At 72.6% G+C, this 55822-nt stretch carries 54 protein-coding genes (1 of these 54 cut by a window edge); 22 read left to right on the top strand and 32 right to left on the bottom strand.

Annotated elements, in window-relative coordinates:
* Window positions 1-594 carry the 3' portion of a LysR substrate-binding domain-containing protein gene (locus ACFZCF_RS30315; RefSeq protein WP_391290224.1) on the top strand. It extends 288 nt beyond the left edge of the window, so only the last 594 of its 882 coding nucleotides appear in the window; its start codon lies off the left edge, out of view; its stop codon occupies window positions 592-594.
* Here ACFZCF_RS30315 and ACFZCF_RS30310 read toward each other — a convergent pair.
* Window positions 506-1438, bottom strand: coding sequence for an EamA family transporter (locus ACFZCF_RS30310; RefSeq protein ID WP_391290222.1), 933 nt, complete (start codon window positions 1436-1438; stop codon window positions 506-508). The genes ACFZCF_RS30315 and ACFZCF_RS30310 overlap by 89 nt on opposite strands.
* Window positions 1439-1616: 178 nt before the next feature.
* On the opposite strand from ACFZCF_RS30310, the gene ACFZCF_RS30305 reads away from it, so the two are divergent.
* The gene (locus tag ACFZCF_RS30305) at window positions 1617-2228 is read left to right on the top strand and encodes an NAD(P)H-dependent oxidoreductase (RefSeq protein ID WP_391290220.1); all 612 of its coding nucleotides are present in this window, start codon (window positions 1617-1619) and stop codon (window positions 2226-2228) included.
* On the opposite strand, the gene ACFZCF_RS30300 is transcribed toward ACFZCF_RS30305, so the two are convergent.
* Window positions 2229-2600, bottom strand: coding sequence for a winged helix-turn-helix transcriptional regulator (locus tag ACFZCF_RS30300; protein WP_388449671.1), 372 nt, complete (start codon window positions 2598-2600; stop codon window positions 2229-2231). It abuts the gene before it with no gap.
* A 79-nt stretch (window positions 2601-2679) separates the two neighbouring features.
* Here ACFZCF_RS30300 and ACFZCF_RS30295 point away from each other — a divergent pair, with 79 nt between their 5' ends.
* The 5 genes from ACFZCF_RS30295 to ACFZCF_RS30275 all read left to right on the top strand — a co-directional run bounded on the left by ACFZCF_RS30295 (window position 2680) and on the right by ACFZCF_RS30275 (window position 9962).
* Window positions 2680-3342 carry an NAD(P)-binding domain-containing protein gene (locus tag ACFZCF_RS30295; protein ID WP_391290218.1) on the top strand — a complete coding sequence of 221 codons (663 nt, stop codon included), beginning with the start codon at window positions 2680-2682 and terminating at the stop codon, window positions 3340-3342.
* Window positions 3343-3479: 137 nt separating this feature from the next.
* Entirely contained in the window at window positions 3480-5540 is a 2061-nt protein-coding gene (locus tag ACFZCF_RS30290) for a hypothetical protein (protein ID WP_388449673.1), read from the top strand.
* Window positions 5541-5544: 4 nt separating this feature from the next.
* Complete coding sequence (locus ACFZCF_RS30285) at window positions 5545-7077, top strand: ABC transporter substrate-binding protein (protein ID WP_388449674.1); 1533 nt, start codon at window positions 5545-5547, stop codon at window positions 7075-7077.
* 179 nt (window positions 7078-7256) lie between these two features.
* The gene (locus tag ACFZCF_RS30280; protein ID WP_388449675.1) at window positions 7257-8411 is read left to right on the top strand and encodes an aromatic acid exporter family protein; all 1155 of its coding nucleotides are present in this window, start codon (window positions 7257-7259) and stop codon (window positions 8409-8411) included.
* A gap of 75 nt (window positions 8412-8486) precedes the next feature.
* Window positions 8487-9962 carry an MFS transporter gene (locus ACFZCF_RS30275; RefSeq protein ID WP_388449676.1) on the top strand — a complete coding sequence of 492 codons (1476 nt, stop codon included), beginning with the start codon at window positions 8487-8489 and terminating at the stop codon, window positions 9960-9962.
* A gap of 9 nt (window positions 9963-9971) precedes the next feature.
* On the opposite strand, the gene ACFZCF_RS30270 is transcribed toward ACFZCF_RS30275, so the two are convergent.
* From ACFZCF_RS30270 to hemL, 8 genes are all read right to left on the bottom strand, one after another.
* Window positions 9972-10499, bottom strand: coding sequence for an SRPBCC domain-containing protein (locus tag ACFZCF_RS30270; protein WP_388449677.1), 528 nt, complete (start codon window positions 10497-10499; stop codon window positions 9972-9974).
* Window positions 10500-10536: 37 nt separating this feature from the next.
* Complete coding sequence (ccsB, locus tag ACFZCF_RS30265; RefSeq protein ID WP_388449678.1) at window positions 10537-11619, bottom strand: c-type cytochrome biogenesis protein CcsB; 1083 nt, start codon at window positions 11617-11619, stop codon at window positions 10537-10539.
* Entirely contained in the window at window positions 11616-13397 is a 1782-nt protein-coding gene (locus ACFZCF_RS30260) for a cytochrome c biogenesis protein ResB (RefSeq protein WP_388449679.1), read from the bottom strand. Before ACFZCF_RS30260 ends, ccsB begins: the two co-directional genes overlap by 4 nt.
* 3 nt (window positions 13398-13400) lie before the next feature.
* Window positions 13401-14138 (bottom strand): cytochrome c biogenesis CcdA family protein, encoded by a 738-nt coding sequence (locus ACFZCF_RS30255; protein WP_189952102.1) that lies wholly within the window; start codon window positions 14136-14138, stop codon window positions 13401-13403.
* 4 nt (window positions 14139-14142) lie between these two features.
* On the bottom strand, window positions 14143-14757 hold the full coding sequence (locus ACFZCF_RS30250) for a TlpA family protein disulfide reductase (RefSeq protein WP_382798934.1): 615 nt from the start codon (window positions 14755-14757) through the stop codon (window positions 14143-14145).
* 77 nt (window positions 14758-14834) lie between these two features.
* The gene (locus ACFZCF_RS30245; protein WP_391290213.1) at window positions 14835-16091 is read right to left on the bottom strand and encodes a hypothetical protein; all 1257 of its coding nucleotides are present in this window, start codon (window positions 16089-16091) and stop codon (window positions 14835-14837) included.
* 207 nt (window positions 16092-16298) lie between these two features.
* On the bottom strand, window positions 16299-17000 hold the full coding sequence (locus ACFZCF_RS30240) for a histidine phosphatase family protein (protein WP_388449681.1): 702 nt from the start codon (window positions 16998-17000) through the stop codon (window positions 16299-16301).
* Window positions 16997-18412: a glutamate-1-semialdehyde 2,1-aminomutase gene (hemL, locus tag ACFZCF_RS30235; RefSeq protein ID WP_388449716.1), complete on the bottom strand. Its 1416-nt coding sequence runs from the start codon at window positions 18410-18412 to the stop codon at window positions 16997-16999. Before hemL ends, ACFZCF_RS30240 begins: the two co-directional genes overlap by 4 nt.
* 159 nt (window positions 18413-18571) lie before the next feature.
* Between hemL and ACFZCF_RS30230 the strand changes: the two genes are divergently transcribed.
* Both ACFZCF_RS30230 and ACFZCF_RS30225 read left to right on the top strand, forming a co-directional pair.
* A complete protein-coding gene (locus tag ACFZCF_RS30230; protein WP_362185239.1) occupies window positions 18572-19171 on the top strand; it encodes a hypothetical protein in 600 nt (199 codons plus the stop codon).
* 215 nt (window positions 19172-19386) lie between these two features.
* Window positions 19387-19779, top strand: a complete 393-nt coding sequence (locus ACFZCF_RS30225) for a MerR family transcriptional regulator (protein ID WP_388449717.1) — start codon at window positions 19387-19389, stop codon at window positions 19777-19779.
* 186 nt (window positions 19780-19965) lie between these two features.
* On the opposite strand, the gene ACFZCF_RS30220 is transcribed toward ACFZCF_RS30225, so the two are convergent.
* The gene (locus tag ACFZCF_RS30220; protein ID WP_391290210.1) at window positions 19966-20835 is read right to left on the bottom strand and encodes an ABC transporter substrate-binding protein; all 870 of its coding nucleotides are present in this window, start codon (window positions 20833-20835) and stop codon (window positions 19966-19968) included.
* Between the two features lie 365 nt (window positions 20836-21200).
* On the opposite strand from ACFZCF_RS30220, the gene ACFZCF_RS30215 reads away from it, so the two are divergent.
* Window positions 21201-21773, top strand: a complete 573-nt coding sequence (locus tag ACFZCF_RS30215; protein WP_391290208.1) for a GNAT family N-acetyltransferase — start codon at window positions 21201-21203, stop codon at window positions 21771-21773.
* Here ACFZCF_RS30215 and ACFZCF_RS30210 read toward each other — a convergent pair.
* Window positions 21757-22197 carry a GNAT family N-acetyltransferase gene (locus ACFZCF_RS30210; protein WP_388449684.1) on the bottom strand — a complete coding sequence of 147 codons (441 nt, stop codon included), beginning with the start codon at window positions 22195-22197 and terminating at the stop codon, window positions 21757-21759. The two genes, ACFZCF_RS30215 and ACFZCF_RS30210, sit on opposite strands and share 17 nt — an antisense overlap.
* A gap of 143 nt (window positions 22198-22340) precedes the next feature.
* Here ACFZCF_RS30210 and ACFZCF_RS30205 point away from each other — a divergent pair, with 143 nt between their 5' ends.
* Window positions 22341-23075, top strand: coding sequence for a Mut7-C RNAse domain-containing protein (locus tag ACFZCF_RS30205; protein WP_391290206.1), 735 nt, complete (start codon window positions 22341-22343; stop codon window positions 23073-23075).
* A 26-nt stretch (window positions 23076-23101) separates the two neighbouring features.
* Here the strand turns inward: ACFZCF_RS30205 and ACFZCF_RS30200 are convergent, their stop codons facing one another.
* Window positions 23102-23662 carry a TetR family transcriptional regulator gene (locus ACFZCF_RS30200; protein WP_388449686.1) on the bottom strand — a complete coding sequence of 187 codons (561 nt, stop codon included), beginning with the start codon at window positions 23660-23662 and terminating at the stop codon, window positions 23102-23104.
* Between the two features lie 101 nt (window positions 23663-23763).
* On the opposite strand from ACFZCF_RS30200, the gene ACFZCF_RS30195 reads away from it, so the two are divergent.
* A complete protein-coding gene (locus tag ACFZCF_RS30195) occupies window positions 23764-25215 on the top strand; it encodes an FAD-dependent oxidoreductase (protein ID WP_391290204.1) in 1452 nt (483 codons plus the stop codon).
* 26 nt (window positions 25216-25241) lie between these two features.
* Here the strand turns inward: ACFZCF_RS30195 and ACFZCF_RS30190 are convergent, their stop codons facing one another.
* Window positions 25242-25796, bottom strand: coding sequence for a hypothetical protein (locus tag ACFZCF_RS30190; protein ID WP_388449688.1), 555 nt, complete (start codon window positions 25794-25796; stop codon window positions 25242-25244).
* Between the two features lie 84 nt (window positions 25797-25880).
* On the opposite strand from ACFZCF_RS30190, the gene ACFZCF_RS30185 reads away from it, so the two are divergent.
* Window positions 25881-26216, top strand: coding sequence for a YnfA family protein (locus ACFZCF_RS30185; RefSeq protein WP_388449689.1), 336 nt, complete (start codon window positions 25881-25883; stop codon window positions 26214-26216).
* Between the two features lie 56 nt (window positions 26217-26272).
* Entirely contained in the window at window positions 26273-27028 is a 756-nt protein-coding gene (locus ACFZCF_RS30180; RefSeq protein ID WP_388449690.1) for an SDR family NAD(P)-dependent oxidoreductase, read from the top strand.
* 67 nt (window positions 27029-27095) lie between these two features.
* On the opposite strand, the gene ACFZCF_RS30175 is transcribed toward ACFZCF_RS30180, so the two are convergent.
* Window positions 27096-28289: an RtcB family protein gene (locus ACFZCF_RS30175; RefSeq protein WP_388449691.1), complete on the bottom strand. Its 1194-nt coding sequence runs from the start codon at window positions 28287-28289 to the stop codon at window positions 27096-27098.
* 175 nt (window positions 28290-28464) lie between these two features.
* Here ACFZCF_RS30175 and ACFZCF_RS30170 point away from each other — a divergent pair, with 175 nt between their 5' ends.
* The 3 genes from ACFZCF_RS30170 to ACFZCF_RS30160 all read left to right on the top strand — a co-directional run bounded on the left by ACFZCF_RS30170 (window position 28465) and on the right by ACFZCF_RS30160 (window position 31866).
* Window positions 28465-29439: a DUF3558 domain-containing protein gene (locus tag ACFZCF_RS30170; RefSeq protein ID WP_391290203.1), complete on the top strand. Its 975-nt coding sequence runs from the start codon at window positions 28465-28467 to the stop codon at window positions 29437-29439.
* A 132-nt stretch (window positions 29440-29571) separates the two neighbouring features.
* On the top strand, window positions 29572-30309 hold the full coding sequence (locus ACFZCF_RS30165) for a DUF3558 domain-containing protein (RefSeq protein WP_388449693.1): 738 nt from the start codon (window positions 29572-29574) through the stop codon (window positions 30307-30309).
* 171 nt (window positions 30310-30480) lie between these two features.
* The gene (locus ACFZCF_RS30160; protein ID WP_391290200.1) at window positions 30481-31866 is read left to right on the top strand and encodes a DUF2637 domain-containing protein; all 1386 of its coding nucleotides are present in this window, start codon (window positions 30481-30483) and stop codon (window positions 31864-31866) included.
* Between the two features lie 69 nt (window positions 31867-31935).
* On the opposite strand, the gene lysS is transcribed toward ACFZCF_RS30160, so the two are convergent.
* Window positions 31936-33657 (bottom strand): lysine--tRNA ligase, encoded by a 1722-nt coding sequence (gene lysS / locus ACFZCF_RS30155; protein ID WP_391290198.1) that lies wholly within the window; start codon window positions 33655-33657, stop codon window positions 31936-31938.
* A gap of 241 nt (window positions 33658-33898) precedes the next feature.
* On the opposite strand from lysS, the gene argS reads away from it, so the two are divergent.
* Window positions 33899-35662: an arginine--tRNA ligase gene (gene argS / locus ACFZCF_RS30150; protein ID WP_391290197.1), complete on the top strand. Its 1764-nt coding sequence runs from the start codon at window positions 33899-33901 to the stop codon at window positions 35660-35662.
* A gap of 20 nt (window positions 35663-35682) precedes the next feature.
* Here argS and ACFZCF_RS30145 read toward each other — a convergent pair whose 3' ends face one another.
* Window positions 35683-36882, bottom strand: a complete 1200-nt coding sequence (locus ACFZCF_RS30145) for a helix-turn-helix domain-containing protein (protein WP_391290195.1) — start codon at window positions 36880-36882, stop codon at window positions 35683-35685.
* 292 nt (window positions 36883-37174) lie between these two features.
* Between ACFZCF_RS30145 and ACFZCF_RS30140 the strand changes: the two genes are divergently transcribed.
* Entirely contained in the window at window positions 37175-37918 is a 744-nt protein-coding gene (locus ACFZCF_RS30140) for a DUF4232 domain-containing protein (RefSeq protein ID WP_391290193.1), read from the top strand.
* Between the two features lie 21 nt (window positions 37919-37939).
* Here ACFZCF_RS30140 and ACFZCF_RS30135 read toward each other — a convergent pair whose 3' ends face one another.
* From ACFZCF_RS30135 to ACFZCF_RS30105, 7 genes are all read right to left on the bottom strand, one after another.
* The gene (locus tag ACFZCF_RS30135; RefSeq protein ID WP_388449718.1) at window positions 37940-38212 is read right to left on the bottom strand and encodes a DUF1876 domain-containing protein; all 273 of its coding nucleotides are present in this window, start codon (window positions 38210-38212) and stop codon (window positions 37940-37942) included.
* 189 nt (window positions 38213-38401) lie between these two features.
* Window positions 38402-39406 (bottom strand): porphobilinogen synthase, encoded by a 1005-nt coding sequence (hemB, locus tag ACFZCF_RS30130; RefSeq protein ID WP_388449699.1) that lies wholly within the window; start codon window positions 39404-39406, stop codon window positions 38402-38404.
* Window positions 39407-39548: 142 nt separating this feature from the next.
* Window positions 39549-41219: a uroporphyrinogen-III synthase gene (locus ACFZCF_RS30125; protein WP_391290191.1), complete on the bottom strand. Its 1671-nt coding sequence runs from the start codon at window positions 41217-41219 to the stop codon at window positions 39549-39551.
* Window positions 41216-42202: a hydroxymethylbilane synthase gene (hemC, locus tag ACFZCF_RS30120; protein ID WP_388449701.1), complete on the bottom strand. Its 987-nt coding sequence runs from the start codon at window positions 42200-42202 to the stop codon at window positions 41216-41218. Before hemC ends, ACFZCF_RS30125 begins: the two co-directional genes overlap by 4 nt.
* Window positions 42199-43554 (bottom strand): glutamyl-tRNA reductase, encoded by a 1356-nt coding sequence (locus ACFZCF_RS30115; RefSeq protein WP_388449702.1) that lies wholly within the window; start codon window positions 43552-43554, stop codon window positions 42199-42201. Before ACFZCF_RS30115 ends, hemC begins: the two co-directional genes overlap by 4 nt.
* Window positions 43551-44348, bottom strand: a complete 798-nt coding sequence (locus tag ACFZCF_RS30110; RefSeq protein ID WP_391290188.1) for a redox-sensing transcriptional repressor Rex — start codon at window positions 44346-44348, stop codon at window positions 43551-43553. Before ACFZCF_RS30110 ends, ACFZCF_RS30115 begins: the two co-directional genes overlap by 4 nt.
* Before the next feature lie 272 nt (window positions 44349-44620).
* Window positions 44621-44911, bottom strand: a complete 291-nt coding sequence (locus ACFZCF_RS30105; protein WP_391290186.1) for a glutaredoxin family protein — start codon at window positions 44909-44911, stop codon at window positions 44621-44623.
* A 93-nt stretch (window positions 44912-45004) separates the two neighbouring features.
* Here ACFZCF_RS30105 and ACFZCF_RS30100 point away from each other — a divergent pair, with 93 nt between their 5' ends.
* The 3 genes from ACFZCF_RS30100 (at window position 45005) to ACFZCF_RS30090 (ending at window position 48826) form a co-directional block, all read left to right on the top strand.
* A complete protein-coding gene (locus tag ACFZCF_RS30100; protein ID WP_391290184.1) occupies window positions 45005-45973 on the top strand; it encodes an HAD-IB family hydrolase in 969 nt (322 codons plus the stop codon).
* A gap of 456 nt (window positions 45974-46429) precedes the next feature.
* Window positions 46430-47221, top strand: coding sequence for an ECF subfamily RNA polymerase sigma factor, BldN family (locus tag ACFZCF_RS30095; RefSeq protein ID WP_388449706.1), 792 nt, complete (start codon window positions 46430-46432; stop codon window positions 47219-47221).
* A 348-nt stretch (window positions 47222-47569) separates the two neighbouring features.
* Window positions 47570-48826, top strand: coding sequence for a DUF5667 domain-containing protein (locus ACFZCF_RS30090; RefSeq protein ID WP_391290181.1), 1257 nt, complete (start codon window positions 47570-47572; stop codon window positions 48824-48826).
* Window positions 48827-48904: 78 nt separating this feature from the next.
* On the opposite strand, the gene ACFZCF_RS30085 is transcribed toward ACFZCF_RS30090, so the two are convergent.
* The 8 genes from ACFZCF_RS30085 to ACFZCF_RS30050 all read right to left on the bottom strand — a co-directional run bounded on the left by ACFZCF_RS30085 (window position 48905) and on the right by ACFZCF_RS30050 (window position 55702).
* On the bottom strand, window positions 48905-49951 hold the full coding sequence (locus ACFZCF_RS30085) for a 1-acyl-sn-glycerol-3-phosphate acyltransferase (RefSeq protein ID WP_391290179.1): 1047 nt from the start codon (window positions 49949-49951) through the stop codon (window positions 48905-48907).
* Between the two features lie 15 nt (window positions 49952-49966).
* Window positions 49967-51031 carry an NAD-dependent epimerase/dehydratase family protein gene (locus ACFZCF_RS30080; RefSeq protein WP_388449709.1) on the bottom strand — a complete coding sequence of 355 codons (1065 nt, stop codon included), beginning with the start codon at window positions 51029-51031 and terminating at the stop codon, window positions 49967-49969.
* Between the two features lie 152 nt (window positions 51032-51183).
* Window positions 51184-51282 carry a 30S ribosomal protein bS22 gene (locus ACFZCF_RS30075; RefSeq protein WP_003948845.1) on the bottom strand — a complete coding sequence of 33 codons (99 nt, stop codon included), beginning with the start codon at window positions 51280-51282 and terminating at the stop codon, window positions 51184-51186.
* Between the two features lie 152 nt (window positions 51283-51434).
* Window positions 51435-51644 carry a helix-turn-helix domain-containing protein gene (locus tag ACFZCF_RS30070; RefSeq protein WP_030495139.1) on the bottom strand — a complete coding sequence of 70 codons (210 nt, stop codon included), beginning with the start codon at window positions 51642-51644 and terminating at the stop codon, window positions 51435-51437.
* Between the two features lie 127 nt (window positions 51645-51771).
* Window positions 51772-52587: a phosphatase gene (locus ACFZCF_RS30065; RefSeq protein ID WP_391290176.1), complete on the bottom strand. Its 816-nt coding sequence runs from the start codon at window positions 52585-52587 to the stop codon at window positions 51772-51774.
* Window positions 52588-52670: 83 nt separating this feature from the next.
* On the bottom strand, window positions 52671-53846 hold the full coding sequence (locus ACFZCF_RS30060) for an acetoin utilization protein AcuC (RefSeq protein ID WP_388449711.1): 1176 nt from the start codon (window positions 53844-53846) through the stop codon (window positions 52671-52673).
* Window positions 53815-55011 (bottom strand): MFS transporter, encoded by a 1197-nt coding sequence (locus ACFZCF_RS30055; RefSeq protein ID WP_391290174.1) that lies wholly within the window; start codon window positions 55009-55011, stop codon window positions 53815-53817. Before ACFZCF_RS30055 ends, ACFZCF_RS30060 begins: the two co-directional genes overlap by 32 nt.
* Before the next feature lie 43 nt (window positions 55012-55054).
* Window positions 55055-55702: an HAD-IA family hydrolase gene (locus ACFZCF_RS30050; RefSeq protein ID WP_391290172.1), complete on the bottom strand. Its 648-nt coding sequence runs from the start codon at window positions 55700-55702 to the stop codon at window positions 55055-55057.
* Window positions 55703-55822 lie beyond the last annotated feature (120 nt).

The raw sequence follows: 55822 nt of genomic DNA, 5'->3' as shown, positions 1-55822 counted from the left end.
GAGTCGCTCACCACCTACCGGCTCCCGCCGCTCCTGGAGTACGTCCACCACCGGCACCCGGCCGTCCGGCTGTCCCTGCGGCCCACCCTCGGCGACGCGGCCCGGCAGGCGCTGCGCCGGGGCACGTACGACCTGGGTTTCCTCATGGAGGCGGAGACCGAGCACGAGGGCCTGGAGACGGAGGTCCTGGCGCCGGAGCCGCTGGTCCTGGTGGCCGCTCCGGGCCACGCCCTCGCGGGCCGTACGGGACTGGCCCCGGCCGATCTCGCGGGCACCGCGCTGGTGGGCACCGAGCCGGGCTGCGCGTACCGCGACCTCTTCGAGGCGGAGCTCGCGGGTGCGGGCGGGGCGCGGCCGGAGTTCCTGGAGTTCGGGACGATCGAGGCGAGCAAGCGGGCGGTGGCGTCCGGGCTCGGGATCGCCCTGCTGCCCCGGATCACCGTCCAGGAGGAGCTGGCGTCCGGGGTGCTGGTGGCGCTCGGCTGGGAGCCGCCGTTCACCCTCTTCACGCAGCTCGCGTGGCGGCGGGGGAAGCGGCTTCCGGCACACGTGCGGCTGTTCGTGGAGCAGGCGCGGCGGCTCGCGCGAGAGTGACCTTCAGGCTGGCGAGGACGATCAGCGGGACGCCGAGCGCCTGGACGAGCCCGATGTGGTGCCCGTACACCGCCCAGTCGACGACCATCGCGACCGCCGGGTAGGTGAAGGCGAGCACGGCGATCTTCGGAGTGGGCAGCTTGGCGTAGGCGGCGTACATGAGGACGTACATGAGTCCGGTGTGGACGAGGCCCAGCCCGGCCAGCCACCACCACCCGGCGCCGAGTCCGGCGACCGCCCCGAAGTCGGCGAACGGCAGCAGCAGCGGCACGCCGGCCACCACCTGCACGAGGGCGACGAGATGCGGTCGTACGCCGGTGATCCGCTTGGTCACGAAGGTGGCGAGGGCGTACAGCACGGCGGCGGCCAGCGCGTACCCGAGCCCCGTGAGGGAGGCGGTGTCCCCCGGGCGCACGCCGGAGACGAGGACCAGCCCGGCGAAGGCGACGGCGAGCCACCCCACCTTCCCGGCGGGGATCCGCTCCCGCAGGAAGAGGGCGCTGAGCAGCACGAGGAAGAACGGCTGCGTGTGGTAGACGACGGTGGCCAGCGAGATGGACGAGGCGGCGTAGGCCTCGAAGAGGAACACCCAGTTGAAGACGATGAACACGCCGCCGAGGACGGCGAGTCCGAAGGACCGCGCGGTGAAGCCGTGCCCGGTGAGGTGGCCCCGGGCCAGGCTGTACAGGCCGAGGGCGACCGCGCCGAAGAGGCACCGGAAGAACACCACCTCGAAGGGCGAGGCACCCGACTCCACGACGAAGACGCCGAGGGTGCCCGACAGCACCATGGCGAGGGTCAGTTCGAGGGTTCCCCTGGCTTCGTTCCCGGTCTCGTTTCTCATGCCGTCGACGCTACGAACGGCGGTGGGACCCGGTCCACGGTCCGCTGGGGCGTCCTTCCGATGGGCCCCATCGGAAAACTCGATGGGCGCAGGCGGAATGCCCGCGCGCGACGGCTAGTTGGCAGGGGTAGAGACCCCGGCCGCCCCGCCCGTGCGCGCCCACGAACCAGGAGCACCCATGTCCCCCGACGCGACCCCCGCCGCCGACCGCTCGTTCCTCTTCGTCCTCGGCAGCTCCCGCGCCGACGGCAACTCCGAGATCCTGGCCCGTGAGGCCGCCGCCCACCTGCCCGCCGGCACCCCGCAGCGCTGGGTCGACCTGAACGCCCTCGACCTCCCGGACTTCCAGGACGGCCGCCACGAGACCGCCGCCCACCGGATGGGCGAGGTCGAGGCGGACCTGTGGCAGGCCACCCGGGAGGCCACGGACGTCGTCATCGTCTCCCCCCTGTACTGGTACACCCTTTCCGCCCAGACCAAGCGCTACCTGGACTACTGGTCCGGCTGGCTGAACCTCCCGGACTCCGACTTCAAGCAGCGCATGGCGGGCGGCACCCTGTGGGGCGTCACGGCCCTGTCCCACGAACACCACGTCGTCGCGGACGGCCTCACCACCGCCCTCCACAACTCCGCCGCCTACCTCCGCATGCGCTTCGGCGGCGTCCTCCTCGGCACCGCCTCCCGCCCCGGCCGCGTCCGCGCCGACGAACAGGCCCTCATCCGCGCGAAGACCTTCTTCGCGACCGAGGCGCAGCCGGCCCTGTTCGCGTACGAGGAGGCCACGGCCTGATCACTCCGGGCCCGGCCCGTCGGAAGCGGTCGCCGCCTCCTGCGCGGCCATGACCTCGTCCCCGTGCTCGAAACCCCACGCGCCGACCGCGTCGATGGGCGCCAGCAGGGTCCGTCCCAGCGGGGTGAGCCGGTACTCGACGCGGGGCGGCGCGCCCGGGTACGCCTGCCGGTCGACCAGCCCGTTGAACTGGAGCCGGCGCAGGGTCTCGGTGAGGACCTTGGAGCTGATGCCCCCGATCCGCTCGCGGAGTTCGACGGGCCGTCCGGGGCCGTCGCGCAGGGCCCAGAGCACCACGGCGTTCCAGGTGTGGGAGAGCAGGTCGAAGGCCAGGCGGGCCCGGCAGTCCGCGAGAAAGGCGTCGGTGGTCACGTACCGAATGGTGCCCGAGCGGCCTTCTAGCTTCGGTGTGAACGGACGAAGCAGGTCGGGTACGGAGAGGAACCGCGTGATGAGGATCGGCGTACTGGGCACGGGCAGCATGGCCGACGCGCTCGCCACCCACTGGGTGCGGGCCGGGCACGAGGTGGTGATCGGGGGACGCGACGCGCAGAAGGCAGAGCGGCTGGCACGGCGCGTCGGAGGCGGCGCGCGGCCGGCGAGCCTTCGGGCGGCGGCCGCGTCCGGCGAGGTGGTACTGGCCGCGCTGCCCTTCGGGGCGGGAGCGGAGGTCGTGCGGGAGCTGCGCGCGGCGCTGGAGGGCAAGGCGCTGGTCGACTGCTCCAACCCGGTCGGGCCGGGCTTCCGGCTGCTGACCGAGGCAGGCCCCTCGGCCGCGGAGCGCCTGGCCGCGGCGGCGCCGGGGGCCCACGTCGTCAAGGCCTTCAACCTCTGCCACGAGGACGTGTGGCGCATGCGCCCGCCCGTCTTCGACGGGCGTCCCCTCTCCGTTCCGGTCTGCGGGGACGACGACGCGTCCCTCGCGCGCGTGCACGCGCTGGTCCGCGACGCGGGCTGCCTTCCCGTCTCCGGCGGCGGCCTCGAACGCGCCGGACTCCTGGAGGCGACCGCCGCGCTGTTCATCGCCCTGTGGGTCGGGGAGGGCGCGGACGCCCAGGCGATCGCTCCCCCGCTGGCGTACGCGACCGGAGACCCGGACCACCGGGCCTCCTGAGCCGGCACGGGGCGCGGCTCGACGCGATCGCCACGGACCGACGACACTTCGGCAACAGTCCCGAAAAGGCGTTCCCGTTCCCTCCTGTTCCCAACACGCCGTCGTTATCCTGGAGTTCACTGCGACGGGGGTGGCGGGTGGACAGAGAGCTGTACGGCCGCGAGGCGGTCCTGGATCCTCGCGGACTGGCGGCGCGGCTCGTCGGGCTCGGACCGTACGGCCAGGGGCGGGTGCCCTTCGAGCACGGCGACGACCCACCCGTCACCGTCTTCACCGGCGGGCGCGGCATGGGCAAGTCCGTGCTGCTCAAGGAGGTCCGCAACCGCTACCGCGACGTCACCCCGCTCGCCCTCCTCGACTGCGCCCGCGTCGAGGAACCGGCCGACCACGGGGCCGGCTGGTCGCCGGTGACGGGCGCGCTGGCGGAGCTCTCCGTACAGCTGGGGCGGAAGACCGACGCCGTCAGGGCCGTACCGTTCCCGCGGCTGGCGCTCGGGCTCGTCGCCGTCGCCTCGGTCGGCTGGACCCGGGAGGACGACGAGCGGGCCCGCCGCGACCTGTTACGCCTCGGGCCGCTGCTCGCCACCGTCGACGCCGGGCGCGCGGCCGCCGCCGCCTGGGTCGGCCGGGTGCTCGCCAAGCTCGCCGGCACCGCCGCCGAGGCCGGCGCGCCCTTCGCCGGGCTGGTCGCCGAGGCCACCGTCGAGACGGTCGTCGAGGAGTTCTTCAACCGCTTCAAGAAGGCCCCCGAGGAGTGGTTCGGCGGCTACCGCAACGCGGGCGGGCGGGGCCGCGCCGGACTCCAGCAGCTCGCCGTCGACTTCGCGCAGGGCGGGCCGCGCCGCGAGGAGGCCGAGGCCTTCCTCGTCCTCACCCTCACCGAGGACCTGCTCCGCGCCTACACCGGGCTGCGCCGCGGCAGCCGCGTCGGCCGGCCCCTGATCCTCCTCGACAACGCCCACGAGCGGGTGGGCCGCTCCCTGGTCGAACCGATTCTGCGGGCCCGTTCCGACGGCCGCCGCGACCACACCGTCGTCCTCGCCGCGTCCCGGCTGCGCGAGCACGAGGCACTGCGCCACGCCACCCGCCTGCGGCTGCCCGAGACCGCCCACCAGGCGCCCTGCCCGCGCACCGGACGGGTCGGCTCCGGCCTCCTCGCCGTCGAGCTGACCCCGCTCACCCCCACCCAGACCCGCGCCGCCTTCGACCGCCACGACCCGGTCGGCACCGCTCCCGCCACGCTCTCCCGGGCCGTCCACCGGCTCACCGGCGGCCGTCCGCTCGGCGTCGACCTGCTGGCCCGCGCCGCCGGCGAGACCCCGGCCGCCGACCGCGCCCGCCTCACCCCCGGCGCGCTCCTCGACCGGACGGTGGAGCTCCGGGAGGACGCGGCGCCCGTGCCCGTCGCCCCCGCCCTCCTCGACGCCCTGCTGCCGGTGCCCCGACCGGGGCCGTACGCGGTCCTCGCCGCCGCCCACGACGAGGACTCGGCCCGCCGCCTGGCCCAGGCCCGGCTCGCCGCCGAGTCCCTCGACGGCGACGTCGCCCTCCGCGTCCGCGACCGGCTCCGCGCCGAGCACTGGACCGAGCACCCCGGCCACTTCGTCGGCGACCCGCTGCTGCGCTCCCTGCTGCTGCACCGGCTCCGCTTCGAGGACGCCGACGCTCCGCAGTACTCCGCCTGGCGGGCCGTCCACGAGACCCTCCGCCGCCACTACGGGCCCCAGCCGGGGCCGCACCGGCTCCACCACGACCTGGCGCTCGGCGACACCGCCGAGGCCGTCGCCCACCTCCGGCTCACCTTCCCCGGCCCCGACGTCCTCGGCTGGCTCGGCCTGCTGCGGTTCGTGGCCGCCGCCCCCTACCCGCGCGAGCGGAGCCGCACCGGCCCCGACCCGCGCCGGGCCGTCGCCCTCGGCCAGGAGGCCGACCCGGCGCTGCCCGACGGGCTCGGCCCCGACGCCGCCGAACTGCACCTCTCCGTACGGCGGCTGCTGCACGCCGTATGGCTGCTCACCGATCCGCTCGCGCTGCCCGACGAGGAGGTCGCCGACCGGCTCGCGTACGAGCTGCGCCGGCTCTCCGGCCGTCACCTCACCGGCAGCGGTCCACTGTGGGACGCGGCCGGACACTGGCCGCGTGACATCCGCGCCTGGCGGGAGCTGTCGCTGCCGCCGGGGCGCGAGGACGGAGTCTGACGCGATGTTCGACCGGTTGCGCCGCCGCTTCTTCTGGACGCCCCGGCAGAAACTCCTCACCGTGCTCCTCGCGACCGCCCTCGTCGCCGGCCTCGGCGGCTGGGGCCTGGTGCGGATCCTCCAGCCGGAGGACCGTTCCTGCGCCGCAGGCGTGGAGCGGCCCTCCGGCAGCGGGGAGTGCGTCGGCGTGAACGGGGACGGCCACTCCTTCGGCGTCCCCGCCCTCGCCGCGATCACCGGAGCCATCGGGCGCGAGAACGCCACCCTCGCGGCCGGCGAGTACGCCACCGTCGCCGTCCTGCTCCCGATCACCGCCACCGACCCCGGCACCCGGGAGAAGATCCTCCGCGAACTCCAGGGCGCGTACGCCTACCAGTACCGCGCCAACCACGAGTCCAACAGCGAGACCCCCAAGATCCGGCTCGTCCTCGCCAACACCGGCAACAAGAACGCCCACTGGCGCACCGTCGTCGACCGGCTCGTCGCCATGACCGGCGCCCCGGACCGGCTCCGCGCCGTCTCCGGCGTCGCCACCTCCTCCGCCGAGGTGCGCGAGGCGGTCACCGCCCTCACCGGCGCGGGCATCGCCGTCGTCGGCACCACCATCACCGCCGACGACCTCGCCAACGGCCCCGGCCGCGACCGCTTCCCCGGCCTCGCCCGGGTCTCCCCCACCAACAGCGACGAGGCGCGGGCCCTCGCCGACTTCGGCAGGGTCGACGCGGCCCGCGCGATCCTCGTCCAGGACTCCCGCACCGGCGACCACTACATCGACACCCTCCGGACCGCCTTCGCCGAGTCCCTCAAGGGCGCCCCGTACGAGCCGCAGCTCTACACCTCGCCGAAGGACAACACCGAGGAGGGCACCACCGCCAACACCTTCCGCCAGATCACCCACCTGATCTGCGACACCCGCGCCGAGACCGTCTTCTTCGCCGGCCGCCACACCCAGCTGCGCCAGTTCATCAACGCGCTCGGCTCCCGCGGCTGCGCCGACCGCGCCTTCACCGTCCTGACCGGCGACGAGGGCTCGTACCTCGGCGCCGACGAGAAGCTGAACCGCGCCGCCCTCGGCAAGAAGCTGACCGTCCGGTACGCCGCGCTCGCCCACCCCGACGCCTGGAAGCCCGCCCCGGGCCGGCCGGTGCCGACGACCGGCGGCTCGGTCGTCGCCTTCGAGACCTTCCTGACCGACATCGCCCGCGCCGACCCCAAGCCGATACCGCTCAGGGACGGGCAGGCGATCATCGCCTACGACGCGATGGCGACGGCCGTCCACGCCATCCGCCAGGCCACCCCGGCGAACGCCCCCTACCCCGAGCTCGCCGACGTCGGCACCCAGTGGCCGCAGGTCAAGGGCTCGCTGCGGGTGCAGGGCGCGAGCGGCTGGATCTGCCTCGACAACCACGGCAACCCGTACAACAAGGCCGTCCCCATCGTGGAGCTCGCCCCCGACGGCACCCAGCGCTTCGTCCAGACCGCCTGGCCCGAGGGAGAACCCCCGACGACCTCGTGCCTCCCCCCGAAGCGGGGGTGATCCCGCGTCCGCCCGGCCGTATCCGCGCATGAGTCCGCGGCCGGCCGGGCAAGCGGTCGTCCAGAGAGCCCCTCCGGGGCGGGCGAGGCGACGGGACGAGGTGGGACGTGGCGCGCGGCGGAACGGGACGGGGCCGGGAGGACGGCGCGGCGGCACGGCTCCGCCGGGATCCCTTCGTCGTGCAGACCGTACGGTCCACGGCGGCGGCCACCCTCAGCTACGTCGTCGCGCTCCGGCTCAGCAGCGAGCCGGTGCCCCTCACCGCGCCCCTCACCGCCCTCCTGGTCGTCCAGGTCACGCTGTACTCCACCCTCACCACCAGCCTCCGGCGGGTGAACTCCGTCGTCGTCGGCGTCCTCATCGCCATCGCGTTCAGCGTCGTCGTCGGCCTGTCCTGGTGGAGCCTCGCCCTGGTGATCCTGGCCTCGCTGCTCGTCGGCCGGCTCGTGCGGGTCGAGGAGTTCATCCCCGAGGTCGCGATCAGCGCCATGCTCGTCCTCGGCGTCACCCAGGTCTCCGACACCGCCTGGGACCGGGTCCTGGAGACCCTCATCGGCGCCGTCGTCGGCATGCTCTTCAACCTGTTCCTCGCCCCGCCCGTCTGGGTCGACACCGCGGGCGAGTCCATCGAGGACCTCGCCCGGCGCATGCGCCTGCTGCTCCTGGACGTGGCGGAGGAGTTCACCGGCGCGCCGCCCGTCGAGCGGGCCGCCGCCCGGCTCCACGAGGCCCGCCGCCTCGACAACGACGTCGCCGACGTCGACGCGGCCCTGCGCACCGCCGAGGACAGCCTGCGGCTCAACCCCCGCGTCAAGGAGGGCCTGCTCCACCGGGTGGTGCTCCGCACCGGCCTCGACACCCTGGAGATCAGCGCCGTCGTCCTGCGGGTCCTCGCCCGCACCCTCACCGACCTGGCGAAACACCGCGACGGGGAGGCACTGCTGCCGGACCGGGTCGCCCTCGCCGTCCGGGAGACCGCCCAGTACACCGCCGACTCCCTGGTCAGCTTCGCGGTCCTCGTCACCGCCCGCGGCAGCGAGGCCGCCGAGGCGGCGGAGAGCCGCCTCGCGGGCGAGCTGCGGGCGGCCAGGGCCTGCCGGGACGACGCGGCCGACCGGCTCCTCGCCCTCGCCCTCGCCGACCCCGGCTCCTGGCAGCTGTACGGGGCGATGCTCGCCGAGATCGACCGGATCCTCGACGAGCTCGACCCCGAGCACCGGGGCCGGAGGCTGATGGAGGAGCTGGACCGGCAGGCCGCCGAGCGGCGCGCCCGCCTCACCCGCCTCACCCGCCGCGACCGCCTGCGCCTGCGCCGCACCCGCGCCGACGGCTGACCGGACGGGGAGGGACCGCGCCGACGACCACCGGACGCGCGGAGAGGCATTCGACGCAACGACGAGAGGAGAACCATGAGCGCGCCGTCTTCCGCGGGCGCCGGGACGGGAACGGTGACCACGGCCGTACCGGCCCGGCTGGACCGCCTTCCCTGGTCCCGCTGGCACTGGATGATCGTCATCGGCCTGGGGACCGTCTGGATCCTCGACGGCCTCGAGGTCACCATCGTCGGCAACGTCGCCGGCCGGCTGGCCGAGGAGGGCAGCGGCCTCGACATCACGGCCGCCCAGGTCACCGGGGTGGCCGCCGCGCTGTACGTGGCGGGCGCCTGCTCGGGCGCGTTGTTCTTCGGGTGGCTGACCGACCGCTACGGCCGCAAGAAACTCTTCATGATCACCCTGGTGGTGTACCTCGGCGCCACGGCGATGACGGCGCTGTCCTTCGAGTCCTGGTGGTTCTTCCTCTTCCGCTTCCTCACCGGCTTCGGCATCGGCGGCGAGTACGCGGCCATCAACTCCGCGATCGACGAGCTGATCCCGTCCCTCTACCGGGGACGCGTCGACCTGATCATCAACGGCAGCTACTGGCTGGGCGCCGTCGGCGGGGCCCTGCTGTCGGTGGTCATGCTCGACACCGACATCTTCCCGCAGGACCTCGGCTGGCGGCTCAGCTTCGCCCTCGGCGTCGTCCTCGGCCTCGTCATCCTGCTGGTGCGCCGGCACGTACCGGAGAGTCCACGCTGGCAGTTCATCCACGGGCACGGCGAGGAGGCCGAGAAGCTGGTCTCCTCCGTCGAGCGGGAGATCGAGGCGGAGAAGGGCGCGGCGCTGCCGCCGCCGGCCGGCGAGATCACCATCCACCAGCGCAAGAGCATCGGCTTCGGCACGATCGCGAAGACCGTCTTCGGCCGCTACCCCCGCCGCGCCGTCCTCGGCCTGTCGCTCTTCATCGGCCAGGCGTTCCTGTACAACGCGATCACCTTCGGCTTCGGCTCGATCCTCATCACCTTCTTCGACGTGCCGACCGGCAGCACCGGCTACTACTTCGCGGTGATCGCGGCGGGCAACTTCCTGGGGCCGCTGCTGCTCGGCCGGCTCTTCGACACCGTCGGCCGCCGGATCATGATCTCGGGCACGTACCTGCTCTCGGGCCTGCTGCTCTTCGGCACGGCGTGGCTCTTCGACCGGGGTTCGCTGTCGGCGACGACCCTGACGGCCTGCTGGTGCGTGGTGCTGTTCTTCGCCTCGGCCGGGGCGTCCAGCGCCTATCTGACCGTCTCCGAGATCTTCCCCATGGAGACCCGCGCCATGGCCATCGCCTTCTTCTACGCCCTCGGCACGGCGGCCGGCGGCATCAGCGGCCCGCTGATCTTCGCCAAGCTGACGGAGTCGGGGGTGGTCGGCGACACGGTGCTCGCCTTCCAGATCGGGGCGGGCCTGATGTGCGCGGCGGGCCTGGTGGCGGCCTTCCTCGCGGTGAACGCGGAGCGCCGCTCGCTGGAGGACATCGCCGAACCGCTCTCGGCGGTCCGGCCGGACGGGAGCTCCTGAGGAAAGAACCTAGGGCACCCACTTGGGCCAGCGTGCGGTGTCCTGGGCGTACAGCTCGCGCAGCTCGTTCCAGCGCTCGGTCGTCCACTGCCGCCAGTCCGTCGGGTGGCCGTCCAGCGCGTCCCCGAGCCGTTCGAAGTGGTCGTGCCAGCCGGCCAGGCAGTCGAGGAGCAGGTCCCGGTCGCCGCGGATCTCGTTGGTGAAACGCAGGACGGTCGACGCTCCGCCGGCGTCCGGTTCCAGATGGAACCGGATCCGTCCGTGCGGGGCGCCGACCGTGTACTCGGCGACGTGGTCCGGGTCCCAGGCGGTCACCCGCCCGGAGACCTCGGTCTCGCCGTTCAGCCAGCGGAGGGTGACCTCCCCGCCCAGCCTCGGCTCCAGCGGGTCGGCCGCGCAGAGCCAGGAGGGCAGCCCCTCCGGAGAGGCGACCTTCTCCCACACCACCGCCTGCGGGTGCGGGAGCTCGACCACGTACCGCAGCAGGTGCGTGTCGCCGTCATGGGTCTCGCTCCTGCCCCTGGGTATCTCGCTCATACCTCCAGCGTGGCCCCGCGCCGGGGCCGGTGCCAGCTCAGACGCCCGCGTACGAGTGCTTGCTGCTGACGAAGATGTTCACGCCGTAGTAGTTGAACAGGAAGCAGGCGAAGGCGATGAGCGCGATGTACGCGGCCTTGCGGCCCTTCCAGCCGGCCGTGGCCCTGGCGTGCAGGTAGGCGGCGTAGCCGACCCACGTGATGAAGGACCAGACCTCCTTGGCGTCCCAGCCCCAGTAGCGGCCCCACGCGTCACCGGCCCAGATGGCGCCCGCGATGATCGTGAAGGTCCAGAGCGGGAAGATCGCGGCGTTGACCCGGTACGAGAACTTGTCGAGGGAGGCGGCGGAGGGCAGCCGCTCCAGGACGGAGCGAGCGAAGCCGCTCGGCGTGCCGCCGCTCGCGAGCTTGTTCTCGTACGAGTCGCGGAAGAGGTACAGCAGGGTGGCGACGGCGCCGAGGTAGAAGACGGCGCCGCAGAAGATCGCGGTGGAGACGTGGATCCACAGCCAGTACGAGTCGAGCGCCGGGACCAGCTGGTCGCTCTCGGTGTACAGCCAGGTGGTCGCCACGCCCAGGTCGAGCAGGACCGTCGTGACCAGCGGGAGGCCGATCCAGCGGACGTTCTTCCCGGCGAGCAGGAACGCCAGGTACACGCCGACCGCCACCGTGGAGAAGGTGGTGGAGAACTCGTACATGTTGCCCCAGGGGGCACGCTGCACGGAGATCGCGCGGGTGACCACGCCGGCCGCCTCCAGGGCGAAGGCGAGGACGGTCAGCGAGATCGCGATCCGGCCGTACAGGTCGCCCTTGACGGTGCCGCCGGCCGCGCCGGGGCCGTCGGGGACGTCACGGGCGCCGGCGGCGGCCCGGGTGACCACCTTCGGCCGGTCCAGGACGGTGGTGCCACCGGCCCCCTTGACCTGCACGGACACGGCGGCGGCCGGAGCCTGCTTCTGCTCCGTCAGCGCGGCGGCGGTACGGCCGACCTTGCTGCGGCTGCCGAACACCCACTCGGCGATGTGGGCGAGGAAGGCCAGGGTGTAGACGGCCATCGAGGAGTAGACGAGCGTGTTGCTCATCTGCGCCAGGCTCTCGTTGGTCTCGGCGGCGAGGATCACTTCTCGACCCCTTCTGATGCTTCGGCTTCTGCTTCGGCGGCTTCGGGTGCGGCGGACTCCGGATCGGCGGACTCCGGTGCTGCGGGCTCCGGATCGGCGGGTACCGGATCGGCGGGTTCGGGCGCCGGGGGCGCCGTGGCGGTGAGCGCGACCGCGAGCTCGGCGAGCTCCTCGGGCAGCTTGGCGGACTCGCTGCGGCCGAGGCCCGCCATCTCGACGACGGTCGTGCCGTCCTCGCCGCGGACGGCGCGGACCCAGACCCGGCGCCGCTGGATGAAGAGCGAGCCGGTGAGTCCGGCGATCGCGGCGACCGCGCCGGCGAGGGCGAGGCCGTTGCCCGGCTGCTGGGAGACCTGGAAGCTCGCCCACTCCTTGATCTCCTTCTCGAAGGTGATCGAGCCGGCGCCGTCGGGCAGCGTCATGGTCTCGCCGGGCCGCATCCGCTGGGCGACGCCGGTGCCTCCCTCGACCGTGAACTGGGTCATCTTGGAGGTGTCGAGCTGGTACACGTTCTGCGGCAGGCCCGAGTTGACCCGCAGGTCGCCGTGGTAGCCGGTGAGGGCCATCACGGGAAAGTCCAGCGCGGGGAACTGGGAGAACATGGAGCCCTGCCCCGCGCCCGCGAAGGTCGGCACGAAGAAGGCCTTGAAGCCGAGCTGCTCCGGCTTGCCGTTCTTGTCGCGGTAGCCGTCCATCACCTTGATCGCGCCGGTGGAGGTGATGTTGTTGTCGATCGGCAGCAGCGGGACCGCGCCGCGGTAGACGACCTTGCCCTTGCCGTCCTTGACGGTGACGACCGGGGCGTAACCGTGGGCGATCAGATAGACCTTGGAGTCGCCGATCTTCAGCGGCTCGTTGACGCGGATGACCGCCTTGTCGTCCTTGCCGTCGCCCCGCGTGTAGGTGACGGCCGCCTCGAAGGTGCGGGGGGTGCCGCGCTGCGGGCCGCTCTTCTCGTACGTCCCGGTGAAGCTGTCCAGGGTGAAGCTGAACGGTTCGAGCTCGTCGACGCCGAACTGGGAGCCGGCCTTGAAGTCGTCGTACTGGGTGAGCGTGTTGGAGAAGCCGTCGCCCTCGACGACCAGCTTGCCGCCCTCGGACTTGAAGAGCTGGCCCCACGCGAAGGCCACCAGCATCACGATCAGCGCGAGGTGGAAGAGGAGGTTGCCGGCCTCCCGGAGGTAGCCCTTCTCGGCCGCGACCGCGTCACCGGCCGTGCGGGCCCGGAAGCGGCGGCCCTTGAGGACGCCGAGGGCGGCAGCGCGGACCTCCTCGGGGTCCGCCTCGGTGCGCCAGGTGGTGTACGCGGGAAGGCGGGTGAGGCGCTTGGGGGCGCCCGGCGGCAGTCCGCGGAGCTGGCCGACGAACTGCCAGGTGCGCGGGACGATGCAGCCGATGAGGGAGACGAAGAGCAGGATGTAGATCGCGGAGAACCACACCGAGCTGTAGACGTCGAAGAGCTGGAGCTTCTCGTACAGCGGCGTGAGGGTCTCGTGCGCCTGCTTGAAGTCGGCGACCTTCATCTCGTCCGCGCTGGTCTGCGGGATGAGGGAGCCGGGGACGGCGCCGAGGGAGAGCAGGAAGAGCAGGATCAGCGCCACCCGCATCGAGGTGAGCTGGCGCCAGAACCAGCGGATCCAGCCGACGACCCCGAGGGTGGGGCCGCCGATCGGCTCTTCGCGGGGGGCGGTGGAGAGGTCCGCGCCCGCCGCGTCGTCACCGGTCGCCCGGTCCGGGTCCGCGGTGTCGGTCGCGTCCGTCGTGTCTGTCTTGCTCATGGATCAGATTCCCACCGTGAAACCGCTGGACCAGCCCTGCATCGTGGAGACCATGCTGTCCCAGACGCCTGTGAGGAGGAGGACACCGGTGACGATCATCATGCCGCCGCCGATCCGCATGACCCATACGTAGTGCTTCTTGACCCAGCCGAACGCGCCGAGCGCCTTGCGGAAGGCGATGGCGGCGAGGACGAACGGGACGCCGAGGCCGAGGCAGTACGCGAGGGCCAGTATGGCCCCGCGGCCGGCGCTGGCCTGTTCGAGGGCGAGCGCGTTGACCGAGGCGAGGGTCGGGCCGATGCACGGGGTCCAGCCGATGCCGAAGAGCGCGCCGAGGACCGGGGCGCCGACGAGGCCGGCGACGGGCTTCCGGTGGAAGCGGAACTCCCGCTGGGTGAACCACGGCATCAGCCCGGCGAAGAAGAGCCCCATGAGGATCATGAAGACGCCGAGGATCGTGCTCAGCGTGGAGCTGTACTCCTGGAGCGTGGCGCCGAAGTAGCCGAAGAGGGCGCCGCCGGAGACGAAGACGGCGGTGAAGCCGAGGACGAAGAGGAGGGCGCCCGCGGTCATCCGGCCGCGGCGGCTGTCGGCGAGGTCGGTGCCGGAGACGCCGGTGACGTACGACAGGTAGCCGGGGACGAGCGGGAGCACGCACGGCGAGAAGAAGGAGACCAGGCCGGCCAGGAGGGCGACGGGGACGGCGAGCAGGAGGGCTCCGCTGGTGACGGTCTCGTTCACCGGCTCACTTCTCCTTGAGGAGCGGGTCGATCATGGACCGCAGCTTGGTCTCGTCGACGGCCATGAGCGCGCGGGCGGCGATCTTTCCCTCCTTGTCGAGCACGACGGTGGAGGGGATGCCCTTGGGGCTGAGGGTGCCCTTGGGGAAGCCGAAGAGAATCAGCTTGCCGTCCCGGTCGTAGAGGCTCGGGTAGGGGATCTTGTACTCGTCCTCGAAGGCGAGCGCCTGCTGCTTGTTGGCGTCGCGGGTGTTGAGGCCGACGAAGGCGACGTCCTCGCCCTTCAGGTCCTCGGCGGCCTTGGCGAAGTGCGGGGCCTCGGCGCGGCAGGGGCCGCACCAGGAGCCCCACACGTTGAGGACGACGACCTTGCCCTTGAGGTCGGCGACGTCGAGCTTCTCGCCTTCCAGGGTCTCGCCGGCGATCTCGTTGATCCCGGAGCGCTCGCCCTTGGCGACGGTGGAGATGCCGCCCTTGCTGGTGACGAAGTTGGTGTTGCCGCCACCGGAGGTGCCGTTGTCGTCGCCACCGCAGGCGGAGAGCACCAGGGCGGCGGACAGCGCGCCGACGGCGGCGAGGGCGCGTCGGGGGGCAGGACGGAGGCCACGGCTAAGGCTCATGTGAAAAGTTTCGCATGGGCGTTTGGGGGATCTTGGGCGCCCCCCTACGTGCCCGTAACGCCCCTTGTCAAGATCGCCTAAGCGGCTTTGAGGTAGGAGCTCCAGCCGCCGGCCGGCTTCCGGCCCACTTCGAGGGTACGCAGCCGGGCCAGGATCGCCGGGTCCTGGACGTCCATCCAGTCGGTGAACTGGCGGAACGACACCAGCCGGACGTCCTTCTTCCCGGCCATCGCCTTGAGCGCGTCCTCGACGGCGTCCATGTAGATGCCGCCGTTCCACTGCTCGAAGTGGTTGCCGACGAAGAAGGGGGCGCGGTTGGTCTCGTACGCGCGCGTGAAGCCGGCGATCAGCGCGTCGGTGGCCTGCTTGCGCCAGCCCGGGTAGCGGGAGGGCATGCCCTTGGTCGAGTTCTTCGACTGGTTGGCGAGGATGTTGTAGTCCATGGAGAGGACCTCGAAGGAGTGCCCGGGGAAGGGCACGGCCTGGAGCGGGAAGTCCCAGACGCCCTGGCGCTTGACGGGCCAGACCTGGCGGCCGCCGGGCGAGCTGGCGTCGTAGCGCCAGCCGAGGCGCTTGGCGGTGGGCAGCAGGTTGTCCTGGCCGAGGAGGCAGGGGGTGCGGCCGCCGACGAGTTCCTTGGAGTAGTCGAAGGGCAGCGGGTCGAGGTCGGTCCAGCCGCTGTTGGTCTTCCACTCGGTGACGAACTTCACGGCCTGGTCGATCTCGCTCTGCCACTGCGCCGGGGTCCAGTTGCCGACGGAGCCGGAGCCGCCGCAGAAGTGCCCGTTGAAGTGGGTGCCGATCTCGTGACCGTCGAGCCAGGCCTGGCGGACGTTCTTGAGGGTGTCCTTGATGTGCTCGTCGGTGAGGTAGCCGATGTCGGAGGCGCCGACCCGGTTGTTCGGCGGGCGGTAGAGGTTCTTCTTGGACTCGGGCAGCAGGTAGATGCCGGAGAGGAAGAAGGTCATGGCCGCGTCGTGGTTGCGGGCCAGTTCGAGGAAGCGGGGGAAGAGGCCGTTGCCGACCTCGCCGGCGCCGTCCCAGGAGAAGACCACGAACTGCGGCGGGGTCTGGCCGGGTTCGAGCGGGACGGGGGCGTCCGGCTGGTGGGGCTGCTTGCCGGTGTCGGCGGTGGAGCCGTCGCCGATGAGCCGGACGTCGTCCTTGGTGGGGGCGGGGGTGGTGGCGTCGCCGCCGGCCGCGGGGGAACCGCCCTTGTCCGGTCCGGAACTTCCCCGGCCGCCCTGGCCCTTGTCGCTGCATCCGGCGACCCCGAGCGCGGCCGCCGCTCCGACACCCGCTCCGAGAAGACCCCTTCGACTGATCCCGCGCATGTCATCCCCATTCGCGCTGTTGTGTGACCGAAACATCATCCAAACCGACAATGAGTGAGATGCAGGGAGGAACACGGAGGTTCCGGTCACTCGCACAAAAATTTCAGGGCGACCGGAGAGGAACCTCTCTCCGGTCGCCCTGACGATGTCGCCTCGACCCTGCCGTTTTGACGGTGGCCCGTCAAGCGATCCCGGGGGGTGCGGGCGCTACGCCCCGAAGGCCTTCTGGCTGCCCTTCACCGGCTTGGCACCCGCGCGCAGGTGCACCGGCACCAGATCGATCGCCGGCTCGCTGTACCCGACCGAGACGATCTTGTCGCCCTTGTACGTGAACGAGGTCAGCGAGGCCAGCGTGCACTGCCGGCGCCGCGGGTCGTGCCACAGCCGGCGCCGCTCCACGAAGGACCGCACGATCCAGATCGGCAGCTGGTGGCTGACCAGCACCGCCTCGTGCCCCCGGGCCGCGTCCTTCGCCGCGTCCAGCGCCGCCATCATCCGCACGACCTGCTCGATGTACGGCTCGCCCCAGGACGGCTGGAACGGGTTGGTGAGGTGCCTCCAGTTCGCCGGGCGGCGCAGGGCGCCGTCCCCGACGCCGAAGGTCTTGCCCTCGAAGACGTTCGCCGCCTCGATCAGCCGCTCGTCGGTGACCAGGTCCAGACCGTGCGACTTGGCGATCGGCGTGGCCGTCTCCTGCGCCCGCTCCAGCGGGGAGGCGACGACACGGGTGATGTCCCGCTCGGCCAGCGACTCGGCCACCCGGTCGGCCATCCGCCGGCCCAGCTCGGAGAGGTGGTAGCCGGCCCGGCGCCCGTACAGCACGCCGTCCGGGTTGTGCACCTCGCCGTGGCGCATGAGGTGGACGACGGTGATGTCCTCCGGCCCCTTCACGTCCTCGCTCGCGCTCATGCCGTGGCCTCCGCGGCGGCACGGGCCGCGGCGGGCAGCGCGGCGGCGATCCGCTCGATCGCGCGCTCGTCGTGCGCGGCGGAGACGAACCAGGACTCGAAGGCCGACGGCGGCAGGTAGACGCCGTCCGCGAGCATCGAGTGGAAGAAGGCGTTGAAGCGGAAGGCCTCCTGCCGCTTCGCCTCGTCGTAGTTCCGGACCTCGTCGGCGGTGAAGAAGACCGAGAACATGTTGGAGGCCGTCTGCAGCCGGTGCGCCACGCCCTCCTTGGCGAGCGCGCCGGTGACCAGGCCCTGGATCTCCCGGGAGACCGCGTTCACCGTCTCGTACGCGGCCTCGTCGAGCAGCCGCAGCTGCGCGAGCCCGGCGGCGGTGGCGACCGGGTTACCGGAGAGCGTGCCCGCCTGGTAGACCGGGCCGGCCGGGGCGAGGTGCGCCATGACGTCGGCGCGGCCCCCGAAGGCCGCGGCCGGGAAGCCGCCGCCCATGACCTTGCCGAAGGTCAGCAGGTCGGCCTTGACGCCGTCCACGCCGTACCAGCCGGCGCGGCTGGTACGGAAGCCGGTCATGACCTCGTCGGAGATGTACAGCGCGCCGTTCTCCCGGCACAGGTCCGCGAGCCCCTGGTTGAAGCCGGGCAGCGGCGGGACGACGCCCATGTTGCCGGGCGAGGCCTCGGTGATCACACAGGCGATCTCGCCCGGGTGCGCGGCGAACGCGGCCCGCACGGCCTCCAGGTCGTTGTACGGCAGCACGATCGTGTCACCGGCCTGCGCACCGGTCACGCCGGGCGTGTCGGGCAGCCCCAGGGTCGCGACGCCGGAGCCCGCGGCGGCGAGGAGCGCGTCCACGTGCCCGTGGTAGCAGCCCGCGAACTTGACGACCTTCGCGCGCCCGGTGAACCCGCGGGCGAGCCGGATCGCGGACATCGTCGCCTCGGTGCCGGAGGAGACGAGGCGCACCTGCTCCACCGGCTCCACCCGGGCCACGATCTCCTCGGCGAGCGCCACCTCGCCCTCACCGGGCGTGCCGAAGGAGGTGCCGCGGGCCACCGCGGCCTGCACGGCGGCGGTCACCTCGGGGTGCGCGTGGCCGAGAATCATCGGTCCCCACGAGCAGACGAGATCGACGTACTCGCGACCGTCCGCATCCGTGAGGTACGGACCGGTGCCGGACACCATGAACCGGGGCGTACCGCCCACAGCCCGGAAGGCCCGCACCGGTGAGTTCACGCCCCCGGGCGTCACAAGGGACGCGCGGTCGAAAAGCGTCTGTGAGACTGGGGCTTCGTATGAATACGACACAACGATCCTGACCTGCGAGTACGACGTCTGGTACGGAGGGACGGTGTGGGCACCCTGTGCGTCACGCCGGGGCGACCTGCCGCCGCGTCTGCGAAACTGTGGCGGCAGGGACCTCATGGGGTTGGCTCACGGGAACCATGGTGTCAGAGGCGGCGGCGTTTCTTGCGGACAGGTGTTTCACCGCAGTGACGCGGGGGAGGTCACTGGCACGATGATCGGGTTGCGCGGCGGGGTCGTGTTGCCGAGAAAAAGCAGTCGGGTGGAGATATGCATCGCGGTGGCGGACCGGGCGAGGGGACGGACGACCTGGGTCCGGAGCCTGTCCGGCGGGGGAGGCACCGGCGCCGGCGGGCGGAGGACCCGGCCGCGCCGGACAATCGGGCGTCCCCCGAGCAGCCTCCGGCCGACCCGCCCCTGGGGAGTCGCAGCTTGGCGGTGACCTACAAGTACTTCGGCGCGCCCGACGGCGCCACGGCGGCCCGCGTCCCTATCTCGATGCGCCCGGAGGAGCTCGGCGGCGACGAGCTGGGCATGGGCGGCATGTTCTCCAAGATCAAGCCCGAGACGATAGCGGCGATGGTCCTCACCGGCATCCAGGGCCTGCCGCTGCACAAGGTCCCCCCGCTGGAACTGGTCGTCCTGCACCCCGACTACGCGGTGGTCAAGCTCCCGACGACCGTGGTCGACCCGCTGCGCGCGATCGGCGAGGAGTCGGTCGGCGCCGCCGCCTTCATCTGGTCCACCGTCCCCGACCGCGGCGGCCCGCGCGACGCCTTCGACGTCTACCAGCTCCTCCACGAGTGGCAGGACTTCTCCGTCCGGCTCCACGAGGCCGGCCACCAGCCGTACTGCCTGGTCTGGCCCTGACGGCTGGCTCTCTCCGCGTTTCCGACCGTCATAGCGCATGAAATTAAGACGAATCGGATCTAATGCATGGAGGTTGGTACCAGGCGTTGTACGAGGAGGACCCTGTCGTGACCCGAGTGACCGGCTTCACCGGAAGGACCGGAGCGACCGGAACGACCGGGGTGCGCCCGCCCGCGGCCCGGATGCCCGGGGCGCGGACCGCCGCGGGCGAGCCCATGCAGATCTCCGAGGTCGCCGCCCGCACCGAGCTCCCCCTGCGAACCATCCGGCAGTACGAGGACTGCGGCCTGGTCGTCCCCTCCGCCGCCTCCCCGGGCGGCTTCCCCCTCTACACGGACGCCGACGTGGCCCGGCTGATGGTGATCCGCCGCATGCAGCCGCTCGGCTTCGGCCTCGACGAGACCCGGGAGCTCCTCACCTCGGTCGACCGCCTCGCCGCCGACCTCCCCGGCACGGACGGCGCCCTCGAACCGGCCGAACGCGAACTCCTGCTCGCCCGCGTCCGCCGCTACGAGGAAGCCGCCGCCGCCCGCGTCGCCGACCTCCGCCTCCAACTCACCCGCGCCGAGGAATTCGCCGCCTCCCTCCGCTCCCACCTGACGTACTGAGACGGAACGGACGCGAGGGGCCGGGGTCAGGCCAGGGCCAGGGCCGGGTCCGGGACGCGGGGACCCGGGAGCTGGGGCCCGGGGCTGAGGCCCGTGAGCTGGGACCCGCGAGCGGGGCCCAGGAGCTGGGGGCCGGGCGTGGGAGAGGGCGGCCGCGGGAGTCTGTGCAGGTCCGGGGAGCAGCGGTCAGGGCCGCGGGGGTTCTGCGAGGGCTTGGGCCAGGGCGTGGAAGAAACGGGCGTAGGCGGCCGGGCTCGGCGGGGTCTCGGGGTTCCACGGCAGCAGCCGCGCGCCGGCCGGCAGGCGCTCCGGCCCCTCGGGCCTGCTCGCGTGGGCCCTGCTGTCGTACAGGACCAGCGCCGGGGCGAGGTCGAGGGCCCGCTCCCAGCCGGTGGTCAGCCAGTTCGCGCCCGGCCCCGGCCCCGGGTCGATCAGCCGGACCCCGAGCCCGGCCAGCCGCGCCAGCTCCGGCCAGGCTTCAGGACGCGCCAGGTGCACCTGCTCGGCTCCACCCCCGGAGAGCGCCAGCACCCCGTACCCGCCGCCGGCCGCCGCTGCCGCCTCCCGTACCGCCCGCTCCGCCTCCTCCGGTACCCCCGCGCCGCCCGGCCCCTGCCCCGGCGCCCCCAGCGCCGCCCCCAGCTCACCGAACCGTCCGATGATCGCCGGCAGACTCGGGTCGCTGCCGACGGAGAGCGCCACCAGGGGCACCCCCACCCTCTCCAGGAGCTCCTCGTCCACGGCGTACGGGCTCTTCCCGTCGTACGTGACGTCCACCACCAGCTCCGGCCGCGGCTCCCGCAGCCGCTCCTCGTCCAGCGCCCGCCCCGGCCCCAGGTACGGCACCCCGGCCGCCGCGAGACCGCCGTCCTTCGCCGGGTCCGGCTCCGCCCCGTCGTGTCCGGAGCCGTACACCGCGACCGGCGTCACCCCCAGGTCCAGGAGGGCCGCCCCCGCTCGCACATAGGCGAGCACCCGGGCCGGCCTCTCCTCGGCCCCCGCCTCCACTCCCCTGTCGTCCGTGAAACCCCATCCGCGCACACCAGTTCCGGACATGCGGCTGCTCCCTCCCGGCCGGAATCTGCCTCCGCCGCCACCTTCGAACGGTTCACCGTCCCGCACAAGAGGGCCTCCCGGAGCGCACCGCCTCCCCTCCCGCCGCGCGCCGCCCCGGACGACGGGAGCGGGTCGCCGACGCGTGATCCACTGTTCTCGAAGGCAAGGTGCGTGTCGTCGTCCACCGGGACCCGACGCTGAGAGATCTCCCCGGCCACCGGTGGGAAAAACGCGTCGCGACCCCGACCCGTCCCGGACTCCACCCCCTACGGGCAGCCGGGGCCAAAGCTCACGCGCGGCCCGGCCGGTAGCCCCGCCGGAAGGCCTTCGGTCCCGCTGTCGGTGCCGTGCCGTACGGTGCGCCCATGACCGATCCCCGCGCCCTCCCCGAGCCGTCCGCGACCACCGGGACCGCCGCCGCGTCCGTACGCCTCGAAGACTGGTCCGAGGGGGACTCCGGGCTGCTCCGGACGCTGAACGCGCCGGAGCTGATGGGGCATCTGGGCGGGCCGGAGAGCGAGGAGCAGCTGGTCCGCCGCCACCGCCGGTACGTGGACCTGAGCGCCGATCCCACGGACGCGGGCCGGATGTTCCGGGTGGTGCTGCTGCCGGAGGAGCGGGTCGCGGGCAGCATCGGCTTCTGGACGTCGGAGTGGCGGGGCGAGCCGGTGTACGAGACGGGCTGGGCGGTCCTGCCGGGCCTCCAGGGCCGCGGCGTCGCGACCCTGGCCACGCGCTCGGTGGCGGAGCGCGCCCGGGCGGCGGGGCTCCACCGCCACCTGTTCGCCTTCCCGTCGGTGGCGAACGCCGCGTCGAACGCGGTGTGCCGCAAGGCCGGCTTCGAGCTGCTCGGCGAGGAGGACCTCGAGTACCCGCCGGGCCGCCCGATGCGCTGCAACGCCTGGCGACTCGATCTGGGGGCTACCGGGGGTCGGTGAGCGGCCGGAGGAAGTGGAAGGCCACGATGTCGAAGCGCTCACGCAGGTAGAAGCGGTGGGCGTCGGTGCGCTGGGTGCCGGAGTCGAGGTTGAGCTCGTGGCAGCCGGCGGCGCGGGCGTGGCCCTCCAGGTGGGCGATGAGGGCGTGGCCGACGCCGGTGGAGCGGACGGCGGAGGCGGTCACCAGGTCGTCGACGTACAGCTTGCTGATCGAGCTGGTGTTGTGGACGAGCCGCCAGCCGGCCGCGCCGACGCACCGGCCCTCGTCGTCGTAGGCGGCCGTGAAGCGCAGTCCCTGGGCGTGGCCGCGCGCGTACACGTCCCGGAAGAGGGCGGGGGTGAGGTGCGGGCGCAGTTCGAGGAGGACCGGCAGGAGGTCGCTCTCCAGACGCGGGTCGCCGGGCTCGAGTTCGATGATCTTCATGCGGGGAAGGTAACCCAGCCCCCGGCGCCGTGTCGTGGCCGTGCCGCCCCGGTCGTGACTCCGGTCGCGACTCCGTTCCTGACCCGCCGCCACGGCCCGGAAATGCCTGGCCCGGTGTCCGTACCCGGTGCGATCCTGTCCCCGTGAACGGACCGGAGATCCAGATCAGTTTCGCGCCCGGACTCGCCGTCTTCGTCGCCGCCGAGCGGCGCTCGGGGGGCACCCCCGTGGTGACCGACGGCGTCTCCTCGCTGGGCCATGTCGTCGAGTCCCTCGGCGTCCCGCTCACCGAGGCGGGCCGGCTCCTGGTCGACGGCCGTCCGGTGGCCCCCGCGCACGTGCCCGCGGCGGGCGAGACCGTCGAGGTCGAGGACGTCGCCCGGCCGCAGTCGGTGCCGGGGGCGCCCCTCCGGTTCCTGCTCGACGTGCACCTGGGCACGCTGGCCCGGCGGTTGCGCCTGCTGGGCGTCGACGCCGCCTACGAGAACGAGGACATCGGCGACCCGGCGCTCGCCGCGCTCTCCGCCCGGGAGCGGCGGGTCATGCTCTCCCGCGACCGCGGGCTGCTGCGCCGCCGCGAGCTGTGGGCCGGGGCGTACGTGTACAGCGACCGGCCCGAGGACCAGCTCCGTGACGTCCTGGAGCGGTTCGCGCCGCCGCTGGCGCCGTGGACCCGCTGCACCGCCTGCAACGGACGGCTCACCGACACCGGCAAGGACGAGGTGCGCGAGCGGCTGGAGCGCGGCACCGAGAAGACGTACGACGTGTTCGCGCGGTGCGAGGAGTGCGACCGGGTGTACTGGCGGGGCGCGCACCACGCCCGCCTGGAGGCGATCGTCGACGAGGCGGTACGCGAGTTCGGCGCGGCCGCCTCCTAGAGGGCTCTCGGCGGCTCTCGGTCGTCTCAGGGGGTCTCGGCCGTGAGGTAGCGCTGGACGGTCGGAGCCAGCCAGGCCAGCACCTCGTCCCGGCTCATCTCGGCGGCCGGCGGGATGCGGAGCACGTAGCGGGTGAGCGCCATGCCGAGGATCTGGGAGGCGACGAGCGCGGCGCGGGCCGGGGCCTCCTCTGGCTTCGGGCAGACGCCGAGGGTGACGGGGCCGAGCTGCGCCTGGAAGATCGCCTGCATGCGGGCGGCCCCGGCCTCGTTGGTGACGCAGACCCTGAGCAGGGCGGTGAGGACGTCGTCGCGCTCCCAGCGGTCGAGGAAGTGGTTCACGAGGACGGCCCCGATGTGCCGTGAGGGCAGGGCGCCCAGGACGGGCAGGGCCAGGTCGATCTCGGAGGCGGCGGCGAAGAGCCCCTCCTTGTTCCCGAAGTAGCGCATCACCATCGAGGGGTCGATCCCCGCGTCGCGGGCGATGGCCCGGATCGTGGCGCGCTCGTACCCGTCGGCGGCGAAGCGCTCGCGGGCGGCCTCCAGGATCGCGGCCCGAGTGGTGTCGGATCGGCGTGCGGTCGTCATGCCCACAACTGTAGGCCAACAGATGTTGACACGTCACGCGCCGTGGCCGTACCGTTGCCAACAAGCGTAGGCCAACAAGCGTTGACCCATCGGAGGCAGCCATGCGCACCACCGAATCCCACCCGGCCGACACCACCGCCGAGCCCTTCGACGCCGACGTCGTCGTCATCGGCGCAGGCCCCACCGGGCTGCTGCTCGCCGGCGACCTCGCCGCCGCCGGTCTCGCCGTCACCCTTGTCGAGCGCCGCCCCGCGGGCCGCTCCAACCTCACCCGCGCCTTCGGGGTGCACGCCCGCACCCTGGAGCTGCTCGACACCCGCGGTCTCGCGGACGCCCTGGAGACCACCGGCACCCGGCTGACCCGGATGAACCTCTTCGGGAGCGTCTCCCTCGACCTCGGCCGCCTCCCCTCCCGCTTCGACCACATCCTCATCACCCCCCAGTACGAGGTCGAGCGCCTTCTCGAACAGCGCGCGGTCGACGCCGGTGTCACCTTCCGCCACGGCACCGCCCTCACCTCCCTCCACCAGGACGCCGACGGCGTCACCGCCGAAGTCACCGGGCCCGACGGCGCCCCCGCTCCGCTCCGCGCCCGCCACCTCGTCGGCACCGACGGCCACCGCAGCACCGTCCGCACCGCCCTCGGGCTGCCCTTCCCCGGCAAGAGCGTCATCCGCTCGATCGTCCTCGCGGACGTCCGCCTCACCGAGGAGCCCGCCGCCTCGCTGACCGTCGACGGCACCGGCGACTCGTTCGCCTTCATCGCACCCTTCGGCGACGGCTGGTACCGCTTCATGGGCTGGGACCGCACCCGCCAGGTCCCCGACAGCGAGCCCGTCGACCTCGACGAGGTCCGCGACCTCGCCCGCCGCGCCCTCGGCACCGACCACGGCATGCACGACGCCCGCTGGGTCTCCCGCTTCCACAGCGAAGAACGCCAGGCTCCCGCCTACCGCGTCGGCCGCGTCTTCCTGGCCGGGGACGCCGCCCACGTCCACTCCCCCGCCGGCGGCCAGGGGATGAACACCGGCCTCCAGGACGCCGCCAACCTCTCCTGGAAGCTCGCCGCCGTCCACCGCGGCGAAGCCCCCGACCCCGAGGCCCTCCTCGACAGCTACCAGGCCGAGCGCCACCCCGTCGGCACCATGGTCCTGCGCAGCAGCGGCACCCTCATCCGCCTCGCCATGGCCCACACCCCCGCCACCCGCGCCCTGCGCGCCGCCGTCACCACGGTCCTCAGCCTCGTGCGGCCCGCCTCCGCCAAGGCCCTCGGCATGATCAGCGGGCTCGGCATCGCCTACGCCCCCACCCCCGGCGGCGGCCGGACCTCCGGTCGGCGCGCCCCCGACGTCCCGCTCCGTGAGGGCCGGCTCCACGAGTTGCTGCGCGCGGGCGAGTTCGTCCTCATCGCTCCCGAGGGCGCCGCCCCGGCCCTGCCGCCCTCCGCGCCGACCGCCGCGGCCCGCGTCGTACGGGCCACCTGGACGGACCCGGACCGCCGCACCGCCGCCCTCGTCCGCCCCGACGGATACGTGCACTGGAGCAGCCGGTGACCGCCCGGGGGCGCCGGGCGAGCGCCTCAGAAGACGTACGGGTCGGCGGTGGCGAGGACCAGCACCCGGTGCCGGTCGTTGAACGAGTTCCCGTCGACCCCGCCGGCCCGCCAGGCCGTGCTCACGTCGACCGTCAGCTCCTGCGGTGTGCCGACGGTCCTCAGATCCAGCGCCAGCTCACCCGCCGCCCCGCCGCCGGTCAGCGCACCCGTCCGGCAGGACACCACCCGGGCGCTGCTCCACAGGCACCCCGGAGGCAGCTCCTGGCCGCCCGCCATGGGCACGGAGAAGGCCAGCCGGACGGCGGCGTCCGCGACGTCGGACGGGCCGTGGTTCCTCGTCACCAGCCACACCCCGACCCGACCGTCCCACAGGGAGACGTGACCGTGGTGGGCGAGGTCCGCCTCGGCGGTGGCGGCGTCGGCAATCACCCCGGCGGCCGTCTCGCCGCCCGCGACACCCCCCACGTCGCCGATCCCCCCGGCGCTCCCCTCGCCGGTCGCCCAGGCCGCCGTACCGGCACCCAGCATCACGAGCGCCGCCAGCGCGGCTCCTAGCACACCCTTCGACATCGCACGCATAAGGCAAAAATACCCATAGGTCATCTTACTTTCTGACAACCTGTCAGCCCGCGTGTCTCCCGGGGCGCCTGCCACCCTGGGACCATGCAGATCGCCCGCTCCATCGCCCTCTTCGTCGTCGCCGCGCTCTTCGAGATCGGCGGAGCCTGGCTCGTCTGGCAGGGGGTCCGCGAGCACCGCGGCTGGATCTGGATCGGCGGCGGAGTCCTCGCCCTCGGCCTCTACGGCTTCGTCGCCACCCTCCAGCCGGACGCCGAGTTCGGCCGCGTCCTCGCCGCCTACGGAGGCGTCTTCGTCGCCGGCTCCCTCGCCTGGGGCATGGTCGCCGACGGCTACCGCCCCGACCGCTGGGACATCGCCGGCGCCCTCGTCTGCCTCGCCGGCATGGCCCTGATCATGTACGCCCCCCGGGGCCGCTGACCCGCCGCCTATCCTGGCCACGACCCGACCGACCACCTGTGCGAGGAGTCTCCGCCATGTCCGCCCCCATCGCCGTCATCACCGGAGCGAGCAGCGGCATCGGCGCCGCGACGGCCCGGCAGCTGGCCGCCGCCGGCTACCGCGTGGTCCTCACCGCCCGCCGCAAGGACCGCATCGAGGCCCTCGCCGCCGAGATCAACGAGGCCGGTCACCAGGCCACCGCGTACGCCCTGGACGTCACCGACCGGGCCGCCGTCGACGAGTTCGCCACCGCCTTCCGCACCCTGGCGGTCCTCGTCAACAACGCCGGCGGCGCCCTCGGCCTCGACCCCGTCGCCACCGGCGATCCCGAGGACTGGCGCCGCATGTACGACGTCAACGTCCTGGGCACCCTCCACATGACCCAGGCCCTGCTGCCCGCGCTCACCGCGAGCGGCGACGGCACCGTCGTCGTCCTCTCCTCCACCGCGGGCCACGGCACCTACGAGGGCGGTGCCGGCTACGTCGCCGCCAAGAACGGCGCCCGCGTCCTCGCCGAGACCCTCCGCCTGGAGATCGTCGGCACGCCGGTCCGCGTCATCGAGATCGCCCCCGGCCTGGTCAAGACCGAGGAGTTCGCCACCACCCGCTTCCGCGGGGACACCGACCGCGCCGCCAAGGTCTACGCCGGCGTGGCCGAGCCCCTCACCGCCGACGACGTCGCCGACACCATCACCTGGGCCTGCACCCGCCCGCCGCACGTCAACATCGACCTCCTGGTCGTCCGCCCCCGCGCCCAGGCCTCCAACACCAAGCTCCACCGCGAGCCGTAGACAGCGAAAGGCGGAACACGGCGGAGGGCCCCGGCGCGGCGCACCGGGGCCCTCCGCCGCGCGGGCCTCAGCCCTTCACGCAGATGACCTGCTTGAGCTTGGCGACGACCTCGACGAGGTCCGTCTGCTGCTCGATGACCTTCTCGATCGGCTTGTACGCGCCCGGGATCTCGTCCACGACGCCGGAGTCCTTGCGGCACTCCACACCCTGCGTCTGCTCCTCCAGGTCCCGCGTCGTGAAGCGCTTCTTCGCCGCGTTCCGGCTCATCTTCCGGCCCGCGCCGTGCGAGGCCGAATTGAACGAGGCCGCGTTCCCGAGGCCCTTCACGATGTACGAGCCGGTGCCCATCGAGCCCGGGATGATGCCGAACTCGCCGGAGCCGGCCCGGATCGCGCCCTTGCGGGTCACGAGCAGGTCCATCCCCTCGTACCGCTCCTCCGCCACGTAGTTGTGGTGGCAGGAGATCACCGGCTCGAAGGACACCTTCGCCTTCCGGAACTCCTTGCGGACGACCTCCTGGAAGAGCGCCATCATGATCGCGCGGTTGTACTTCGCGTACTCCTGCGCCCAGAAGAGGTCATGCCGGTAGGCCGCCATCTGCGGGGTCTCGGCGACGAAGACCGCGAGGTCCCGGTCGATGATCCCCTGGTTGTGCGGCAGCCCCTGCGCCACACCGATGTGGTGCTCGGCGAGCTCCTTGCCGATGTTCCGCGAGCCCGAGTGCAACATGAGCCACACCGCCCCGGACGTGTCCACGCACAGCTCCACGAAATGGTTCCCGGAGCCGAGCGTCCCCATCTGGAGCGCCGCCCGCTCGCGGCGGAACTTCACCGCGTCCGCCACCCCGTCGAAGCGCGACCAGAAGTCGTCCCAGCCGCCCGTCGGGAACTGGTAGAGCCGCTTCGGGTCGACCTCGTCGCGGTGCATGCCCCGGCCGACCGGGATCGCCTGCTCGATCTTCGAGCGGAGCCGGGACAGGTCGGCCGGGAGGTCCTCCGCGGTGAGGGACGTCTTCACCGCGGACATGCCGCAACCGATGTCCACACCGACCGCCGCCGGGCAGACCGCGTCCTTCATGGCGATCACCGAACCGACCGTCGCGCCCTTGCCGTAATGCACGTCCGGCATGACCGCGAGGCCCTTGATCCACGGCAGCGTCGCCACGTTCCGCAGCTGCTGCATCGCGCCGCCCTCGACCGTGGAAGGATCGGCCCACATCCGGATGGGCACCTGCGCACCCGGTACCTCTACGTACGACATACTTCCTCGATTCCCCCGAAAAGTCCGATAACGCAAAAACCGGAGCCAAAGCCCGTACAGGTGACGGCGGACCGGCATCAACGGCTGCGCGTGCGATACACATTGTGTCCATCCGCCTTCAGGGGGCGGCAAACAGTTTTCGGGAAAGACTTTCGGGAGAAGGGAGCCTGGGACGGTGCAGCGAAAGAGGTACTCACCCGGTCGCGTCCCCGGCACCCTCCTCGGCCTCGGCGCCGGTCTCGGCGTCGTGCTCGGCGCCCTGACCGGCTGCTCGGCGGGCGGGACCGCCGAGGACGTCACCGTCGACGCCAAGGCCGGCTCCGCCGCCGCGCCCGTCGCACCCCCCGGCCGCTACCGCACCCTCTTCGAACCGTGCGGCGCCGTCCCCCAGGCCGCCCTGCGCGAGCTGCTCCCCGGGACCCTCGCGCTGTCCGACGCCGAGCGCGCCAAGGCGCTGCGCGGCACGGCCGCCGTCACGTACGACACCGACCGCCGCGTCGGCTGCACCTGGACCGCCGACACCGTGGACGGCGGTTCGCACCGGCTGGTGCTCGACGTGGAGCGGGTGGTCTCGTACGACCCGACGGTGAGCGACGCCACGCGCGCGCAGGAGGTCTACACCCGCAAGCAGCTCGCGGCCGGGATCGCCGTACCGGTGACCCCGACGCCCACCCCCACCGCGCCCTCCACCGGGCCGTCCAACGGCCCGACGACCGCCCCGGCCTCGGCCCCACCCGCCTCGGGCGCTGCGGGCGCCGCCACCACGGCCCCGCCCGCGACCACGGCATCGACGACCGCCTCCGCCACCACCGCCACCGGAGCCCCCGCCTCCACCACCACCGGAACTCCCTCCTCCACCGCCTCCGGAGCCCCCGCCTCCGGAGACCCCTCCGCGCCGGCGACGACCGGCCTGGAGCCCCGGTTGCTCGGCGGGCTCGGTGACATCGCCTTCGTCGGCGACACCCTCGGTCCGGTCGGCGGGGCCGGTCGTCAGCGGGTCGTGAGCGTGGTGTTCCGCACATCGAACGTCGTCGTCACGGTCGAGTACCGGCAGCGCACGACGGGTGCCGCCCCGGCCCCGGACAGCAAGGAACTGCAGGACAGGGCACAGAACCTGGCCCGCCTGCTGGCGGACCGGCTGGAGGAGTAGCCGGCCGCCCGGCGTCCCGCGCGGACCCCCGGGCGGCAGGGGGACCACGTAACGTGTCGGCGTACCCAGGGCCGCCAGGGGCGCCGACCGGCACCGGCACCACCGGCCGTACGACAAGCGACTGAAGGAACCATGCAGCGATCAGCTCCGCGACTCACCCGCATCCTCGCCGCCGCAGCCGTCCCCGTGATGCTCGTCGTCGCCGGCTGCTCCTCGGACTCGGGAAGCGACGGCGACGGAGCCGCCAAGAAGGGCGGGGAGAAGGCGACGGCCACCGCGAGCGCGTCGGCGACCCCGTCCCCGACGCCGACCGTCGAGCCCGCGAAGTTCGCGAAGCTGCCCACCGCCTGCAAGGCGATCGCGGCGAAGACCACCGCCGCGCTGGTGCCCAAGGCGAAGAACGAGAACGGCACGGCCGTGGCCTCCACGGACCTCGCCCACCGCAGCGGCTGCTCGTGGAACGGCCTGGAGGACAAGGGCGTCAAGGGCTCGCAGTACCGCTGGCTCGACGTGTCGTTCTACCGGTACGACTCCGAGGTCTCCCTCGGCAGCGGCCAGGCGCGCGCCCAGGAGAACTTCGCCAAGGAGCTCGGGAAGATCCAGGGCACCACGGGCGCGAAGACGATGAGCACCGTGCCGGTGACCGGGATCGGTGACGAGGCCAAGATGGTCACGTACACCGTCAACAAGACCGGCGAGGACTTCCCCTACGCGTCGATCGTGGCCCGCACCGGCAATGTGCTGGTGCTGCTGTCGTACAACGGCGCCGGGTACGCGGGCGCGCCCGTGCCCCGGGCGGGGACGATCGTCGAGGGCGCGACGAAGGCGGCGAAGGAAGCGGTCGCCTCGGTGGCCGCCGCGAACAAGTAGTCGTACCCGTCGGGCGCCTCGACCAACCGCCGTCGGCCGCCCGGCTACTGACGCAAATCAACACAGACAGGCATGTCCGAGCGGAGCCCGTCCCTCCCCAAGGGGCCGGGCTTCGTTCATGTGTGCCACTCTGGGGCCCGCGAGACGTCGAATCACGGGAGGGGATCGCGGGTGGCCGCGATGGAGCTGACACGCACACACCGCATACTCATCGGGCTCGTCATCGGCGGCGCGGTGATCATCGCGGGGATCGGTTTCGCGGGTTCGTACGCGGCCGTGCGCGAGCTTGCCGTGCACAAGGGCTTCGGTACGTTCTCGTACTTCTTCCCGATCGGCATCGACGCGGGCATCTGTGTGCTGCTCGCCCTGGACCTGCTGCTGACCTGGCTCCGGATCCCGTTCCCGCTGCTGCGGCAGACGGCGTGGCTGCTGACCGCGGCGACGATCGCGTTCAACGGCGCGGCGGCCTGGCCCGACCCGCTGGGCGTCGGCATGCACGCGGTCATCCCGATGCTGTTCGTAGTCGCGGTCGAGGCGGCACGGCACGCGGTGGGCCGGATCGCGGACATCACCGCCGACAAGCACATGGAAGGCGTGCGGCTGACCCGCTGGCTGCTGTCGCCGGTGCCGACGTTCCGGCTGTGGCGGCGGATGAAGCTGTGGGAGCTGCGCTCGTACGACCAGGTGATCAAGCTGGAGCAGGAGCGGCTGATCTACCAGGCCCGCCTCCAGGCCCGTTTCGGCCGGGGCTGGCGGCGCAAGGCGCCGGTGGAGGCCCTGATGCCGCTGCGGCTCGCCCGGTACGGCGTCCCGCTCGCGGAGACCGCCCCGGCGGGACTCGCGGCGGCGGGCGTCGAGCCGGTCCTCCTGCCCCCGAACCCGGCCCCGCACCCGACCGCGAACTCCCTCGCGCACCCGGCCCCGGTCGCGGTCGCCGCGGCCGCGGCCCAGGCCCCGCAGCTGCCGGCGGCGGTGCCGCAGCAGCAGGCACAGGCGCCCCAGGCGCAGGCGTACCAGAGTCAGGGCCAGGCACAGGAGCAGGGGCAGGCGCAGACGTTCCAGGGCCAGGCGCAGGAGCAGGCCCAGGGCGGCCGGCCGCAGCCTCAGCCGCAGGCCCCCCAGCCGCCCCAGGAGCCTCACCAGCCGACCCACGAGAGTCCCTGGTTCGACGCCCCGCAGGTCACGCCGGAGACGTACGGGGGGACGTACACCGCGCAGGCCACCGAGGGTCTCCCGGGGCAGGTCCAGCCGCCGGTCACCGATCCTTCGGCTCCCGAGGTCCTGGCTCCCGAGCTGTTCGGGGAGCCGCAGCAGCCCGACCCGAACCAGCAGCCGGACCCGCAGCTGGAGGAGCTCCGGGAGGCGGTCTACAAGGTGATGTACGGCTTCGTGCAGGAGAACGGCCGCTTCCCCACGATGTTCGAGCTGGACCAGCTGATGGCGGAGTCGTACGCCGAGCAGGAACTAGCGGCCCCGCCGACGGACCTGCTCCGGTGGGTGACGCCGGAGGTGCAGGAGCGCATCCAGCAGCACAGGGCGGAGTACGACCTGTCCTGACCCGCGCGGTGCCTACGGCGAAGGGCCGCCCCCGTGACGGGGGCGGCCCTTCGCCGTGGGCCGGCCGGCTTACGCGCCGAGCAGCTTGCGCACCCGGTCCGCGCCGACGGCGAGGAGCAGGGTGGGCAGGCGGGGGCCCGTCTCGCGGCTCACGAGGAGCTTGTAGAGGAGGGCGAAGAAGGAACGCTGGGCGACCTTCAGCTCGGGGGTGGGCTTGGCTTCGGGGGTGAGACCGGCCATGACCTTCGGGACGCCGTAGACGAGCGTGGTCAGCCCGTCGAGCGACCAGTGGCTGTCGAGGCCCTCCAGGAGCAGCCGGAGCGACTCCCGGCCCTCGTCGTCCAGGGAGCCGAGGAGCTCGGTGTCGGGCTCCTCGCGGACGATGGTGCGCTGGTCGGCCGGGACCTGGGTGGTGATCCAGTTCTCGGCGCGGTCGAGGCGGGGCCGGACCTCGTCGAGCGAGGTGACCGGGTTCTCCGGGTCGAGGTCGGTGAGGATCCGGAGGGTCTGCTCGTCGTGGCCGGCGGTGATGTCGACGACGGAGGCCAGCGTGCGGTACGGGAGCGGGCGCGGGGTGCGCGGCAGCTCGCCAGCCGCGGTGCGGGCGGCACGCGCGTGTGCGGCGGCGTCGGCGGGCAGCACGGTGCCGTCGGCGACCTTGGCCTCCAGCTTGTCCCACTCGTCGTAGAGCCGCTGGATCTCCTGGTCGAAGGCGATCTTGAAGGACTGGTTGGGCTTGCGGCGGGCGTAGAGCCAGCGGAGCAGCTGCGGCTCCATGATCTCCAGCGCGTCGGCGGCGGTCGGGACGCCGCCCTTCGAGGAGGACATCTTGGCCATGCCGCTGATGCCGACGAAGGCGTACATGGGGCCGATGGGCTGGACGCCGTCGAAGAGGGTGACGATCTGCCCGCCGACCTGGAAGGAGGAGCCGGGCGAGGAGTGGTCGACGCCGGAGGGCTCGAAGATGACGCCTTCGTAGGCCCAGCGCATGGGCCAGTCGACCTTCCACACCAGCTTGCCGCGGTTGAACTCGCTGAGCTCGACGGTCTCGGCGAAGCCGCAGGCGGAGCAGGTGTAGCTCAGCTCGGTGGTGTCGTCGTCGTAGGCGGTGACGGTGGTGAAGTCCTTCTCGCACCGCCCGCAGTAGGGCTTGTACGGGAAGTACCCGGCGCCGCCGCCCGAGCCGTCGTCCTCGCCGGCCGCGCCGGAGCCCTCGGCGGCCTCCAGCTCGGCCTCGTCGACCGGCTTCTGGGACTGCTTCTTGGGCGCCTTCTTCGTGCGGTACTGGTCGAGGATGGCGTCGATGTCGCCGCGGCGGCGCATGGCGTGCAGGATCTGCTCGCGGTAGACGCCGGAGGTGTACTGCTCGGTCTGGCTGATGGGCTCGTACTCGACGCCGAGCTCGGCCAGGGCCTCGACCATGGCGGCCTTGAAGTGCTCGGCCCAGTTGGCGTGGGGCGAGCCGGCGGGGGCGGGAACGGAGGTCAGGGGCTTGCCGATGTGCTCGGCCCAGGACTCGTCGATGCCCGGGACGCCGTTCGGCACCTTGCGGTAGCGGTCGTAGTCGTCCCACGAGATGACGTGGCGGACGGTGTACCCGCGGCGGCGGATCTCGTCGGCGACCAGGTGCGGGGTCATGACCTCGCGGAGGTTGCCGAGGTGGATCGGGCCGGAGGGCGAGAGGCCGGAGGCGACGACCACCGGTTTGCCAGGCGCACGTCGCTCCGACTCGGTGATGACCTCGTCCGCGAAACGGGAGACCCAGTCGGTCTCGGTGCTGCTCTGAGCCACGGTCGGTACGTCCTTCTTTCCGGAATCCTTGCGGGAATGCCTCGGAGCCTCAAGGCCCCGTGCCTGCCATTGTCCCAGACGGAACCGGCCGCCCCGAGGTTGTCCACAGGCGGGATCCGCCTCCGGCGAGTTGTCCACAGACGGGGGCGGGCGGGGAAAACACGTTGCCCACCCATGGGACACTTGACAAGCGAAATAGACCACCGGAAACCCGGACTCGACACAACAGGAACGGAAGCTCATGGCCTCGGTCCCTTCCCTCGCTTCGACCGTGCAGCAGCGCCTCGCGGAAGGCCTCTCGGCAGCCCTGCCGGAGGCCGGTTCCGCCGACCCGCTGCTGCGACGAAGCGACCGGGCCGACTTCCAGGCCAACGGCATCCTGGCGCTGGCCAAGCAGCTCAAGGGCAATCCGCGTGAGCTGGCGACGAAGGTCGTCGAGTCGATTCCGGCGAACGACGTGCTGAAGGAGATCGAGGTCTCCGGCCCCGGCTTCCTCAACATCACCGTCTCGGACGCGGCGATCGTGGAGACCCTCGCGGCCCGCGCCGCCGACGCGCGCCTCGGCGTGCCGCTGAACGAGGCGGCGGGCACGACGGTCATCGACTACGCGCAGCCGAACGTGGCGAAGGAGATGCACGTCGGCCACCTCCGGTCCGCGGTGATCGGCGCGGCGATGGTGGAGATCCTGGAGTTCACGGGCGAGACCGTGGTCCGCCGGCACCACATCGGCGACTGGGGCACCCAGTTCGGCATGCTCATCCAGTACCTGATCGAGCACCCCCACGAGCTGGACCACAAGGACGAGGGCGCGGAGGTCTCCGGCGAGGAGGCCATGTCGAACCTGAACCGGCTGTACAAGGCGTCCCGCGCGCTCTTCGACGCGGACGAGGAGTTCAAGACCCGGGCGCGCGCCCGGGTGGTGGACCTCCAGGCCGGTGACGAGGAGACCCTGGCCCTGTGGCAGCGGTTCGTCGACGAGTCGAAGATCTACTTCTACTCGGTCTTCGAGAAGCTCGACATGGACGTCCGGGACCCCGACATCGTCGGCGAGTCCGGGTACAACGACATGCTCCAGGAGACCTGCCGGATCCTGGAGGAGTCGGGCGTCGCGGTCCGCTCCGAGGGAGCGCTGTGCGTCTTCTTCGACGACATCAAGGGCCCGGACGGCAACCCGGTCCCGCTGATCGTCCAGAAGTCCGACGGCGGCTTCGGCTACGCGGCGACAGACCTGTCCGCCATCCGCGACCGGGTGCAGAACCTGAAGGCGACCTCGCTGCTGTACGTGGTGGACGCCCGCCAGTCGCTGCACTTCAAGATGGTCTTCGAGACGGCCCGCCGGGCCGGCTGGCTGAACGACGAGGTGAAGGCCGTCCAGCTGGCCTTCGGCACGGTCCTCGGCAAGGACGGCAAGCCCTTCAAGACCCGTGAGGGCGAGACGGTCCGGCTGGTGGACCTGCTGGACGAGGCGATCGACCGGGCCTCGGCCGTGGTCCGCGAGAAGGCCCAGGACCTCACGGAGGAGGAGATCGCCGAGCGGGGCGCCCAGGTGGGCATCGGCGCGGTGAAGTACGCGGACCTGTCGACGTCGGCGGCCCGTGACTACAAGTTCGACCTCGACCAGATGGTCTCGCTCAACGGCGACACGTCCGTGTACCTCCAGTACGCGTACGCCCGTATCCAGTCGATCCTGCGGAAGGCCGGGGACGCCGAGCCGGCCGCCCACCCCGAGCTGGAGCTGGCTCCGTCCGAGCGGGCCCTCGGTCTCCACCTCGACGGCTTCGGCGAGACGATCGCCGAGACCGCCGCGGAGTACGCGCCGCACAAGCTGGCCGCCTACCTGTACCAGCTGGCCTCGCTGTACACGACGTTCTACTCGGAGTGCCCCGTCCTCAAGGCGGACACCCCCGAGCAGGTCGAGAACCGCCTCTTCCTGTGCGACCTGACCGCCCGCACGCTCCACCAGGGCATGGCCCTGCTGGGCATCCGGACGCCCGAGCGCCTCTGACGGCTCCCGGGGCGGGTGGGTCACCCCTGAGGGACCCACTCGCCCTTGTCGGGCCAGTAGCCGTAGACCGAACGGCCCTCGATGGCCTGCGTACGGAACGGCTCCCCGCCGTCGTCGATCCGTACGGTCCCCTTCCGGTCCCCGGTGCTCCACTCCAGTTCCAGGTACCAGGCGACGGCGTGCTCCTCGGTGTGGACGTCGAGGTTCAGCACCTGCGGGTCCCCGGTGGCGACCTTGTAGGGGAAGTCCTTCGCCGGCACGACCCGGTCGCCGTCCTGTCCCGCGACCGGCTTCACGTACGGCCGGGGCGCGTCGAGGTCGACGGCGAAGGTCTGCGGGGTGACCCCGCTGCCGCAGCCGTCGCCCATGGAGTACGCCGTCCCGCCCGGCGGACGGTCCCGCTCGACGACCCGGACGCTGAGCCGCGACAGCACGACGGGCTCCTGGGTGCGGCCGGTGACGGTGACCTGGAGCTGCATGTGCCCGCCGTCGACGCCGCCGAGCGCGCGGGCCCACGGACGGGTGTCCTGCGGCGGGGGCGGGGGCGGCACGTGCTGCGGCTTCTGGTCGAGGACGTAGTACTGCCCGCAGGGTTCGGCCCAGTTGTACGAACTGATGCCGGCGCTCAGCGGAGCGGGTACCGGCGGCGCGGCGGAGCCCCCGCGCGGCTCCTTCTCCCCGTCCCGCACCACCAGGTAGGCACCCGGCACGGCCAGGGCCACGACGGCCACGACGGCGAGCACCCCCGTGAACCGCGCCCGGCGCGGCGGCTCGGAGGATGCGGCCACGACCACGACCTCCGTCTCATCGGCACCGGAGGAGGTTGAGGACCCGGAGGACGCGGCGAACACCGGTGCCGCGGAGGATGCCGAAGGCCCTACGGGCTCGGCCGGCCCGACAGGTTCGACGGCTTCGGCGGGCTCGACGGCCGGGGCGGGCTCGACGGCCCGGGCGGGTGCCGCCGGCTCTCCACTCCGCCCTCGGGACTCGTCGGCGACGATCCACGCGCGATGGAGCTCGACGAGCTCGTCCCGGGACGCCCCGCACAGCCGGCCGAGCCGTTCCACGGGGGCGAAGTCGGTCGGGACGGCGTCACCGTTGCAGTACCGGTGGAGGGTGGAGGTGCTGACGTGGAGCCGCTTGGCGAGTGCTCCGTAGCTCAGCCCCGACCGCTCCTTCAGCCCCCGCAGCAGCCCGGCGAGCCGGTCCCCCGTGTCCATGCGTCGCTCCCCCATCACCGGTCGGCGTCCCAGGAACGCGTTCCGGGCGACGGATGTCCCCCCAGGTCAGAGGGGGTGGAAGCGTTCCAGCGTCCCTCATTGTCCCGCGCCGATCGACACCGGGTCACACCGGCTCGCAGCATGGAGCCATGCCGAACAGCCGCGTCGCCGACGCCCTGGCCGTGACGGTGCTGCTCATCTGCACCGCGATCGTGATCGCCCTGCTCGACGGCCGCTGAGCGGCCGATCCACCGCCCGACCGACCCGCCCAACCGCACACGGGGGAACCACCATGCGCACGTCCGTCCGCACCCTCACCCTGCCCGCCGCCGCGCTCCTCGCGGCCCTCGCCCTGACCGCCTGCCAGTCGACCGACCAGGAGGCGGCGGCACCGGCGCCCGCGAAGCCCGCCCCGACCTCGGCGGCTCCCGTGGCGAGCACCGCGCCCCCGGCCGAGCAGCCCTCGACGGCCCTGCCGGAGGCGCCGGAGACAGCCCCTCAGAAGACCACCGCACCGCCCACGAAGCCCGCACCCGAACCGACGGCCACCTCCACGTCCACGGCCACGGCATCCTCGACGTCCAAGCCGAAGCCCGCCGCCGAAGCCCCTCGGAACGCGGACGGGAACCTCGCCCTCCGCCCCTGCACCGCCGCCGACGTGAAGGTCGTGGCGAGCAAGGTGAGCCGGCCGATCAACCACCTCGCCCTCACGATCACGAACACCGGCGGCCGCACCTGCCACGCCCTGAACGCGCCCCTGGTCGGCTTCGAGCACAGCCAGGCGCCGATCGCGATCGTCGAGGACAGCAAGCCGCACGCCGTGGTGACCCTCGCCCCCGGGGCGTCGGGCTACGCCTCTCTGATCCTCACCGGGGAGCCGGGCGGGGACACCCACGGCACCACCGTCCGCACGATCAAGGTCAACCTGACCGCGGACAGCATGGTGACGCTGAAGGCCCCGGAGGGCACGTACGTGGACGACGGCGCCGCCGTCTCCTACTGGCAGCAGGAACTGGAGGACGCCCTCCAGTACTGACCCGGAACGGGAGCCGGAACGCTACCGGTTGATCGGGTACGACGTCCGCCCGGACGCCTCGTCGATCTCCGCGTGCGCCTTCTGGAGGAGCTGCGAGGCGAGGTCCATCAGGGCCCGGGCGCCCGCGATCTCCTCGCCGACCCTCAGCTGGTCGGGATCGGAGGGGTGCCGGTGGGCCGTGCCGTGGGCCCGGAACTCGGTGCCGTCCGAGAGCCGGACCATGGCCGCCGCCCGCGTCCGGTCGCCCTCCTCCTTGAACTCCATGTCGACGTGCCATCCGACGAGCGTGTGCATCATGAGGACCACCTCCGGGGAGGTACCTGTCGGGTACTTCTCCAGGGTGCGCCGTACCGCGCGCCCCCACCACTCGCCCGGACGGGGACGCGACTCCCCGAAGGCGTACGGGGACCGGTCGGTGCCGCGGCCCCCTCCGGGAGCGTGATCCGCTCCCGGGAGGACCGTTTCGGCACCCGGGTCGTCGCGCTAGCGGGCCCCGGCGGAGAGCAGCCGCGCCGCCTCGACGGCCCAGTAGGTGAGGATCATCCGACCGCCGGCGCGGCGGATGCCCGTGAGGGTCTCCAGGATCGCCTTCTCGCGGTCGATCCAGCCCTTCTCGGCGGCGGCCTCGACCATCGCGTACTCACCGCTGATCTGGTACGCGGCGACCGGCACGTCCACGGCCTCGGCGACCTTCGCGAGCACGTCCAGGTACGGGCCGGCCGGCTTCACCATCACCATGTCCGCGCCCTCCTCCAGGTCCAGCGCCAGCTCCCGCAGGGACTCGCGGAGGTTGGCGGGGTCCTGCTGGTAGGTCTTGCGGTCGCCCTTGAGGGAGGAGCCGACGGCCTCGCGGAAGGGACCGTAGAAGGCGGAGGAGTACTTCGCCGTGTACGCGAGGATCGACACGTCCTCCTTGCCGATGGTGTCCAGCGCGTCGCGGATCACGCCGACCTGGCCGTCCATCATCCCGGAGGGACCGACGACGTGGACGCCCGCGTCGGCCTGGACCTGCGCCATCTCGGCGTAGCGCTCCAGGGTGGCGTCGTTGTCGACCCGGCCGTCCTCGTCGAGGACGCCGCAGTGGCCGTGGTCGGTGTACTCGTCGAGGCACAGGTCCGACATGATCACGAGCTCGTCGCCGACCTCGGCGCGGACGTCGCGGATGGCGACCTGGAGGATGCCGTCCGGGTCGGTCCCGGCGGTCCCGAGCCCGTCCTTCTTCGCGTCCTCCGGCACGCCGAACAGCATGATCCCGGAGACGCCGGCCTCCATGGCCTCCACGGCGGCGCGGCGCAGCGTGTCCCGCGTGTGCTGCACGACGCCGGGCATCGCGCCGATCGGAACGGGCTCCGTGACGCCCTCGCGGACGAACGCGGGCAGGATCAGGTCGGCCGGGGAGAGACGGGTCTCGGCCACCATCCGGCGCATGGCGGGCGTGGTCCGCAGTCGCCGCGGGCGCGCCCCCGGAAAGCTTCCGTACGATTCCATACCAGGAGGCTACGCCCGCCCCCCACCCCCACTTACCGACACCGTGTCCACGTCCCCAGCCGCCCCGTGGGCCTTGCGTCCGCAACGCGAAAGCGCGGGCCCCCGTGACAGGGACCCGCACCATCCACTCGCCCGCGCCGTGCTACGTCGTGCGTCGTCTCCGGGCGCCGGGGCGCCGCTCGCTGGGGCGCGTCACCGGGTCCCCGGCCTCCAGCGCCGCCTCGCGACGCCGGATGCCGAACTCCGCCAGCGCCTCCGCGAGCTTGTGGACGGACGGCTCGGGGGACAGCACGTCGACCCGCAGCCCGTGCTCCTCCGCCGTCTTGGCCGTCGCCGGCCCGATACAGGCGATGACGGTCACGTTGTGCGGCTTGCCGGCGATGCCGACGAGGTTCCGCACGGTCGAGGACGACGTGAAGAGCACGGCGTCGAAGCCGCCGCCCTTGATCGCCTCGCGGGTGTCCGCCGGCGGCGGCGACGCGCGCACGGTCCGGTAGGCGGTGACGTCGTCGACCTCCCACCCGAGCTCGATGAGCCCCGCGACCAGCGTCTCGGTCGCGATGTCGGCGCGCGGCAGGAAGACGCGGTCGATCGGGTCGAAGACCGGGTCGTAGGGCGGCCAGTCCTCCAGGAGGCCCGCCGCGCTCTGCTCGCCGCTCGGCACGAGGTCGGGCTTCACACCGAAGTCGACCAGTGCCGCGGCCGTCTGCTCGCCCACCGCCGCGACCTTGATCCCGGCGAAGGCGCGCGCGTCGAGCCCGTACTCCTCGAACTTCTCGCGGACGGCCTTGACCGCGTTCACCGAGGTGAAGGCGATCCACTCGTACCGTCCGGTGACGAGTCCCTTCACCGCCCGCTCCATCTGCTGCGGGGTCCGCGGCGGCTCGACGGCGATGGTCGGCACCTCGTGCGGCACGGCGCCGTACGAGCGCAGCTGGTCGGAGAGCGACGCGGCCTGCTCCTTGGTGCGCGGCACGAGGACCCGCCAGCCGAAGAGCGGCTTGGACTCGAACCACGAGAGCTGGTCGCGCCGCGCCGGGGCGCTGCGTTCGCCGACCACGGCTATGACCGGCCGGTGGCCCTCGGGGGAGGGGAGCACCTTGCCCTGCTTGAAGACCTGGGCGATCGTCCCGAGGGTCGCCGTCCAGGTCCGCTGGCGGGTGGTCGTGCCGGCGATGGTGACGGTGAGCGGGGTGTCCGGCTTGCGGCCCGCGGCCACCAGCTCGCCGGCGGCCGCGGCGACGGCGTCCAGCGAGGTGGAGACGACGACGGTGCCGTCGGAGGCGCCGACCTCGGCCCAGCACCGGTCGTCGGCGGTCCGCGCGTCGACGAAGCGGACGTCGGTGCCCTGCTCGTCGCGGAGCGGCACACCGGCGTACGCGGGGACGCCGACCACGTTCGCGACGCCGGGGACGACCTCGAAGGGGATGCCCTCGGCGGCGCAGGCGAGCATCTCGGCTCCCGCGTTCCCGTCGAGGCCGGGGTCGCCGGTCACCGCTCGGACGACCCGCCTGCCGCCGCGCGCGGCCTCCATGACAAGATTGGCCGCATCCCTCAACACGGGGACACCGGCGGTTGTTGACGCCTCGTCAACAACCGTCAGCTCAGGCGTGCTCACGCCCGCGCGCGCATGGCCGCGGACGACGTCGAGGACCTCCGGCTCGGCGATCAGGACGTCCGCTCCGGCGAGGGCCTCGACGGCCCGGAGGGTCAGGAGTCCGGGGTCGCCCGGTCCTGCGCCGAGGAAGGTGACGTGGCCCTGGCCCGCGAAGACGGGGGACACGGGGCTGGTGGTCGGGCTGGCGGGGTTCAAAGTGCTCGCTCCCCCATAAGACCGGCCGCACCCTTGGCGAGCATTTCGGCCGCGAGTTCGCGTCCGAGCGCCGCCGCCTCGTCGTGCGAGGTGGGTACGGGTCCGGTGGTGGACAGCTGCACCAGCGTCGAGCCGTCGGTGGTGCCGACGACGCCGCGCAGGCGCATTTCGGTGACAACCTGCCCGTGACCGGGGCCGTCGGCGAGGATGTCGGCGAGCGCTCCCACGGGTGCGCTGCAGCCGGCCTCCAGGGCGGCGAGCAGGGATCGCTCGGCGGTCACGGCGGCCCGCGTCCGCGGGTCGTCGAGGGCGGCGAGCGTGGCGACGAGGTCGGAGTTCGACGCCGGGCATTCGACGGCCAGGGCGCCCTGGCCGGGGGCGGGCAGCACGGAGTCGACCGGCAGGTGCTCGGCCGACAGGCCGCCGAGGAGCTCCTCGGTGCCGCCGATGCGGTTGAGTCCGGCCGCGGCGAGGACGACGGCGTCGAGCTCGCCCTTGCGGACGTAGCCGACGCGGGTGTCGACGTTGCCCCGGATCGGGACGCAGGTCAGGTCGAGGCCGTGGCTGCGGGCGTACGCGTGCAGCTGGGCCATCCGGCGCGGCGAGCCGGTGCCGACGCGGGCGCCCCGGGGGAGCCGGGCGAGGGAGAGTCCCTCGCCGGTGATCAGGACGTCGCGCGGGTCCTCGCGGGGCGGGATCGCGGCCAGCACCAGCTCGGGGTGTTGGGCGGTCGGCAGGTCCTTCAGGGAGTGGACGGCGAAGTCGACCTCGCCGTCGAGCAGCGCGTCGCGGAGGGCCGCGACGAAGACGCCGGTGCCGCCGATCTGCGCGAGGTGCTCACGGGAGGTGTCCCCGTAGGTGGTGATCTCCACGAGCTCGACGGGCCGGCCGGTCAGCTGCCGGACCGCGTCGGCCACGTGCCCGGACTGGGCCATGGCGAGCTTGCTGCGCCTGGTCCCGAGCCTCAGTGCCCTCTCGGTCATACTCGCCCTCGGTTCTTGACGTCGGCGTCATTCAGGTCGGCCCGGGAGACGGAAGCGACCGTCCCCGGGTCGAGGTCGAAGAGTGTCCGCAGCGCGTCCGCGTACCCGGCGCCGCCGGGCTCGCTCGCGAGCTGCTTGACCCGCACGGTCGGCGCGTGCAGGAGCTTGTCGACGACGCGGCGCACGGTCTGGGTGATCTCGGCGCGCTGCTTGTCGTCGAGGCCGGGGAGGCGGCCTTCCAGGCGGGCGACCTCGCTGGCCACCACGTCGGCGGCCATGGTGCGCAGGGCGACCACGGTCGGGGTGATGTGGGCGGCGCGCTGGGCGGCGCCGAAGGCGGCGACCTCGTCGGAGACGATGCCGCGGACCTGGTCGACGTCGTTGGCCATGGGCGCGTCGGCGGAGGCGTCGGCGAGCGACTCGATGTCGACGAGCCGGGCGCCGGGGATCCGGTGGGCGGCGGCGTCGATGTCGCGGGGCATGGCGAGGTCGAGCAGGTACAGGGTGTCGTCGCGGCCCTCGGCGGCGGCCTCGATCGCCTCGCCGGTGAGGACGAGTCCGGTCGCGCCGGTGCAGGAGACGACGATGTCCGCCCGGCCCAGTTCGTCGCCGACGGCAACCATCTCGGCCGCGCGCGCGGCCACGCCCGTGCCCCCGGGCTCGCGGAGGATCTCGGCGAGCCGCTCGGCGCGGGCGAGGGTGCGGTTGGCGATGACGATCTCGGCGACCCCGGCGCGGGCGAGGGTCGCGGCGGCCAGCGAGGACATGGAGCCGGCGCCGATGACCAGGGCCTTCTTGCCGCGGGCCCAGCCGTCGACGTCGGGGTCCTGGGCGAGCTGCTCCAGGCCGAAGGTGACGAGCGACTGCCCCGCCCGGTCGATGCCGGTCTCGCTGTGGGCGCGCTTGCCGACCCGCAGGGCCTGCTGGAAGAGGTCGTTGAGGAGCCGGCCCGCGGTGTGCAGGTCCTGGCCGAGGGCGAGGGCGTCCTTGATCTGGCCGAGGATCTGGCCCTCGCCGACGACCATGGAGTCCAGGCCGCAGGCCACCGAGAAGAGGTGGTGGACGGCCCGGTCCTCGTAGTGCACGTAGAGGTAGGGGGTGAGCTCGTCCAGGCCGACGCCGCTGTGCTGGGCGAGCAGCGTGGACAGCTCGGCGACGCCGGCGTGGAACTTGTCCACGTCGGCGTAGAGCTCGATGCGGTTGCAGGTGGCGAGGACGGTGGCCTCGGCGGCCGGTTCGGCGGCGAGGGTGTCCTGGAGGAGCTTGCTGCGGGTGTCCGCCGGCAGCGAGGCCCGCTCCAGGATCGAGACGGGGGCGCTGCGGTGGCTCAGCCCGACGACGAGGAGGCTCATGCCGGCATCACCGCGGGGGCGTCCCCGTCGGGTCCCTTGCGGCCGCCGTCGACACCGGCGGCGGCGCGGGCGCCGTCGGCGGTGGTGCGGGCGGCGGGCGGCGCCGCCGGGGCGGTCTCCTCGCCCGACTCCTCGCCGGCCTTGCGCTGCTCGTGGAAGGCGAGGATCTGCAGCTCGATGGAGAGGTCCACCTTGCGCACGTCGACGCCGTCGGGCACGGAGAGCACGGTCGGGGCGAAGTTGAGGATGGAGGTGACGCCGGCGGCGACCAGCCGGTCGCAGACCGCCTGCGCGACGCCGGCCGGGGTCGCGATGACGCCGATGGACACGCCGTCCTCGACGATGATCCTCTCCAGGTCGTCGCTGTGCTGGACGGGGATCCCGGCGACCGGCTTGCCGGTCATGGCGGGGTCGGCGTCGATCAGCGCGGCGACGCGGAAGCCGCGGGAGGCGAAGCCGCCGTAACCGGCGAGCGCGGCGCCGAGGTTGCCGATGCCGACGATCACGACCGGCCAGTCCTGGGTCAGGCCGAGCTCGCGGGAGATCTGGTAGACGAGGTACTCGACGTCGTAGCCGACACCGCGGGTGCCGTACGAGCCGAGGTAGCTGAAGTCCTTGCGCAGCTTCGCGGAGTTGACGCCGGCCGCGGCCGCGAGCTCCTCCGAGGAGACCGTGGGTACGGAGCGTTCCGAGAGCGCGGTGAGGGCGCGCAGATACAGCGGAAGGCGGGCGACGGTGGCCTCGGGAATTCCTCGGCTACGGGTCGCCGGTCGGTGAGTTCGGCCAGTTGCCACGGTGCTCCTGCGGGATGAGCGGGGCTGCAGGCGGCCATATGTCCCAGGACCGCCCCGTCGAATGCAGGCTATGTCTTTGTGAACGCGTGCACAAAGATGGTGTCCGTTTTGTCTGCCCAAAGTGACCGGGGTCACGCGACCGGTTATCGACGGTACGGAACCGTCACGGCGCGCGACGCGTCGAGAACCCGAAGGGGGCAAAGCCGCACACTCTCCTCACGACGTGACCCCCGAATGGCAACAAAACGTCCATGATGGTAACCGGCTTTCGGTCAGGCGCCCAGTTCGCGCCGGAGCCGCTCGGCGTCCACCCGCCAGAAGGTGTGCTGCTCGCCGTCGATCAGGACGACGGGAATCTGCTCCCAGTACTCCTTGTACAGCGCCTCGTCCTGGAGGATGTCCCGCTCCTCCCAGCGCGCCCCGGTCTCGGCGCAGACGGCCTCGATCACCGCCCGGGCGTCGTCGCAGAGATGGCACCCCGGCTTCCCGATCAGCGTCACGGTCCGCGCGGCCGGATCCTTGGCCGCGTCCTTCTTCTTCGCACGTCCGAACATGCCGCCCATTGTCCCGCCCGGTCACGGCCGGGACCCGCACTGTTCACGCGACGGCACCGCCACGAGTCGGGAAGGACCGAACAGACTGGCTATGCTCCAGACATGGCCGCTCTGGGATGGCTCACCCCCCGTAGGCGCTCCGCCACCGCGCGCAGCGTCCTCGCAGGCGAGGCCGCCGCCGAGGCGGCCCGCAAGACCTCGCTCCAGCTGGAGCGCGAGCGCGAGGAGGAGGCCGCCGCCCTCGGACCGGCCGCGGCCACCGAAACCGCGCCCCCCGAGCCCGAGTTCCCCGTCGCGGGCGACGTCCGGGCCGCCGCCTTCTTCGACCTCGACAACACCGTCATGCAGGGCGCCGCGATCTACCACTTCGGCCGCGGCCTGTACAAGCGGAAGTTCTTCCAGCGCCGCGAACTCGCCCGCTTCGCCTGGGCGCAGATCTGGTTCCGGCTGGCCGGCGTCGAGGACCCGGCCCACATGCAGGAGGCCCGCGACAGCGCGCTCTCCATCGTCAAGGGCCACCGCGTCTCCGAACTGATGTCGATCGGCGAGGAGATCTACGACGAGTACATGGCCGACCGGATCTGGCCGGGCACCCGCGCCCTGGCCCAGGCCCACCTCGACGCGGGCCAGAAGGTCTGGCTGGTGACGGCCGCCCCGGTCGAGACGGCCACCATCATCGCCCGCCGCCTGGGCCTCACCGGCGCCCTGGGCACCGTCGCCGAGTCCGTCGACGGCGTCTACACCGGCCGACTGGTCGGCGAGCTCCTGCACGGCCCGGCCAAGGCCGAGGCGGTACGCGCCCTGGCCGCCGCCGAGGGCCTGGACCTCGCCCGCTGCGCCGCGTACAGCGACTCGCACAACGACATCCCGATGCTCTCGCTCGTCGGCCACCCGTACGCGATCAACCCCGACACCAAGTTGCGCCGGCACGCCCGGAACCTGGAATGGCGGCTGCGGGACTACCGGACCGGCCGCAAGGCCGCCAAGATCGGCATCCCGGCCGCCGCGGGCCTCGGCGCCGTCGCCGGCGGCACCGCCGCCGCGGTCGCCCTGCACCGCCGCCGCCGCTGACCGCGCGCCCGGACCCGCCCGCGGCCGGCCACCCGCCGCTCACGGAGCGCCACGCCCGTGCCCATGCGTTTCGGCTGCGATCACCTGCGACAACCACGGACCAGCGGGACTCACCCGTCCGTGGTCGAACAGCGCCCGCACACCCCGGCTCCCGGGCATTCCCACGCCCTTACCCACGAGCGGCGGCGCTCACTCTCCCCTACCGCACATGAGCACAACGCAACGCCGACGCAATCACACTCGTAAGTCACTCGATCAATAGCCGATCACGAAGTGCGACTTGATCTGCTTACAAGCGGTAACGGAACCGACGTAATCGATGATTTGAGCAACTGGGTGTAGCGCTGCCTGTACGAAGCGTTATTCTCCTCAGACGCACAGCGGAACCCTCCCGTCGCCACGACGAGTGAACGGCTCCGCACTGCACGTGATGGAAGCTCTGCCTCTGGGAGTCCCGTGTACCCACACGTCGGGGTTGACGCCTCGGGCCTGGCTACGCTGCGCGCAACGGTCCTCGACCACTTGCGTGGCTTCGTCCCCACCGCGTACGTCGGTCCTGCGCCCGCCTTCGCCTTCGCCGCACCGGCACCGGCCGGCCCTTGCTATGCCCTGGCCGACGGCGGTGCCGCCGTCGGCAGAAGGGGCGCGCGCGGCGGTACCGGAAACTCGACCGCCGCCCGACGCCCCACCGCCGACAGCGACAGCGCCCGGATGATGGATCTGGTCGAGCGCGCCCAGGCGGGCGAGGCCGAGGCCTTCGGCCGGCTGTACGACCAGTACAGCGACACCGTCTACCGCTACATCTACTACCGCGTCGGCGGGAAGGCGACCGCGGAGGACCTCACCAGCGAGACGTTCCTGCGCGCCCTGCGCCGGATCTCCACCTTCACCTGGCAGGGCCGCGACTTCGGCGCCTGGCTCGTCACCATCGCCCGCAACCTCGTGGCCGACCACTTCAAGTCCAGCCGCTTCCGGCTGGAGGTCACCACCGGCGAGATGCTCGACGCCAACGAGGTCGAGCGCAGCCCGGAGGACTCCGTCCTGGAGTCCCTCTCCAACGCCGCACTCCTCGACGCCGTCCGCCGCCTCAACCCCCAGCAGCAGGAGTGCGTCACCCTGCGCTTCCTCCAGGGCCTCTCGGTCGCCGAGACCGCGCGGGTCATGGGGAAGAACGAGGGCGCCATCAAGACCCTCCAGTACCGGGCCGTCCGCACCCTGGCCCGGCTGCTGCCCGAAGACGCCCGCTGACCCGACCGGCCCACCGTCCCCCGGGCCGCCGACCGCCGCCACCCCTCTCCGTGTCCCCCCATGTCCCCATGTCCAGGTGTCCCCCAGAAGCCACTTGTCCCCCACCTCCCTCCCCCCACGCCACCACTGCCCGTCCCACATCACAGTTGGTGACGCATCGATGACGCACTGGTCCGATCATCTTTCGCGCGTAACCCAAGTGCCGCGCCGCTCGTTGTGCGAAATGCAGGCTCCCTGTGGTCACGCCCTGCCCGCGGGTACTCACTCGTTCGTGTGTATCCGCTCAAGGAGGGCAACCTTCCGGACCCCTTGGGGAGTCGACCGTCATGACGAGAGGAGGTGCCGCCAGTGATCGCGAACGTGCACCGGCGGGCGAACGCCTTCGCCCAGGCCCTGGAGGACCGGGCGCCCGAGGGCGAGGCGGCCGACCGGTCCGACGCCCCGGGCGACACGGGCGACCAGGGACGGCTGTTGGCCTTGGCGAGCGGACTCGGCGATCTGCCGAAACCGGAACTCGACCCCGAGGTCAAGGTGGTGCAGCGAGCCCAGCTCGTCGCCGCCATGGAGGCGATGTTCGCCCAGGGGACGGCCGCCGCGGGCCCTACCGTCCCGGAGCAGCGGAGCACCAGGGGCGCCCACCGGGCATCCCCCCTGCGCAAGCTCCGTCCACGCACCCGCTGGACCAAGGGGCTCGCCGCCGGCGGCCTCACGGTCGGCGTGGCGGCCGGAGCCTTCGGCGGCGTCGCCGCCGCCAGCTCCGACGCCCTCCCCGGTGACTCGCTCTACGGACTCAAGCGCGGCATGGAAGACCTCAAGCTGGGGATGGCCGACGACGACGCCGACCGCGGGGGCATCTACCTCGACCAGGCGTCCACCCGGCTCAGCGAGGCCCGCCGCCTCATGGAGCGCACCCGCTCCGGCGACCTCGACCACGAGTCCCTCAGCGAGATCCGGCGCGCCCTCGGCGGCATGAAACACGACGCCGAGGAAGGCCACCGGCTGCTCCGCCAGGCCTACGAACGGGACGGCGAGCTCGCCCCCATGGCCCGGCTGAACTCCTTCGCCCAGGCCCACCGCGACACCTGGAACGGCCTGCGCGACCGGCTCCCCGTCCAGCTCACGGACGTCGGCGAAGAGGTCAGCAGCGTCTTCGACGCCATAGACCAGGAAGTCGAGCCGCTCCAGTCGATGCTGCCCCGCCCCCTCGACAAGGGCGCGACCGACCCCGGCTCCAGCAGCAGCCCCACCGCCCGGCAGGACCGACCGGGCACGGACACCGGGCAGCCCACGACCACCCAGGGCACCCCGGCCCGGGGCGGCCACTCCACCACCGCCCCCCGCCCCACCGGCACCACCCAGGGCGCGGGAACCACCGGCACCACCGGCACCGGCACCACCCCGAGCCCGGGCGCCGAGACGGGCACCACCGCCCCCGAGGACGACGGACTCCTCGGCGGCAACACCGGCGGCCTCCTGCCGTCCCCGACGGGCACCCCCGCCCCCGAGGAACAGCAGGCGACCCCCACACCGCCCGACGTCACCATCCCGCCACTCCTGCCGGGCCTCCTTCCAGGCCTCGGCATCGACAGCGAGGACGCTCGCTGACAAGAAGAAGGGGCGCCCCCACGGACGGGGGGCGCCCCTTCTTCACCTCCGCGCGAACCACTCGTCCGCGCCAACCACTCAGAAGAACACCGACCGCCGCTGCACCAGCAGCTTGTACAGCGTGTGCTGGATCTGCTCACGGACCTGGTCGGTCAGGTTGAACATCAGCATCGGATCCTCCGCCGCCTCCGGCGGATAGCCGTCCGTCGGGATCGGCTCCCCGAACTGGATCGTCCACTTCGTCGGCAGCGGCAGCATCCCCAGCGGCCCCAGCCACGGAAAGGTCGGCGTCACCGGCACGTACGGCAGACCGAGCAACCGCGCCAGCGTCTTCGCGTTCCCGATCATCGGGTAGATCTCCTCGGCGCCCACGATCGAGCAGGGCACGATCGGCACCCCCGCCCGCAGCGCCGTCGAGACGAAGCCGCCCCGGCCGAACCGCTGGAGCTTGTACCGCTCCGAGAACGGCTTCCCGATCCCCTTGAAGCCCTCCGGCATCACGCCGACGACCTCCCCGGCCTTCAGCAGCCGCTCCGCGTCCTCCGCGCACGCGAGCGTGTGCCCCGCCTTCCGGGCCAGCTCGTTGACGACCGGCAGCACGAAGACCAGGTCCGCCGCGAGCAGCCGCAGATGCCGGCCCGCCGGATGGTGGTCGTGCACCGCCACCTGCATCATCAGCCCGTCCAGCGGCAGCGTCCCGGAATGGTTCGCGACGACCAGCGCCCCGCCCTTCTCCGGGATGTTCTCGACGCCCTTCACCTCCACCCGGAAGTACTTCTCGTACAGCGGGCGCAGCAGCGACATCAGGACCTGGTCGGTCAGCTCGGCGTCGTACCCGAACTCGTCGACCTCGTACTCCCCCGTGACCCGCCGCCGCAGGAACGCGAGCCCGCCCGCGAGCTTCCGCTCCCACCCCGCCCGCCCGGCCCCTGCCGTCTCCGGTGCTGCCGCGGGCTCGGGGGCGGTGGGCGCGGTGGGCGCCTCGTCCGGCTCCCGCGCCCCCGGCAGCGCCCGTACGGCCGCCGGACCGCCGTTCCCGGCCCCGGACGGCTCCTCGGGCCGGCCCGGGCGCCGCCGGGCCCGCGAACGGTCGTCGTCGAAAGGAATCACCTTGGCGTCCGCCATCGCTGTCGCCGCTCCTCAGGCACCGTCGTAAGAGTCACGAGAAGGAACCGCCCCCGGGGCGATCCGGTCCGCCAGGCGGTCCACCGCCCCCGCGAGCCGTTCCGGCGGCAGCAGCCCCGGTCCCTGGCCCGCCGCGAAGTCCGCGAACGCCTCCGCCGTCGAGAACCGCGGCCGGAAGCCCAGCACCTCCCGCAGCTGGACGGTCGACACGACCCGCCCGTGCGTGAGGAGCCGGATCTGCTCGGGCGCGAAGTCCGTCAGCCCCACCGTGCGCAGCGCCGAACCCACCCAGGTCACCGCCGGCAGCAGCACCGGCACCGTCGGCCGGCCGAGCCGCCGCGCGCACTGCGACAGCAGCAGCACCCCGTCGCCCGCCACGTTGAAGGTCCCGCTGTTGAGCGACGCCCGGCGCGGCTCGTGCGCCACCAGCCGCAGCACGTCGATCACGTCGTCCTCGTGGACGAACTGCAGCCGCGGGTCGTATCCGAGGACCGTCGGCAGCACCGGCAGCGACAGGTACTCGGTCAGCGGCGACCGCACCCGCGGCCCGAGGATGTTCGCGAACCGCAGCACGCACACCGCCACGTCCGGCCGCCGCCGGGCGAAGCCGCGGACGTACCCCTCGACCTCGACCGCGTCCTTCGCGAAGCCCCCGCTCGGCAGCGACTTCGCGGGCGTCGTCTCGGTGAAGACCGCCGGGTCGCGGGGCGCGGAGCCGTACACGGTCGTACTGGACTTCACCACGAGCCGGCCCACCCGCGGCGACTGCTGGCACGCCCCGAGCAGCTGCATGGTGCCGATCACGTTGGTCTCCTTGACCGACGTCCGGCCGCCGGCGCCCAGCGCCGTCCCCGTCACGTCGAGGTGCACCACCGTGTCCACCTCGTGCTCCGCGAGCACCTTGGCGATGGCCGGCCTGCGGATGTCCGCCCGGACGAAGTCGGCGGCCCCCAGCGGATGCTCCGGCTCGGCCACGTCCACGGCCACCACCCGCTCCACCTCCGGGTCCCGCTGGATCCGCCGCACGAAACGGCCCCCCAGATGCCGGGCGGCACCGGTGACGAGCACGACCTTGCCCAAGATCAGCGCCTTCCGTCCGAACTTCCGTCCGTCTTCCCGTACGCGCCACCGTAGCGCCTGAGCATTTCGGCGCAATGACGACGTGGCCCCCCACCGAGAACGGTGAGGGGCCACGTCTTCCCACGTACGGGAAACCGCTCGCGCGGCGCCGCTTACTTCTTGTTGCGACGCTGAACGCGCGTGCGCTTGAGCAGCTTGCGGTGCTTCTTCTTGGCCATCCGCTTGCGCCGCTTCTTGATAACAGAGCCCACGACTACCCTCGCTCACTTCTTCTCACTGGTGCGGGGCGTCTGGGCCCACACGACCTACGAGGGGTCAGCCTACCGCCCTTGGCACCACACGAGTAATCCGAGGGCCGGACGCGGCTCACCGGCCGTTCGGCCGCAGGTCGGCCGCGCGCCCCCTACGCGGTCCCCACCCCCACGTACGACTCCCTCAGGTACGCGTGAACCGCCTGCTCCGGGACCCGGAAGGACCGGCCCACCCGGATCGCCGGCAGATGACCGCTGTGCACCAAGCGGTACACGGTCATCTTCGATACGCGCATCACCGCGGCGACTTCCGCCACGGTCAGGAACTTGACCTCGTTGAGAGGCCGATCGCCAGCAGCCATGACCCACCTGTACCTTCCGCCGCGACGCGCACCGGCTTCCCCTCCGGTGACTCTTCGTCGTCGAACGCTCACGCATCAGCCTAGGGGCGGGTGGTGCGAGTGGGGAAGAGGAGCCCCTATCGCCCGTTTACCGTGACAGACACGCTCGATTGAGTACATAGCGCGTGAGGGGACGGTAGTACGCCGAGGGCACCCCGTCATCCAGCGGGACGGCCACGGCCACCTGCCCCTCGGCCTCCCCCACGAACAGCGCCGGATCGTCGGTGTCGGCCAGCCCGATCGCCTCGATACCCAGCTGACCAGCACCGCAGACCCAACCGTGGTCGCCCACGACCAGCTCCGGAAGCGGCCCGCCGGTCTCCGCCGCGTCCTCCAGGGCGGCCCTCACCGGCAGCGCCGAGTGGGAGTGCGCCCCCGGCTCGCGCCCACCCTCCGGCGGCCCCGCCTCGCGTACGTACGCGACGCCGCGTACGTAGTCGAGGACGTACGTACGTAGACCGAACCGGGTCGTTATGTCGACACATCTCCCCTGCGCCGGGGTGAGTACGTCACATCCCGCCGCCGACAGGGCGTCTGCGAGCGCGACGTAGAAACCGAGCAGCCGGTGCGGATGGCCCGTCCCGAACAGCACCGGCGCCCGCCGCGCGGCCGCCACCGCCAGCCGCCCGGCGAAGGCGTCCAGGCCCCGCAGCGTCCGCTCCGGATCGATCGCGTCGGGACCCGAGCGGTAGGCCGGGTCCCCGGACACCCCGCACTTCTCCGCCATCAGCCGCAGCAGCTCCGCCTCGCCCCAGCCGCCGGCCGGCACGAGGCCCAGCGTCACCCGAGGGTCCCGCGCGGCGAACAGCCGATAGCTCCGGAGGCTCTCCTCCCGGGAGGTCGCCACCGTCCCCGCCAACCCCGCCGCCAACAGATGCGCCCGTAGCGCCCCGGTACTCAACACCCGTCCGATGCTGCCCGATCACCGCTGGCGAGGCGTCAGTATCCGTTGCACTCCGCACCGTTGGCGTAACAGGACGCCATGGATCAGGCGAGCAGCCCGCGCAGCGGGAAGGCCGCCTTCCGGGTCGCGAGCACCGCCTGGTCGAGGCGGTCCGCGGGGTCGTAACCGGCCGTCCAGTCACGGAAGTCCACCGGCCACCGCCCGTCGGTCATCCGCCCGGGACCCAGCTGCCGGGTCCGGGCGTACACCTCGTCCCGCCACGAGGACGGCACCACCGTCTCGGGCGCCACGGGCGCGTGCGCCGCGATCCCGACCAGGTGCGTCCACGACCGGGGCACGACGTCGACCACGGCGTACCCGCCGCCGCCGAGCGCCACCCACCGGCCGTCGGCGTGGGCGTGCGCGAGCTCGTGACAGGCCTCCTGCACGGCCCGCTGCGCGTCCAGCGACACGGCCAGGTGGGCCAGCGGGTCGTCGAAGTGGGTGTCCGCCCCGTGCTGGGTCACCAGGACCTGCGGCCGGAAGTCGGCGAGGAGCTCGGGCACCACCGCGTGGAACGCCCGCAGCCATCCCGCGTCCCCGGTGCCGGCGGGCAGTGCCACGTTCACCGCGCTGCCCTCGCCGGCCCCGGCGGCGCCGGTCTCCTCGGGCCAGCCGGTCTGCGGGAACAGCGTCCGCGGATGCTCGTGCAGCGAGATCGTCAGGACCCGCGGGTCCTGCCAGAAGGCCGCCTGCACCCCGTCCCCGTGGTGCACGTCGACGTCCACGTACGCCACGCGCTCCGCGCCGAGTTCCAGGAGCCGGGCGATGGCCAGCGAGGCGTCGTTGTAGACGCAGAACCCGGCCGCCCCGCCGGGCATCGCGTGGTGCAGTCCGCCGGCGAAGTTCACGGCGTGCCCGGCCTCGCCCCGCCACACGGCCTCCGCCGCGGCCACCGACTGCCCGGCGATCAGCGCGGACGCCTCGTGCATCCCCTCGAACGCCGGATCGTCGACCGTCCCGAGCCCGTACGCCTGGTCGGCGCGGCGGGGATCGGCGGAGGCGGCCTTCACGGCCGCCAGGTAGTCCTCGCGGTGCACGAGCCGCAGCGTCGAGTCCCCGGCCGGCTTGGCCGCCACCACGTCCACCGCCCGGTCCAGCCCGAAGGCGCGGACCAGACCCATGGTCAGTGCGAGCCGTACCGGGTCCATCGGGTGCTGGGGCCCGAAGTCGTACCCCGTGACAGCTTCATCCCACATCAACAGTGCGCGGCCGCTCATGCCCGCCACCGTATCGGGCCCCTCGGGCGCCGAACGACGTGGCATACACCACCGTCACCAAGACGAGCACCATCGGCACCACCATGGCTCCCCGGTAGCTCCAGGCGTCCCCGAGCGCCCCGACGAGCGGCGAGCCGACGAGGAAGCCGACGTAGTTGAACACGTTGAGCCGTGCGACGGCGGCGTCGCTGTTCTCCGGGAAGAGCCGCCCGGCCGCCGCGAAGGTCTGCGGCACGATCACGCTCAGCCCGAGCCCGAGGACGGTGAAGGCCGCGATCCCCACCCACGCCGAGGGCGCCACCGCCACCAGCGCGAACCCGCAGGCCGCGAGCACCGCCCCGCCGCGCACGACCGCCGCCGCCCCGAAGTACCGCACCCCCAGGTCGCCCACGGCCCGCCCGAGCAGCGTCGTCACCATGTACGCGTTGTACGGGACGGTCGCCGCCTCCTCGGAACCGCCGAGCACGTCCTGGAGGTACTTCGCCGACCAGTTGGAGACCGTCGAGTCCCCGATGTACGCGAACGTCATCACCAGGCACAGCGGCAGCAGCAGCTTGAACGACAGCGCCCCGCCCCGCGATCCGCCGCCGCCGTCGGGGGCGGCCTTCCCGTCGACGTACCACCGGCTGCCGAGGTACGCGGCCGGCGCGAGCACCACGACGGCCGGGAGGTACGACCAGAGCAGCGTCAGGTGCCAGTGCGCCCCGGCCCAGGCGAGGGAGGCGCCGGCGATCCCGCCGAGGCTGTACGCGGCGTGGAAGCCGAGCATGATGCTCCGGCCGTACGCCCGCTGGAGGCTCACCCCCAGCATGTTCATGGAGGCGTCGAGCGCGCCGACCGCGAGCCCGAACACCCCGAGCGCCACGGCCGCCATCCACAGCGCGTCGCCCGCCCCCACCCCGAGCAGTGCGAGGAGGACGACGGGCTGGGACCACCGCAGCACCCGCGAGGGCGCCACCCGGGCCACGACCTTCTCGGTCGCGACGCTCGCGGCCCCGGCGAGGATCGGTACGGCGGCGAGGAAGAGGGGCAGGAGGCCGTCGGAGATCCCGTACCGGTCCTGGATCCCGGGTATCCGGGTCACGAGCAGCGCGAAGGCGACGCCCTGGACGAAGAAGCCGAGGGCCAGGGAGCCTCGGCCCCGGCGCAGCCGTAGATCGGTCATGGCGGCACAGCGTAGGGCCGCCTCCTACCGATGGGTAGACGGATCACAGTCCCAAAAGGGCGGGCAGTTCGTCCATCCGCGAGAAGAACCCGCGGGCTCCCGTCAGCCGGTCCTGGGGCGTCATGGCCGTGAACCCGTACACGTCCATGCCGGCGGCGACGGCCGCCTGGACCCCGAGCCGGCTGTCCTCGACGACGACGCACCGCTCGGGGGCCACCCCCATCCGCGCGGCGGCGTGGAGGAAGAGGTCCGGTGCGGGCTTGCCGCGCCCCACGTCCTCGGCGCTGTGGACGAGTTCGTCCGGGAACCAGGCGTCGAGTCCGGTCTTCCGGTGTCCGACCCGGATCCGCTCGTGGCTGCCGGAGGAGGCCACACAGTACGGGACCTGCTCGGCCACGAGCCGCTTGAGCACCTCCACCGCCCCTTCGACCGGCTCCAGTTCCGCACGGAAGGCGGCGAAGACCCGCGCGTGGAAGGTGGCGTCGAAGTCCTCGGGCAGCCGCTGCCCGCTCCGTTCGAGGACGAGGTCGTGGACCCGGTGCAGGGCTGCCCCCATGTAGTCGCGGAGGGAGTCCTCGTACGTGGTGGGGTGCCCGAGCTCGGTGAGGTAGCCGGCGAGCAGCCCGTTGGACAGCGGCTCGCTGTCGACGAGCACGCCGTCGTTGTCGAAGATGACCAGGTCGTAGCGCATGGGGCCAGCCTAGGGCCGGCCCTGAAACGCGGAAAAGCCCCGCACCATAAGGTGCGGGGCTTTCCCACAATGATTGTTCGGCGGCGTCCTACTCTCCCACAGGGTCCCCCCTGCAGTACC

The organism is Streptomyces sp. NPDC007945, from assembly GCF_042958885.1.
Lineage (GTDB): Bacteria > Actinomycetota > Actinomycetes > Streptomycetales > Streptomycetaceae > Streptomyces.
Note: the sequence above shows the minus strand (reverse complement) of the source record. Positions and strands in the feature narration are given on the sequence as shown.

Coding starts and splice junctions, on each gene's coding strand:
- ACFZCF_RS30285 (WP_388449674.1), top strand. CDS start 5,545: ATGTTCGACCGGTTGCGCCGCCGCTTCTTCTGGACGCCCCGGCAGAAA.
- ACFZCF_RS30140 (WP_391290193.1), top strand. CDS start 37,175: ATGCGCACGTCCGTCCGCACCCTCACCCTGCCCGCCGCCGCGCTCCTC.
- ACFZCF_RS30070 (WP_030495139.1), bottom strand. CDS start 51,644: ATGGCTGCTGGCGATCGGCCTCTCAACGAGGTCAAGTTCCTGACCGTG.
- ACFZCF_RS30225 (WP_388449717.1), top strand. CDS start 19,387: ATGCAGATCTCCGAGGTCGCCGCCCGCACCGAGCTCCCCCTGCGAACC.
- ACFZCF_RS30215 (WP_391290208.1), top strand. CDS start 21,201: ATGACCGATCCCCGCGCCCTCCCCGAGCCGTCCGCGACCACCGGGACC.
- ACFZCF_RS30250 (WP_382798934.1), bottom strand. CDS start 14,757: ATGAGCCTTAGCCGTGGCCTCCGTCCTGCCCCCCGACGCGCCCTCGCC.
- ACFZCF_RS30240 (WP_388449681.1), bottom strand. CDS start 17,000: ATGAGCGCGAGCGAGGACGTGAAGGGGCCGGAGGACATCACCGTCGTC.
- hemC (WP_388449701.1), bottom strand. CDS start 42,202: ATGACCGAGAGGGCACTGAGGCTCGGGACCAGGCGCAGCAAGCTCGCC.
- ACFZCF_RS30050 (WP_391290172.1), bottom strand. CDS start 55,702: ATGCGCTACGACCTGGTCATCTTCGACAACGACGGCGTGCTCGTCGAC.
- argS (WP_391290197.1), top strand. CDS start 33,899: ATGGCCTCGGTCCCTTCCCTCGCTTCGACCGTGCAGCAGCGCCTCGCG.
- ACFZCF_RS30295 (WP_391290218.1), top strand. CDS start 2,680: ATGAGGATCGGCGTACTGGGCACGGGCAGCATGGCCGACGCGCTCGCC.
- ACFZCF_RS30190 (WP_388449688.1), bottom strand. CDS start 25,796: ATGCGTGCGATGTCGAAGGGTGTGCTAGGAGCCGCGCTGGCGGCGCTC.
- ACFZCF_RS30165 (WP_388449693.1), top strand. CDS start 29,572: ATGCAGCGATCAGCTCCGCGACTCACCCGCATCCTCGCCGCCGCAGCC.
- ACFZCF_RS30275 (WP_388449676.1), top strand. CDS start 8,487: ATGAGCGCGCCGTCTTCCGCGGGCGCCGGGACGGGAACGGTGACCACG.
- ACFZCF_RS30230 (WP_362185239.1), top strand. CDS start 18,572: ATGCATCGCGGTGGCGGACCGGGCGAGGGGACGGACGACCTGGGTCCG.
- ACFZCF_RS30305 (WP_391290220.1), top strand. CDS start 1,617: ATGTCCCCCGACGCGACCCCCGCCGCCGACCGCTCGTTCCTCTTCGTC.
- ACFZCF_RS30085 (WP_391290179.1), bottom strand. CDS start 49,951: ATGGCGGACGCCAAGGTGATTCCTTTCGACGACGACCGTTCGCGGGCC.
- ACFZCF_RS30195 (WP_391290204.1), top strand. CDS start 23,764: ATGCGCACCACCGAATCCCACCCGGCCGACACCACCGCCGAGCCCTTC.
- ACFZCF_RS30115 (WP_388449702.1), bottom strand. CDS start 43,554: ATGAGCCTCCTCGTCGTCGGGCTGAGCCACCGCAGCGCCCCCGTCTCG.
- ACFZCF_RS30310 (WP_391290222.1), bottom strand. CDS start 1,438: ATGAGAAACGAGACCGGGAACGAAGCCAGGGGAACCCTCGAACTGACC.
- ACFZCF_RS30100 (WP_391290184.1), top strand. CDS start 45,005: ATGGCCGCTCTGGGATGGCTCACCCCCCGTAGGCGCTCCGCCACCGCG.
- ACFZCF_RS30200 (WP_388449686.1), bottom strand. CDS start 23,662: ATGACGACCGCACGCCGATCCGACACCACTCGGGCCGCGATCCTGGAG.
- ACFZCF_RS30060 (WP_388449711.1), bottom strand. CDS start 53,846: ATGAGCGGCCGCGCACTGTTGATGTGGGATGAAGCTGTCACGGGGTAC.
- ACFZCF_RS30210 (WP_388449684.1), bottom strand. CDS start 22,197: ATGAAGATCATCGAACTCGAGCCCGGCGACCCGCGTCTGGAGAGCGAC.
- ACFZCF_RS30175 (WP_388449691.1), bottom strand. CDS start 28,289: ATGTCGTACGTAGAGGTACCGGGTGCGCAGGTGCCCATCCGGATGTGG.
- ACFZCF_RS30260 (WP_388449679.1), bottom strand. CDS start 13,397: ATGAGCAAGACAGACACGACGGACGCGACCGACACCGCGGACCCGGAC.
- ACFZCF_RS30180 (WP_388449690.1), top strand. CDS start 26,273: ATGTCCGCCCCCATCGCCGTCATCACCGGAGCGAGCAGCGGCATCGGC.
- ACFZCF_RS30055 (WP_391290174.1), bottom strand. CDS start 55,011: ATGACCGATCTACGGCTGCGCCGGGGCCGAGGCTCCCTGGCCCTCGGC.
- ACFZCF_RS30185 (WP_388449689.1), top strand. CDS start 25,881: ATGCAGATCGCCCGCTCCATCGCCCTCTTCGTCGTCGCCGCGCTCTTC.
- ACFZCF_RS30145 (WP_391290195.1), bottom strand. CDS start 36,882: ATGGACACGGGGGACCGGCTCGCCGGGCTGCTGCGGGGGCTGAAGGAG.
- ACFZCF_RS30105 (WP_391290186.1), bottom strand. CDS start 44,911: ATGGGCGGCATGTTCGGACGTGCGAAGAAGAAGGACGCGGCCAAGGAT.
- ACFZCF_RS30270 (WP_388449677.1), bottom strand. CDS start 10,499: ATGAGCGAGATACCCAGGGGCAGGAGCGAGACCCATGACGGCGACACG.
- ACFZCF_RS30245 (WP_391290213.1), bottom strand. CDS start 16,091: ATGCGCGGGATCAGTCGAAGGGGTCTTCTCGGAGCGGGTGTCGGAGCG.
- hemB (WP_388449699.1), bottom strand. CDS start 39,406: ATGGAATCGTACGGAAGCTTTCCGGGGGCGCGCCCGCGGCGACTGCGG.
- ACFZCF_RS30135 (WP_388449718.1), bottom strand. CDS start 38,212: ATGCACACGCTCGTCGGATGGCACGTCGACATGGAGTTCAAGGAGGAG.
- ACFZCF_RS30220 (WP_391290210.1), bottom strand. CDS start 20,835: ATGTCCGGAACTGGTGTGCGCGGATGGGGTTTCACGGACGACAGGGGA.